The organism is Acidovorax sp., from assembly GCF_046291265.1.
GTDB lineage: Bacteria > Pseudomonadota > Gammaproteobacteria > Burkholderiales > Burkholderiaceae_C > Acidovorax.
Genome location: NZ_JBKBTV010000028.1, coordinates 1 through 57,540 on the forward strand (window position 1 = coordinate 1; position 57,540 = coordinate 57,540).

General features: G+C 64.9%; 46 protein-coding genes (1 of these 46 only partly in view). 18 read left to right on the forward strand and 28 right to left on the reverse strand.

Annotated features, from left to right (window positions below; genetic code table 11):
* On the reverse strand, positions 1-930 hold a 930-nt coding region (gene mmsA / locus ACK41V_RS12370), incomplete at its 3' end, for a CoA-acylating methylmalonate-semialdehyde dehydrogenase (protein WP_409782720.1).
* 204 nt (positions 931-1,134) lie between these two features.
* Between mmsA and ACK41V_RS12375 the strand changes: the two genes are divergently transcribed.
* Entirely contained in the window at positions 1,135-2,034 is a 900-nt protein-coding gene (locus tag ACK41V_RS12375; protein WP_409782723.1) for a LysR family transcriptional regulator, read from the forward strand.
* Between the two features lie 104 nt (positions 2,035-2,138).
* On the opposite strand, the gene ACK41V_RS12380 is transcribed toward ACK41V_RS12375, so the two are convergent.
* From ACK41V_RS12380 to ACK41V_RS12395, 4 genes are all read right to left on the reverse strand, one after another.
* Positions 2,139-3,401 carry a hypothetical protein gene (locus tag ACK41V_RS12380; protein WP_409782725.1) on the reverse strand — a complete coding sequence of 421 codons (1,263 nt, stop codon included), beginning with the start codon at positions 3,399-3,401 and terminating at the stop codon, positions 2,139-2,141.
* A gap of 42 nt (positions 3,402-3,443) precedes the next feature.
* Positions 3,444-5,174, reverse strand: coding sequence for a DUF4384 domain-containing protein (locus tag ACK41V_RS12385; protein ID WP_409782727.1), 1,731 nt, complete (start codon positions 5,172-5,174; stop codon positions 3,444-3,446).
* A gap of 123 nt (positions 5,175-5,297) precedes the next feature.
* The gene (locus ACK41V_RS12390; protein ID WP_409782729.1) at positions 5,298-5,735 is read right to left on the reverse strand and encodes a hypothetical protein; all 438 of its coding nucleotides are present in this window, start codon (positions 5,733-5,735) and stop codon (positions 5,298-5,300) included.
* 167 nt (positions 5,736-5,902) lie between these two features.
* The gene (locus ACK41V_RS12395) at positions 5,903-6,376 is read right to left on the reverse strand and encodes a hypothetical protein (RefSeq protein WP_409782731.1); all 474 of its coding nucleotides are present in this window, start codon (positions 6,374-6,376) and stop codon (positions 5,903-5,905) included.
* A gap of 577 nt (positions 6,377-6,953) precedes the next feature.
* On the opposite strand from ACK41V_RS12395, the gene ACK41V_RS12400 reads away from it, so the two are divergent.
* From ACK41V_RS12400 to ACK41V_RS12415, 4 genes are all read left to right on the forward strand, one after another.
* Positions 6,954-7,688, forward strand: coding sequence for a LuxR C-terminal-related transcriptional regulator (locus ACK41V_RS12400; RefSeq protein WP_409782807.1), 735 nt, complete (start codon positions 6,954-6,956; stop codon positions 7,686-7,688).
* Positions 7,689-7,751: 63 nt separating this feature from the next.
* Positions 7,752-8,591 (forward strand): sensor histidine kinase, encoded by an 840-nt coding sequence (locus tag ACK41V_RS12405; RefSeq protein WP_409782733.1) that lies wholly within the window; start codon positions 7,752-7,754, stop codon positions 8,589-8,591.
* Positions 8,592-8,755: 164 nt separating this feature from the next.
* Positions 8,756-9,133: a PH domain-containing protein gene (locus tag ACK41V_RS12410; RefSeq protein ID WP_409782735.1), complete on the forward strand. Its 378-nt coding sequence runs from the start codon at positions 8,756-8,758 to the stop codon at positions 9,131-9,133.
* Positions 9,134-9,228: 95 nt separating this feature from the next.
* On the forward strand, positions 9,229-9,831 hold the full coding sequence (locus tag ACK41V_RS12415; RefSeq protein WP_409782737.1) for a hypothetical protein: 603 nt from the start codon (positions 9,229-9,231) through the stop codon (positions 9,829-9,831).
* 260 nt (positions 9,832-10,091) lie between these two features.
* On the opposite strand, the gene ACK41V_RS12420 is transcribed toward ACK41V_RS12415, so the two are convergent.
* The 7 genes from ACK41V_RS12420 to ACK41V_RS12450 all read right to left on the reverse strand — a co-directional run bounded on the left by ACK41V_RS12420 (position 10,092) and on the right by ACK41V_RS12450 (position 17,011).
* Complete coding sequence (locus ACK41V_RS12420) at positions 10,092-10,250, reverse strand: DUF3309 family protein (protein ID WP_409782739.1); 159 nt, start codon at positions 10,248-10,250, stop codon at positions 10,092-10,094.
* Between the two features lie 238 nt (positions 10,251-10,488).
* A complete protein-coding gene (locus ACK41V_RS12425; RefSeq protein ID WP_409782741.1) occupies positions 10,489-12,144 on the reverse strand; it encodes a DHA2 family efflux MFS transporter permease subunit in 1,656 nt (551 codons plus the stop codon).
* Positions 12,145-12,156: 12 nt separating this feature from the next.
* Positions 12,157-13,518: an efflux RND transporter periplasmic adaptor subunit gene (locus tag ACK41V_RS12430; RefSeq protein ID WP_409782743.1), complete on the reverse strand. Its 1,362-nt coding sequence runs from the start codon at positions 13,516-13,518 to the stop codon at positions 12,157-12,159.
* Between the two features lie 202 nt (positions 13,519-13,720).
* On the reverse strand, positions 13,721-15,193 hold the full coding sequence (locus ACK41V_RS12435) for an efflux transporter outer membrane subunit (protein ID WP_409782745.1): 1,473 nt from the start codon (positions 15,191-15,193) through the stop codon (positions 13,721-13,723).
* Positions 15,194-15,255: 62 nt separating this feature from the next.
* Positions 15,256-15,762, reverse strand: coding sequence for a MarR family winged helix-turn-helix transcriptional regulator (locus tag ACK41V_RS12440; RefSeq protein ID WP_409782747.1), 507 nt, complete (start codon positions 15,760-15,762; stop codon positions 15,256-15,258).
* A gap of 260 nt (positions 15,763-16,022) precedes the next feature.
* On the reverse strand, positions 16,023-16,664 hold the full coding sequence (locus tag ACK41V_RS12445) for a zeta toxin family protein (protein WP_409782809.1): 642 nt from the start codon (positions 16,662-16,664) through the stop codon (positions 16,023-16,025).
* A 5-nt stretch (positions 16,665-16,669) separates the two neighbouring features.
* Positions 16,670-17,011, reverse strand: coding sequence for a TA system antitoxin ParD family protein (locus tag ACK41V_RS12450; RefSeq protein ID WP_409782749.1), 342 nt, complete (start codon positions 17,009-17,011; stop codon positions 16,670-16,672).
* 154 nt (positions 17,012-17,165) lie between these two features.
* On the opposite strand from ACK41V_RS12450, the gene ACK41V_RS12455 reads away from it, so the two are divergent.
* The gene (locus tag ACK41V_RS12455; protein WP_409782751.1) at positions 17,166-18,119 is read left to right on the forward strand and encodes a ketopantoate reductase family protein; all 954 of its coding nucleotides are present in this window, start codon (positions 17,166-17,168) and stop codon (positions 18,117-18,119) included.
* 158 nt (positions 18,120-18,277) lie between these two features.
* On the opposite strand, the gene metE is transcribed toward ACK41V_RS12455, so the two are convergent.
* Entirely contained in the window at positions 18,278-20,677 is a 2,400-nt protein-coding gene (gene metE / locus ACK41V_RS12460; protein ID WP_409782753.1) for a 5-methyltetrahydropteroyltriglutamate--homocysteine S-methyltransferase, read from the reverse strand.
* A gap of 108 nt (positions 20,678-20,785) precedes the next feature.
* Between metE and ACK41V_RS12465 the strand changes: the two genes are divergently transcribed.
* The gene (locus tag ACK41V_RS12465) at positions 20,786-21,712 is read left to right on the forward strand and encodes a LysR family transcriptional regulator (protein WP_409782754.1); all 927 of its coding nucleotides are present in this window, start codon (positions 20,786-20,788) and stop codon (positions 21,710-21,712) included.
* Between the two features lie 127 nt (positions 21,713-21,839).
* Here ACK41V_RS12465 and ACK41V_RS12470 read toward each other — a convergent pair whose 3' ends face one another.
* Positions 21,840-22,286 carry a nuclear transport factor 2 family protein gene (locus ACK41V_RS12470; protein ID WP_409782756.1) on the reverse strand — a complete coding sequence of 149 codons (447 nt, stop codon included), beginning with the start codon at positions 22,284-22,286 and terminating at the stop codon, positions 21,840-21,842.
* 91 nt (positions 22,287-22,377) lie between these two features.
* Between ACK41V_RS12470 and ACK41V_RS12475 the strand changes: the two genes are divergently transcribed.
* Positions 22,378-23,262 carry a LysR family transcriptional regulator gene (locus ACK41V_RS12475; protein ID WP_409782758.1) on the forward strand — a complete coding sequence of 295 codons (885 nt, stop codon included), beginning with the start codon at positions 22,378-22,380 and terminating at the stop codon, positions 23,260-23,262.
* Positions 23,263-23,563: 301 nt separating this feature from the next.
* Here ACK41V_RS12475 and ACK41V_RS12480 read toward each other — a convergent pair whose 3' ends face one another.
* From ACK41V_RS12480 to ACK41V_RS12495, 4 genes are all read right to left on the reverse strand, one after another.
* On the reverse strand, positions 23,564-24,532 hold the full coding sequence (locus ACK41V_RS12480) for a 2-hydroxyacid dehydrogenase (RefSeq protein ID WP_409782760.1): 969 nt from the start codon (positions 24,530-24,532) through the stop codon (positions 23,564-23,566).
* Between the two features lie 63 nt (positions 24,533-24,595).
* Entirely contained in the window at positions 24,596-25,057 is a 462-nt protein-coding gene (locus ACK41V_RS12485; protein ID WP_409782762.1) for a nuclear transport factor 2 family protein, read from the reverse strand.
* Between the two features lie 164 nt (positions 25,058-25,221).
* Complete coding sequence (gene kdgD, locus ACK41V_RS12490) at positions 25,222-26,133, reverse strand: 5-dehydro-4-deoxyglucarate dehydratase (protein WP_409782764.1); 912 nt, start codon at positions 26,131-26,133, stop codon at positions 25,222-25,224.
* A 156-nt stretch (positions 26,134-26,289) separates the two neighbouring features.
* On the reverse strand, positions 26,290-27,270 hold the full coding sequence (locus tag ACK41V_RS12495; RefSeq protein WP_409782766.1) for a Bug family tripartite tricarboxylate transporter substrate binding protein: 981 nt from the start codon (positions 27,268-27,270) through the stop codon (positions 26,290-26,292).
* A gap of 368 nt (positions 27,271-27,638) precedes the next feature.
* Here ACK41V_RS12495 and ACK41V_RS12500 point away from each other — a divergent pair, with 368 nt between their 5' ends.
* Both ACK41V_RS12500 and ACK41V_RS12505 read left to right on the forward strand, forming a co-directional pair.
* Positions 27,639-28,730 carry a lactonase family protein gene (locus ACK41V_RS12500; protein ID WP_409782768.1) on the forward strand — a complete coding sequence of 364 codons (1,092 nt, stop codon included), beginning with the start codon at positions 27,639-27,641 and terminating at the stop codon, positions 28,728-28,730.
* 140 nt (positions 28,731-28,870) lie between these two features.
* Positions 28,871-29,869, forward strand: a complete 999-nt coding sequence (locus ACK41V_RS12505) for a Bug family tripartite tricarboxylate transporter substrate binding protein (RefSeq protein WP_409782770.1) — start codon at positions 28,871-28,873, stop codon at positions 29,867-29,869.
* A gap of 125 nt (positions 29,870-29,994) precedes the next feature.
* Here the strand turns inward: ACK41V_RS12505 and ACK41V_RS12510 are convergent, their stop codons facing one another.
* From ACK41V_RS12510 to ACK41V_RS12555, 10 genes are all read right to left on the reverse strand, one after another.
* Positions 29,995-30,315 (reverse strand): XRE family transcriptional regulator, encoded by a 321-nt coding sequence (locus ACK41V_RS12510; RefSeq protein ID WP_409782772.1) that lies wholly within the window; start codon positions 30,313-30,315, stop codon positions 29,995-29,997.
* Between the two features lie 135 nt (positions 30,316-30,450).
* A complete protein-coding gene (locus ACK41V_RS12515; protein WP_409782774.1) occupies positions 30,451-30,783 on the reverse strand; it encodes an EthD family reductase in 333 nt (110 codons plus the stop codon).
* 100 nt (positions 30,784-30,883) lie between these two features.
* Entirely contained in the window at positions 30,884-32,728 is a 1,845-nt protein-coding gene (locus tag ACK41V_RS12520; protein ID WP_409782811.1) for an ABC transporter ATP-binding protein, read from the reverse strand.
* Between the two features lie 128 nt (positions 32,729-32,856).
* Positions 32,857-33,324 carry a CopD family protein gene (locus tag ACK41V_RS12525; RefSeq protein ID WP_409782776.1) on the reverse strand — a complete coding sequence of 156 codons (468 nt, stop codon included), beginning with the start codon at positions 33,322-33,324 and terminating at the stop codon, positions 32,857-32,859.
* Positions 33,325-33,522: 198 nt separating this feature from the next.
* A complete protein-coding gene (locus ACK41V_RS12530) occupies positions 33,523-34,905 on the reverse strand; it encodes a diguanylate cyclase domain-containing protein (protein WP_409782778.1) in 1,383 nt (460 codons plus the stop codon).
* 242 nt (positions 34,906-35,147) lie between these two features.
* Entirely contained in the window at positions 35,148-36,008 is an 861-nt protein-coding gene (locus tag ACK41V_RS12535; RefSeq protein WP_409782779.1) for an oxaloacetate decarboxylase, read from the reverse strand.
* Positions 36,009-36,072: 64 nt separating this feature from the next.
* Positions 36,073-37,278: a 2-methylaconitate cis-trans isomerase PrpF gene (prpF, locus tag ACK41V_RS12540; RefSeq protein ID WP_409782780.1), complete on the reverse strand. Its 1,206-nt coding sequence runs from the start codon at positions 37,276-37,278 to the stop codon at positions 36,073-36,075.
* A gap of 35 nt (positions 37,279-37,313) precedes the next feature.
* Positions 37,314-39,950 carry a Fe/S-dependent 2-methylisocitrate dehydratase AcnD gene (gene acnD, locus ACK41V_RS12545; RefSeq protein WP_409782813.1) on the reverse strand — a complete coding sequence of 879 codons (2,637 nt, stop codon included), beginning with the start codon at positions 39,948-39,950 and terminating at the stop codon, positions 37,314-37,316.
* A 180-nt stretch (positions 39,951-40,130) separates the two neighbouring features.
* Positions 40,131-41,288: a 2-methylcitrate synthase gene (prpC, locus tag ACK41V_RS12550; protein ID WP_409782782.1), complete on the reverse strand. Its 1,158-nt coding sequence runs from the start codon at positions 41,286-41,288 to the stop codon at positions 40,131-40,133.
* Positions 41,285-41,680 (reverse strand): acyl-CoA thioesterase, encoded by a 396-nt coding sequence (locus ACK41V_RS12555; RefSeq protein ID WP_409782784.1) that lies wholly within the window; start codon positions 41,678-41,680, stop codon positions 41,285-41,287. The genes prpC and ACK41V_RS12555 overlap by 4 nt, the downstream gene beginning before the upstream one ends.
* A gap of 134 nt (positions 41,681-41,814) precedes the next feature.
* Between ACK41V_RS12555 and ACK41V_RS12560 the strand changes: the two genes are divergently transcribed.
* The 8 genes from ACK41V_RS12560 to ACK41V_RS12595 all read left to right on the forward strand — a co-directional run.
* Entirely contained in the window at positions 41,815-43,275 is a 1,461-nt protein-coding gene (locus tag ACK41V_RS12560; protein WP_409782786.1) for a short-chain fatty acyl-CoA regulator family protein, read from the forward strand.
* A gap of 257 nt (positions 43,276-43,532) precedes the next feature.
* Positions 43,533-46,673 carry an EAL domain-containing protein gene (locus tag ACK41V_RS12565; RefSeq protein ID WP_409782788.1) on the forward strand — a complete coding sequence of 1,047 codons (3,141 nt, stop codon included), beginning with the start codon at positions 43,533-43,535 and terminating at the stop codon, positions 46,671-46,673.
* A 74-nt stretch (positions 46,674-46,747) separates the two neighbouring features.
* On the forward strand, positions 46,748-47,842 hold the full coding sequence (locus ACK41V_RS12570; protein ID WP_409782790.1) for a diguanylate cyclase: 1,095 nt from the start codon (positions 46,748-46,750) through the stop codon (positions 47,840-47,842).
* A gap of 271 nt (positions 47,843-48,113) precedes the next feature.
* Positions 48,114-51,638 (forward strand): chromosome segregation protein SMC, encoded by a 3,525-nt coding sequence (gene smc / locus ACK41V_RS12575; RefSeq protein ID WP_409782792.1) that lies wholly within the window; start codon positions 48,114-48,116, stop codon positions 51,636-51,638.
* A 16-nt stretch (positions 51,639-51,654) separates the two neighbouring features.
* A complete protein-coding gene (locus ACK41V_RS12580; RefSeq protein WP_409782794.1) occupies positions 51,655-52,767 on the forward strand; it encodes a cell division protein FtsZ in 1,113 nt (370 codons plus the stop codon).
* Positions 52,768-52,795: 28 nt separating this feature from the next.
* Positions 52,796-53,323, forward strand: a complete 528-nt coding sequence (locus tag ACK41V_RS12585; RefSeq protein WP_409782796.1) for a hypothetical protein — start codon at positions 52,796-52,798, stop codon at positions 53,321-53,323.
* Positions 53,324-53,359: 36 nt separating this feature from the next.
* Positions 53,360-55,513 carry an NAD-dependent DNA ligase LigA gene (gene ligA, locus ACK41V_RS12590; RefSeq protein WP_409782798.1) on the forward strand — a complete coding sequence of 718 codons (2,154 nt, stop codon included), beginning with the start codon at positions 53,360-53,362 and terminating at the stop codon, positions 55,511-55,513.
* Positions 55,514-55,547: 34 nt separating this feature from the next.
* Positions 55,548-57,540: the 5' portion of a penicillin-binding protein 1A gene (locus ACK41V_RS12595; RefSeq protein WP_409782800.1), read on the forward strand. The gene runs 299 nt beyond the window's last position; only the first 1,993 of its 2,292 coding nucleotides appear in the window; its start codon is at positions 55,548-55,550; its stop codon lies beyond the right edge, outside the window.

The following is a 57,540-nucleotide window of genomic DNA, read 5'->3' on the forward strand; positions in this document are numbered from 1 at the left end:
CAGCTCAGGAATCCACCTTTGTGCCTCGCCCACCAGCACTACCACCGACAGCGCCATGCAGCGCTGGCCTGCCGCACCAAAGGCGGCGCCCGCCAGGGCGTTCAGGGTTTGTTCCTTGTTGGCGTCAGGCATGACGATGGCGTGGTTCTTGGCGCCCATCATGCATTGCACGCGCTTGCCGTTGAGGCTGGCGCGGTTGTAAACGTGGGTGCCGACCTTGGTGGAGCCCACAAAGCTGATCGCCTTGATGTCCTCGTGGTCACAGATGGCGTTGACCGCCATTTCGCCGCCGTGGATCACGTTGAGCACGCCTGGGGGCACACCAGCTTCCAGCGCCAGCTCGACCAGGCGCATGGTCACCATGGGGTCTTGCTCGGACGGCTTGAGCACAAAAGTGTTGCCCGTGGCAATGGCCATCGGGAACATCCACAGCGGGATCATGGCCGGGAAGTTGAACGGTGTGATGCCCGCACACACGCCCAGCGGCTGCATCAGCGTGTAGGTGTCGACACCGTTGGCCACGTTGTTGGCCAGCTCGCCCAGTTGCAGGTTGCCAATGCTGGCAGCGTGTTCGACCACTTCCAGGCCACGGAACACGTCGCCTTCGGCGTCCGGCAGGGTCTTGCCCTGTTCGGCTGTGAGGATGGCGGCCAGTTCGGCCATGTTTTCGCGGATGAGTTGCTGGTACTTGAGGAAGATGCGGGCGCGGGCGCCGATGGGGGTCTTCTTCCAGGTCTTGAAGGCTTCCTTGGCCGAGGCCACGGCGGCGTTGATTTCATCGGCGGTGGCAAACGGCACGCGGGCCAGCACTTCTTGCGTGGCGGGGTTCACCACATCGCGCCACTCGGTGGTCTTGGACTCGACGAACTGGCCGCCGATCAGCAGCTTGACGGTGGGGGCCAGGACGGCCGAAGAGGTGGGTGCGTTCATGGGTTTTGTCTCCTGAAAAAAGGGGTCGGCGAGAGGTCGGTAAGGGGTCGGTGAGGCAGCCGCTGAGTGTGCAGCGTTGCCCCGAACTGCGCCATGGTAGCTGTGCAAAATTGTCAGCACAATAGACAATGGTGCGCATTAGGTTTGCAAAAATGCACATCGGCGCATTGATTCGTTGATTGCAAGACCACACGGGGAACACACATGGACTGGGACAACCTGCGCTACTTTCTGGAACTGGCCCGCGCGGGTACGCTGGTCGGCGCCGCGCGCCGCCTGGCCGTGGACCACACCACAGTGGCCCGCCGACTGCAGGCGCTGGAAAAGCAAGTCGGATCGGCCCTGTTTGCCCGCGAGGCAGGCGGCCACCGGCTGACCGAGGCCGGGCGGGCGCTGCTGCCCCAGGTCGAGGCGATGGAGGCCGCCTTTTTGGCGGTAGAGAGCGCCGCACCCGGCGTGCGACAGGGTTTGCACGGCCTGGTGCGCATTGGCACCACCGAGGGTTTTGGCAACCTGATCCTCGCGCCGCAGCTGGCCCGGTTTGCGCTAGACCACCCCGGCCTGGTGGTCGACTTGCTGGCCCTGCCGCGCCTGGTGCACCTGTCGCGGCGCGAGGCGGACATCGTGATCTCGCTGGAGCGCCCCGCGCGCGGCGCGGTGTTGGTGGTCAAGCTCACCGACTATGTGCTGCAGTTGTATGGCGCGCGCAGCTACCTTGAGCGCCATGCGCCCATCCACACCGCAGACGACCTGCGCGGCCACACCTTCATCAGCTATGTGGACGACCTGCTGTTCAGCAAAGAGCTGCAGATATTGGACGAACTGCACCGCCCCGCGCACTTTGCGCTGCGCAGCACCAGCATCCTGGCCCAGTACGAAGCTGCGCGCGCCGGGGCAGGGCTGGCGGTGCTGCCCGCGTTTGTGGCGGCGCAAGACCCATCGCTGGTGCCGGTGCTGCCTGCGGTGGCGCGGTTTCAGCGCACGTTCTGGATGTCGATGCCACCCGACAACAAACACGTGGCGCGCATCCAGGCCACCTGGGCCTTCTTGCGCGAGGCGGTGGCTGCGCAGCAGGGGCTGCTGTTGCCCTCACGGGATCAATAGTTTGCTATTAATAGTATAGCTATTAGCGCTTATCCAATAAGCGCTAGAGCCTGTTTTTGCCTGATATTTGTCGGCGACAGGCAGACTGTTCGCCCTGAGGCCGATCAGCGCCCGGTTGTCGTCCCGGAAGCTTTCCACTCCCGTGGAACCCATTCATACAACGGGCTGGGGTCTCGCTGCCAGCTCTGGGGGTTCACGGCGCGGCTTGCGCCTGGGGCCAGGCCGGTGGGCCCCAGGTCCATGGCGGCCAGTTGCTGCATCCAGGTGACGTCTACCGTGCCGTCGGGCGCGGGGCGGGAGAAGATCAGCGCCAGCATTCGGCGTGCCTGGGGGTCGCCGCTGCTGGCGGCAATCTGGTACAGGCGCACGGCTTCGGCGTAGTTGGCGGGTACGCCGTCGCCGTGGTGATAGCGCCGGGCTTCGGCGTACCAATCGGCTGCGCTGTAGCGTGCGGGTGGTGCACGGTGGGCCGGGCGGGTTTTGATGCGGTGGGTGAGCAGGCTGGCGTTGGCGGCAGCGGCGTCTGACCGCGCTGCGGCAGATTGAAACTGGACCAGCGCCTGCTCCAGGTCGCCCGCAGCCAGTGTCTCCAATCCCAACTCGTTTTTGGCCTGCGCATTGCCCGCGCGGCTGGCCTCGGTCAGCAGCTGGAGCAGGGCGGGGCTGGCGGGTGGCGGTGCGAGCGCGCCTGCGTCAAGGGCCGCAGACAGGGGCGGGGCGCCGCTGCGGTTTTCGGCCCGGGGGTCTGCCATGGGGGCCAGCGCCTTGGCGGCATGCCACTCCAGATATTTGGCAAGCCCCGGGTCGGCACGGCGTGCCAGGGCGATCCATTGCGTGGCCGCTGCAGGGTTGGGGGCGGCAATACAACCACTGAGCTGGCACCACGCCAGGCCGGCGGGCGCCAGGGGGTGACGAAACATGTGCGCGCGTTCAAACCAGTGCTGCGCTTGTGGCGGGTCGGCGGGCATGGCCAGCCCATGCAGCGCCAGCAGCCCGAGCAGCCACGCCGCATCGGCAGTGGCCTTTTCGGCGGTGGCGCGGGCTGCCGGAGGCCGCTGTTTGCGCAATGGATTTTCATCACCTTGCGCTGTGCGGCGGAGTGTTTGCAAGGTTTTCTCCCGGGCGGTGTTGTCGGGCCCTGAAACGCGCGGCGATGCAGCGTCCAGGGAGGCGCGGTCGATGGGCGTTTCGGATGGCGCGGGGAGCGCCCGAACGGATGCGTGTGCGGGTGCGCCGACCCCCAGCAGCAGCAGAAGCGGCAGTAGCAGTGGCGGCATCGCCAGCAGCACGCGGAGTCCCACCCGCGCCCGCGCCAACAAACTCTTGCGGGGCACAACCTGCTCGGCGGTGATGATGGCGCCGGTCATGGTGTGCGCTGGTGTTTGTCGACCAAGGCCGCGCATCGCCAGCTATTGGTTGCGCGCTGCGGGTGCTGCAGGGGCGGCAGGTGCCACCCGGCGGGGGACCACGTTCCAGTACACCGCGTTGCCCGTGTAGCCCTGTGTGCCCCACGCGGCGGCGAAGGCTTCGTTCAGCCGCTCCAGGGCGCGGTAGTTCTTGAGGGGCTTGAGCGGCGGGCCGCGAAGCTCCTCGGGCAGCCGGGGTGTGCTGTCTTCGTCGGTGGCAAAACAGGCCACCCCTTCTGTGCCGGGGTTGGCCGCATCCATGATGAAGCCGGGGTTCGGGCTCATCCAGTCTGGAATGCGCAGGGCCTGGTTGGCAGACACCCAGCCTTTGGGATTGGCCTGATTGGGTATCAAACGTATGACGGTGCCGGTGGCATCTGCCAGGTAGCACTGCAGGTAGGACGCGCGCGACACCGTGGCCGACAGAAAGATCTGCTCGCCCACTTCAAAGGCGCTGCGCTCCAGCAGCACGTTTTCGATCTGCAGGTTGATGGTGCGCTCGGGGGGCGGGGCGCCGTACTTGAGCGCTGCATCTTTGGATGCCTCTGCCGAGTCTGGCGTCTCTGTCGTCTCGGCTGTTGTTGTTGCTGCTGCAGCTGCCACCTCGATAACGGGTTCTGCATGGGTGCTGGCCCAGCCAATGCGGGCCAGCGTGCCGTTGGCGGACAGGCCCACAAAATTGCGCAGCGCACGTTCGTAGGTAGGAAAGTCCACCACCCCCGTCACCACCATGCCGTTGTCGGCCTGAAAGCGTGCCAGCGCCTTGCGCAACAGCATGCTGTTTTCGGGCATTGGCTGCGCACGGGGTGCCAGATAGCCCTGGCTGGTGAGCGAGCGCGCGATGAGCTGGGTGCGCACCGCAGGCGAGCCCTCGTCAAACCAGTCGCGCAGCTGTCGCTGAAAGTCGGGGTGGTTTTGCTCCAGCGTGAGGCATTGCCAATAGGGGATGCGGGCCCACTTGCCAATCAGCTCAATGGTGGCCAGGTCCACCAGGGTGCGCACCGCGCTGCCAGACCCCTGGGTGTAGTCGCGCCCCACGTTGAACTGCACGCCGTAGGTGCCGATGCGCCCGGCCAGGTCAACGCCCTGGCCGCCCGTGCCCACGATCACCTCGTTGGCCGAATCGAGGCCAGGAATCAGCGTGCGGGTGCGAAAGTCGCCCAGGTGCATCTCCAGGCCAATGATGGTGGCGTTGCGGCTCTGGCTGTAGCCCATGTCGATGCGGGGGCCGGAGAGCCCGGTGTCAAAGCGGTTGTTGATCACGTTCTGGTCCACAAACGAGATCGAACCCGACAGGTACAACGCAGGCCGCTGCAACTGCATCTGGTTGTTGTTGAGCAAGATGGTGGTGAGGTTCTGCACGGTGTCCTGCCGCGCAATGTCCACTTCGTAGTCCACAAATCGAAAGGCATTGCTCAGCCGCGACATCTGCGACAACGCGGTGATCACCATGTCCTTGGCGGCCACCGCCACGCGGGTCGAATAGTCCGGGATTTGTTTGCTGGTGATCAGCGTGGTGGGCAATTGCGCGTCGCGCAGCATGTGGTCCATGCACATCAGCGAGTCTGAAAAGCTGGAGATGGACCGGGTAGGGCGCACCGCAGGCCGATCGGTGATGGACGCGCGGCTCTGAAATTCGCGGTCCTTGCGCGGGTCCATGGGCGTGGCGCAGCCAGCTAGCACGGTCAGCACCGCCACCAGCAGCAAGCCGAACAAGCTGGTGCGCTGCTGCATGCGTGCCGGAGACCGATCGTGCTGATCCCATCGACCGGGCCGACCAGACTGATCGGGTGCCTGGTTTGAAGATGTGGGCGGCATGTTGTCTCTCCAAAAGCCAAGGCAGCTGTGCAGATCGATTCACTTGCAGATGTTGACGAGGTCACCGCGCAGCACCACCACCTGCGGTGCCTGGTTGGGGCCATATTTGGCCGACCCGGTGGTGTTGGCCGACAAGGTGTTGCTGCCAACCTCTTGCACGCAGGTCTTTTGCATGCCCTGGGCGTTGGCGGTGGTGACCACATCGTTGTTGGTCAGCACGCCCGTGGTGTCGTCCGAAAAGGCCTTGGCCTCGTAGCGCGCAATGCGTGCGCGCAGCCAGGACGGCATGGTGTTGCCGTTGTCCAGGCCGGTCGACGTGGCAGCGCCTCCCACCGGCTGCATCTGCACCGTGAGTTTTTTGGTGAGGATCACGGGGTCCTCCCCGGGGGCCTGCGCCCAGACGGGTGCCGCCGCCATTGAGGTGCAGGCCAGCCACAGCGCTGCAGCGGCGCAGCGCAATCCAAACACTGTGTTCATGAGACACCTCCAAAACAACATCGAGGGGCGCTGGCGAGGGCACGGACCAAAGGCGAAGCTGCCGTATCGCCGCGTGTGGCAGTGACTTGTTCAGACAGCTCCGGGGCACGGGGTGTGCCCGGAGTCAGGCCCCAGGAGGCCTGATGTCTGCCCTTGTGAGCGGTGGCTCAGTGAGGCCAGCCGGTGGTCTTGGTGGGCTGGCAGGTAAAGCAGGCGTTGTTGGTGGCCACGTTCTGAACGGCTTTGCTGTTGCTGCCGCTGGACAGGTTGGCGAGCGACGAATTCACGAGGGCGGTGAACTGGTTGGAGCTGCCGCTGATGGTCACGTCGCCCACGTTGGTGGACAGGTTCTGGCTGGCGTAGGCGTCGCTGCCGCTGGCGGTGTTGGACACGCTGCCGCCAATGCCAATGACCGACTGGATCGACGTGCCGCTGATGGTGACGTTGCCCGTGTTGGTCGCCAGGTTCTGGAAGGCTTCGCTCTTGGAGCCGGTCGAGTTGTTGCTGACAGCCACCGAGGTCAGCGATGCGGACTGCACCGATGTGCCGCTGATCGTGATGTCTGGCGTAGATGCCACGGGACCGGTGGCCATGGCGGCGGAGGCGATGACGCTGAGTGCAACAAAAGCAAGGGTTTTCATGACAGTTCCTTCAGTGATGGACTTCGACACATGCCGCAGCCGCAGCGAATCTGCAGTGCAGCGGGGTTGGACGGTGCTTGGCGGCCAAATCCTTGGTGGAAGGGCGCGGCCGTTTTTTGCGCTGTCGGGTTCAGTGTCTGTGGGGATGCACGAGAAGCGAATACGCTGAGCTGGGTAGCCCGATCAGGTGAGCCGCGCGGGCCTGCACGTGCATTGGCACGTTGAAAACCAAAGCCCTAACCCCTTTCGCGCAATGGGGAAAGCACGGAAAATTCAGGTAGTAACCAATTGTTAAACTTGTGTAGTTGACATTTAGTTATAGATTTAAAGCCTTGTTTGACGCATCTTGCGTTCCTGAGGCGGACGAGGCGCAGCACGGAAAAACCGGGCTGAAAGTCGGCTGGCTTTGAATCGGCGGCAGTCAGTGATTGGTGCCGTAGCTGAAATGTCTTCCGTGGCAATGGACGAGGTCCGCAGGAGTTTGACTGTGACTGACAACTGGCAGCCTGATACATCTCTCGGAACGAATGCTTCCTTGGCATCGTTTTCATCACCGGCTACGCGCAACACGTCTTCGTTGCCGTGGTCTTCGGGCCCCTTCGACAACTTCGGACATCCGCCTTCTGTATGGCCCGACTTCCTCGCGGGTCAGAAGGACAGTCCGGTGCGGGTTCTTTTGGTGGATGACGACCCACACATCCGACTCGTGATTGCCCAGGAGCTGATGGCAGACGCCCGCACTTTGCTGGTTGCACAGGCGGGCAGCGTGCGCGAAGGGCGCCGGACGATCAAGCAGCACGAATTTGATGTGCTGCTGGTCGACCTGAATCTGGGCGATGGCGATGCATTTGACTTGCTGCACTTTCTCAAGTCCGCGCGTCCGTCGGCTCAGGCCGTGGTCATTTCGGTCATGGAGAACGAGGATCAGGTGATGCGCGCCTTCGAGTTGGGTGCCACAGGCTATGTGAGCAAAAATTCCTGGTTTCGCAACTACTCACAGGCTGTGCTGCAGGTCGCCAATGGCGGTGCGTCCATCACGCCGCACCTGGCCCGCAGGCTGCTGCAGCGGTTTGACCGAGCCCACTCGTCCGAAACCAAGCGGCGGCAACCCGATGAGGCAGAGCGTTTGTCAACCCGCGAAAAAGAGATCCTGCGCATGGTGGCCAGCGGCTACACCAGCGCGGAGGTCGGGTCGCGCCTGTTGATCAGCGGCATGACCGTCAACACCCATTTGCGCAACATCTATCGCAAGCTGCAGGTGCGCACGCGCGCACAGGCCGTGCGTTTTGCATCGCTGCGAGGCCTGTTTTAGTGGCGCATCCCAGGATGGCCGACCGGCGCGCATGCGCTTACCCCGACACCGCAAGTTCGCACCGTGTTTCGCACCCGTCCACCCTGGTTTGCTGTTGTATGCATTGGCATCTGGTTGCTGCAACTGGTGTTGATTGCGTTCACGTTTCACTGGATCGGCTCCGTAGAGTCGTCCATGCAACGGTGGTGGGAGCTGGCCGCCGCTGGCGCAACCATGGGTCTGGGTGCGATGCTGCTGGTGCAACTGCCCAGAGCCATGCAGTGGCGCCCCCGGCTCAATCCGCGCCCCAGTGCAGAGGTCATTGCTGAGCGGCGACGCATTGCCAGGGATTTGCACGACAACCTGGGCTCTCAGCTGGTCTGTGCCCTGGCGTCGCTGGATCCCTCGAAACCCCGTGAGCGCGAAATTCATTCGGTACTTGAGAAATGCCTGCTTGACCTGCGCTGGATCGTGGATTCCATGGACAGCGCCGACGCGCCGTTTGCGGACCGGCTTGCGCAGCTGAGATACCGCATCGATCCGGTGCTGGAGCGCAACGGAATCCGCATGGTGTGGGAGGTAGAAACACCCCAGTGCGCCAGTTTTCCGCACCCTGACAGCGCTACACACCTGGTGGCCATTGTTCAGGAAGCCTTGAGCAACGCACTGCAACACGCGCGGGCCACCGAGATCGAGGTAAGTGCGAGGAACTTGCCGGATACCGACGCGTGGTGCGTAGAAATACGGGACAACGGCCAGGGTATGGAGCGGTTGCCGGGCCCGCAAAACACGGTTGCCACAGGCAAAGGGATGGCCAGCATGGCCCGCAGGGCCATCAATGCAGGCGGAGAACTGCAGGTCCTTCATAGAGAGAACGGCGGGACCTGCATTCGAGTGGTCGTGCCCTGCGCGTTTGCACCATGAGGTGGACGTGGAGGTGCCGGGTGTCTGCACCGTCGCCAACTGGTGTTGGAACCGCTCCCTACACACCTTCGCCGCTGGTGGGGTAGTTGGTGGCCCTTGGGCTGGGCTATCAATAGCCGTTGCGGTACAACACACGATCCAACCACTTCACAGGAGCACAGCACATGGGATTGTTTGATGGCGTGATGGGCAACGCATCCAAGATTGATGCAGGCAAGATTCAGGACGAATTCAGCCGCATCCTGGCTCCTGGCGAGGTGGTAGAGCATGCCTACCAATTGATCCGCGACTACTTCGTGTTTACCAACAAGCGGCTGGTGCTGGTCGACAAGCAGGGCATCACCGGCAGCAAAGTCGAATACCACTCGCTGCCCTACAAAAATATCACCCACTTCAGCATTGAGACCGGGGGCACGTTCGACTTGGATGCCGAACTCAAGATCTGGATTTCGGGCTCTGCCACACCGTTTCAGAAGCAGTTCAACAAGAAGCTCAGCATTTACGACGTGCAGGCGGTGCTGGCCAGTTATGTGCTGAAGTAAAGCGGATTGCGCCGGTTCATCCGGGCATTGCTGTGCGCGGCGGCGCGTACCCTCGGCTCACTGGGCGAAGCTTTCGCCGCACAGGAGTTCATGCTATGTCCGCTCTCGTCTCCGTTCTTGCTTCGGCCGCGTCCTTGATTTTCAACACCGCCTCCAGCGGCCCGGCCAAGTCGGTGGCGTCGCGGCGCGGTGGGGCGGATGTGGAGCCCGAACCGTCTGCGGTTGTCACCCTCAGCCCGCAGGCGGAGGCGATGGCCGGTTTTGCGGGCAAGGGCATCATGGTGTCGCAGGGCAAGGTGGAAAATGCCCTGGGCGCCCTGACCACAGTGGCACGCAGCACGACCGGTGGCGCGGCCAACGCAGTGTCTGCCGCGTTGTCCGGCCGTCCGGTGTCTACCCAGGATTTTCAGGAGTTGCTGACCCGCTTCGGCGCTGACGATGCCCAAAAGGCGCAGCTGACAGCCGGGTTTGATGCGAACAAGGACGGCGCGATCTCGCAGGACGAGTTCCTCAAAGGGCTGGCCAAAACGAAGGGCACCCAGGGCACCCCGGCCGACGCGGACTTTTCGCAGGCGGTGATGCAGTTGATGGACCGCGGCGGCAGCGGCAACGCAGACGGCACCGTGGCGGCCAAAGAGTTTGCGGCGTTTTCAACGGCGTTTGCCGCCACTGCAGCAAAGCGGCCTCTGGTGGCTTAGAGCGGCTAACAAAAGTCTTCTGGCGTCGTTGCCGCGTCTTGTCGTACTGCCCGTACTGCCTGCGACGCACCGCCTAGCCAGAACCGCTTCGCTGAGTTTTGTGAGCCGCTCTTAGCCTGCAGCACCGCGCTCGGCGAGCCGCAGGAGGCAATCCACAAATGCACAAATGCACAACGGCCCATGAAGGGCCGTTGTGCATTTTTGATAGCAGCCGCCACTATTTCAGTGGCTTGCCGCATCTGCGCTGTGCGGACTGGGGTTTATATCCGGCCCATTAGCAGCAAAACCACCAGGATCAAAACCACCAGCCCCAAACCGCCGCTAGGACCGTAACCCCACGACTTGCTGTGGCCCCAGGTGGGCAGCGCGCCGACCAGGATGAGGATCAGAACGATCAGAAGAATCAGGGAGAGCGACATGGTGTTTCCTTGTTGTGTGTTGCGGTGAGTGCATTGTTGGGTGCAACCAGCGCGCGGCCCGAAGGTGTCGCGCCCGCGGGGCGGTCAGGGTTTTCCGACACGCGCTGTGGGAGGAAGGACTGAGGCAGTTTTGTGGTTGCCGATGATTTGCTATCAAAAATATAGCTTCTAGCGCTTAATGAATAAGCGCTAGAGGCCTATTTGGCTTGTATTTTGGCTGCCTGCGATGTGAACCGCCTCAATGTGCTCCCGCGGCATCGGCCGCCCCGGCGCCCGTGGTTTTGGCGGGGCGTTTGGTCAACCAGATCAAACCAATCAGCAGCAAGAACAAACCTGCTGAGCCCAGGAAGATGTCATTGGCCGCGCGGGTAAACGCCTGCTGGTCGATGAGCCGGTTGACCTGCGCCAGCGCTTGCAGCTGGGTCAGGCCGGTGGCAGTCAGGGTGTCCAGCGTCTGCGCAAACACGCCCTGGCCTTGCACCAGCCCTTCGGTCAGGTGCGCGTGGTGCATGGCGGCGCGGCTTTCCCACAGCGTGGTGGCAATCGACGTGCCCATGGCCCCGGCGGTGATCCGCACAAAGTTCGACAGGCCCGCTGCAGCCGGGATGCGCTCAGGCGCAATGCCCGACAGCGTCAGCGTGGTCAGGGGGATGAAGAAGAACGCCATGGCCGCGCCCTGCAGCAGGGTGGGGATCAGGATGTGGATGAAGTCCGTCTGCACCGTGAACTGCGAACGCATCCACAGCACCGCCCCAAACACAATGAACGCGCCCGTGGCCATGCGGCGCGGGTCCCACTGACCCACCTTTTTTCCCACCAACGGCGTGAGCAAAATGGCGAAGATGCCCACTGGTGCCAGCGCCATACCGGCCGAGGTGGCGGTGTAGCCCATCCACTGCTGCAGCCACAGGGGCAGCAGCACCACGTTGCCAAAGAACAGCGCGTAGGCCACCGACAGCGCCAGCGCGCCAAAGGTGAAGTTGCGGCCCTTGAAGAGCTTGAGGTCAACCACCGGGTGTTTGTCCGTCAGCTCCCAGACCAGGAAAACCGCAAACGCCACCACCGCCACCACGGCCATGGTGATGATCTCGCCCGAGGCAAACCAGTCCAGCTCTTTGCCCTTGTCGAGCATGAGTTGCAGTGCGCCCACCCACAACACCAGCAGGCTCAGGCCCACGGTGTCGATCGGCAGCTTGCGGATGGGGGTCTCGCGCTTGCGGTAAATGCCCCAGGTCAGCGCCCCCGCCAGCAGGCCCACCGGCACGTTGATATAGAAGATCCACGGCCAGGAGATGTTGTCGGTGATCCACCCGCCCAGCAGCGGCCCCACTACGGGCGCGACCAGCGTGGTCACTCCCCACAGCGCGAGGGCGGTACCCGCCAGCGCCTTGGGGTAACTGGCCAGCAGCAGGGTTTGCGACAGCGGAATCATCGGCCCGGCCACCAGGCCCTGCAGCACGCGGAAGAACACCAGCATCTCCAGCGACGAGGCAAAGCCGCACAGCCAGGACGTGAGCACAAACAGCAGCACGCTCATCGTGAACAGCCGCACCGCGCCAAAGCGCTGCGTGAGCCAGCCGGTGAGCGGCACCGAGATCGCATTGGCCACGCCAAAACTGGTGATGACCCAGGTGCCTTGGCCGGGGCTGACGCCCAGGTCACCGGCAATGGCGGGGATGGAGACGTTGGCGATGGACGAGTCCAGCACGTTCATGAACGTGGCCAGCGACAGCGACAGCGTGCCCAGCAGCAGGGCTGTGCCTTTGAGCGGCGAATACGCTGCCGGTGGCCCCGAGGGCGCGTTTGGTGCGGTGGGCTCGGCGGGCGGTGTGGGGGCAGCAGCAGGCGCTGGTATAGCGGGCGCTTGGTCTGCGGTGGGGTTGGCGGCATTCATGCGAACCCCGATTTACTGAACGGCAGGCGACTGCAGGGATTGCACGGGGGCGGTGGGCGCGGACGCGTGTTGCTCGGTGCGAGGCGCGGCATGGGCACTGGCGACTGCGGGTGTCTTGGCCTGGACGCCGCCCACCTTGGGCGATGTCACCGCCACGGCCGCCTTGTTGCGCCCCAGGTTGGCCGCAATGATGTGCGCCACTTCGTCGTTGGCAGCCTTGAACTGCTCGTCAAATACCGCGGTGGCGGCGACGGGCGTGGTGCGCTGCGTGTCGGCCAGGGTCTTGCCACTTTGGTCGGCCGTGTCCACCTTCACTTCCATCGACAGGCCCACGCGCAGCGGGTGCTCGGCGACTTCCTTGGCATCCAGGGCAATGCGCACCGGCACGCGCTGCACCACCTTGATCCAGTTGCCGGTAGCGTTCTGCGCGGGCAGCAACGCAAACGCGGCGCCCGTGCCCGCGCCCAGGCCCGTCACCGTGCCGTGGTAGACCACCTTGGTGCCATACACATCAGCTTCCAGCTCGGCCGTCTGGCCAATGCGCAGGCTTTTGAGCTGGCTTTCCTTGAAGTTCGCGTCCACCCACAGGTCGTTCAGCGCCACCAGCGTCATCAGCGGGGCGCCGGCCTGCACGCGCTGGCCCACCTGCACACCGCGCTTGGCGACGTGGCCGTCGAGCGGCGCCACCAGCTGGGCGCGCTGCACGGCCAGATAGGCCTCGCGCACGCGGGCCGAGGCGCGCTGCACGTTGGGGTGCTGCTCGATGGAGGTGCCTTCGGTCTGCGTCTGGCTCGCGGCCAGTTGCTCTTGGGCGGCCACCACGGCGGCCTGGGCGGCGGCCACGGTGCTTTTGGCAGCGGTGACCAGGGCATTGGCGTGCTGGAACTCTTCTTTGCCCACGGCGCCGCTGGCCATCAGCGGGGCGCGGCGGTTCACGTCGTCTTGCAAGCGGGCGGCGTCGGCCTGGGCGCGGGCCAGGTCGGCGCTGCGCAGGCTGACCTGGGCCTTCAGGGTGGAGTTGTTGGCATACAGCGTGCGCACTTCGCGCACCGTCTGCGCCAGTTGGGCCTCGGCCTGCTCCAGCGCCACGCGGGCGTCGGACGGGTCGAGCTTGACCAGCAACTGGCCAGCCTTCACGTAGTCGGTGTCGTCTGCACCAATCGACACCACGGTGCCAGCAACCTGGGGCGTGATCTGCACCACATTGCCCGCCACGTAGGCGTTGTCGGTGGTTTCCACATGGCGGCCGTTGGCCCAGTGCCATGCGCCCCAGCCGATGGCGGCAATGGCCACGGCGGCGGCAATGATCGTGAGGCCCCGGCGGCGGGCGGGGTTAGTTTCGTTGGCGGTGAGGGGTTCGCTGGTGGCGGTCATGGCAGTGGTCTTTCGGGAATGATGTGTTGTTGGGCGTTTTGGGCGCGGGCGGGGCGGAGCGCGGCAGTGCTGTTCTCAGCCCTTCATCCGCCTCTGACCGTTCGGGCTGAGCTTGTCGAAGCCTTGCGCGGCGCTTCGACAGGCTCAGCGTGAACGGGTGGGGTGGGCATGAACATGGATGCGCCTGCGGAGTCTTCTGCTTCTATCGGGCAGCGGTCTTCAGCACAGCGGTGTCATCCGTCCACCCACCGCCCAGCGCCTTCATCAGCACCAGGCGGGTGTCTAGCTGGCGGGCACGCAGGTCCACGGCCAGGCGGCGCTGGGCCAGCATCTGGCTTTCGGTGCTCAGCACCACCAGGTAATTGCCCAGGCCCGCGCAGTAGCGCTCTTGCGCAAAGCGGTAGGCTTTTTCGGCACTGGCCACGGCGTCGTCCTGCAGCGTTTGCTGGCGGGTGAGCGACTGGATGGAGGCCATGGCGTCGCCCGCTTCCTTGACGGCATCGAGCACGGCGCCGTTGTATTGCGCAATGGCAGCGTCCAGCTCGGCAGCGCGGCCGCCGAGCTGGGCACGTAGACGGCCACCGTCAAAAATGGGCAGGCGCAGCGCGGGGGTCACGCCCATCTGGCGCGAGCTGACGTTGAACAGATGGTCCAGCCCCAGCGAGTTCAGGCCAATGAACGCGCCGATGTTGATGTTGGGATAGAACTCGCTGCGGGCACTGTTCACGCCCTGGGTGGCCGCCTCCACGCGCCAGCGCGCGGCCACCACGTCGGGGCGGCGGCCGAGCAGGTCGGCGCCCAGCACGCTGGGAACGGCGGCGGGTTGCAGTGCGGTCAATTGCGGCGTCACCGCAGGCAAGGCGTCGGGTGCCTGGCCTGTCAGCACCGCCAGTTGGCGGCGGGCCAGGGTGATCTGTTCTTCGATGGCTTCGATCTGCGTGCGGGCATCGGGCACGGCGCCCTGGGCCTGGGTCAGCTCGACCTGGCTATCAAGGCCTGCGGCGGTGCGTTCTTGGGTGAGTTTGCGTTGTTCTTCACGCTGGGCCAGGGCCCGCTGGGCCACATCACGCTGCGCCACCAGCCGGGCCAGCGCGACATAGCTGCGACCGACTTGCGCGGCCAGGGTGTTGGCGGCTGCGGCGGCGTCGGCCTGGGCGGCGCGGGCCTGGCCCAGGGCGGCTTGTAGCTCGGCAGCGTGCTGGCCAAAAAAGTCGGGCGACCAGCTCAGCGATGCCTGCACGGTACCGCTGTTGTAGATGTTGCCGGCCACGGGCGCGGGTACCAGGCCATTGGCGGTGTAGCGCTGGCGGGTGGCGTCTACACCCAGCGTGGCTTGCGGGCCATTGGCCGCCTCGCGCACCTGGCTCAGGGCCACGGCCTGTTCCAGCCGGGCACGGCTCACGGCCAAGCTGGGGCTGCCTTGCAGGGCGGTGTCGATCAAGGTGTTGAGCTGCTCGTCGCCCAGCGCCTTCCACCACTGGGACGGCGCGGCAGTTTCTGTGGCTGCTGCATTCAGGCCCAAGGCTGAGGGCGTGGTTTGTGCCAGCGGCGTGTGGCTGGGGCCGGGGTTGGCGCAGCCGACCAGCAGGATGGCTGCAGCCAGTGCCAGGGCCGATACAGCGAAATGGGCCGCCAGGGCCGAGCGGGTGGAGGGCAGGTGGGATGGGGTGTTCACGGAGTTCTCCAGAATGATTTTTTGGGGTGTTGTGTGGAGGAAAAACGTTGCGTGCTGCGGGTTCAGTCGGCGTCTGTGCCGCGCTGCTGGCGCAGCGCTTCGCCATTCACCAACATGCGGCGCAGCAGGCGCAGCAGCAGTTGCCATTCGTCGTGGGTGAAGTCGCTGAGGTGGCCGTTGAGCACGTCAGCCAGCACCGGGGGCACGAGTGCGGCAATGCGCTGGCCTTCGGGGGTGAGCTTGAGCTGCACCACGCGGCGGTCGACGGTCGAGCGTTCGCGCAGCACCAGGCCCTTGACTTCCATGCGGTCCAACGAGCGGGTCATGGAGGCGGGGTCGGTCTCCAAGTCGCGCGCCAAACTGGCCACCGTGCAGGTATCGCGCAGCGAGAGCTTGAACAGCGGCAGCCACTGTGCGTAAGTCAGGTCGTGCAACGCCAGTTGCGCATCGGCCTGTGTGCGGATGGACGACATCACCTTGCGCATCAGGTAGCCGACGCTTTCTTCGGGCTGAAGCTGGGTGGAGCTGTAGAAACCGGCGGAAGGAGTCTGTATGCGCGATGAAGTCATGTCCTGGAATTTAATTGACTAGACAATGATTGTCTTGGCAATCAAGATTGCTTGACTCGGCGCCAGGGGAATATTCAGGTTGTAACGAGAGGGCGTGCTGCGTTGTGTACACGCAGGTGCTTGCGCATCCTCTTGAAGAAGGAATCTTCTAAAAAGATAGCTGCTAGCGCTTTATGGATAAGCGCTAGAGCCTGTTTTGACCATATTTTTTTGACAAATGCCGATGGCCGTGCTGCATGTGTGTCTGGATAGAAGCCCGTTCAGCGGCCAGCCAACTGTTGCGCCCAGTCGGGCAAGCGGGGCGCCAGCGCCGTGGTTTCATGCGGCGTGCACACCGCCACCAACTGCGGCCCGGTGCCGGTCGCTTCGGCGGCGTCATACAGATAGGACACGTTGGCAAGGCGCACGGCCAGCGCCAGGTTGGCCATGGTGCGCGGGTAGCGAGCCAGGATGCGTTCGGGCGGCACAGCATGCCCGCCTTCACGCACGCGCTGTGCCACGCGGGGCAGCAGCCGGGCCGGGTCGTCCAGCGCGACGATGTACAAGGCCACGGTGTAGCCGCAGCGTTGGGCTTCTTCGATCAAGTCCAGCTTGGAAGGGTGCGAAAACACGGTTTCGCTGGCGAAGTCTGCGCCTTCGCGCAGCAGCGTGGCGCGGCGGTCGTCGGCCCATTGGCGGGCGGCTTCGGACCTGGCTTCGGGATTAGCGATGTACTGCAGATGCGCTTGCTCGTGGAGATCGGCGTTCACAAACTCCAGCGGCGGGCCCAGGATACCTTCGCGGACCAGGGCGCGGTACAGGGTGGATTTGCCTGCGCCGTTTGGGCCGGCCAGCAGGTGGAACCAGCGGGGTGGCGTGCGGGGGGCGGTCGGCGCGGAAGGGGGCTGCGACCGGGTCACCATGTGGGTCAAACGATGGCTGCGGTGGCTTTGGCTTGGTTCTCCTGCACCACCTCACGCACCCGCTGCGCCAGGGTGCCCCGCGTTTGTGCGGCCAACAGCCGGGCAGTGAGCGCGTCGACCGACGTGGGGGCTGCTGCCGTAGCGGTGCGCGCGGCGGCGGCTTCGTACTGCTCGATGGCGCTGCGCGCCTCTTGCACGCTCAGGCCGGTGTGTTCCACGATCTGGCCCAGCGTGGCCCAGTATTCGATCTGGCTGGCCACCGAGCGGCGCATCGGCTGGGCGGCCTGGCGGGCTTGCTCCACCAAGTGCGCGGGGAGTTTGACGGACGAAAAAGGGGTGGCGGACATGGTGATCTCCTGATTGGCGCATTTTGCGCCAATCGGGTTGAGGGTGCAATGGTTGCACTGGCGGTCAATGCTTCTCTAATTTTTGAACAAGGCTTCGAGCGATACCATTCAGACCCTTCGACCTCCCCGTGCGTCGTCCAACCTGCTCAGCTCCATGACCGAAACCGCCACTTCCGCTGCCGCCCATTCCTCCACCCCGCCATTGCGCTTTGCCGCGATGGGCGCTGGCGCCGTGGGCTGCTACTTCGGCGCCTTGCTTGCCCGGGCGGGCCACGCCGTCACGCTCATCGGGCGGCCTGCCCATGTGCAGGCGGTGTTGCAGCACGGCCTGCGGCTGCAGACGGCGGTGCTGGATGTGCAGGTGCCCCTGGCGGCCAGCACCGAGGCCAGCGCCGTGCAGGGCGCGGACGTGGTGCTGTTTTGTGTGAAGTCGTCCGATTCAGAAGACGCCGCGCGGCAGATACGCCCGCACTTGGCCCCCGGCACGCTGGTGCTGACGATGCAAAACGGCGTGGACAACGACGAGCGCGTGCGCGGCGTGCTCGATGCCAGCACACCTGTCGCGGCCGCCGTAGTCTACGTAGCCACCGCCATGGGCGGCCCGGGGCACGTGGTGCACCATGGCCGGGGCGAGCTGGTGACTGCGCCATCGCCGCGCAGCGAAGAGGCTGGCCGCCAGCTCACGGCGGCGGGCATCCCCACCCAGATTTCAGACAACGTGCGCGGCGCGCTCTGGGCCAAGCTGGTACTCAACAGTGCGTACAACGCGCTCTCGGCCCTGTCGCAACAGCCTTATGGCCCACTGACGCAGGTGCCTGGCGTGACGCAGGTGATTGCAGACATCGTGGCTGAGTGCCTGGCCGTGGCCGCTGCCGATGGAGTGACGATTCCGGGTGATGTGCAGGCTGCCGTGCGCGGCATCGCCACCACCATGCCCAGCCAGTTTTCATCCACCGCGCAAGACCTGGCGCGGGGCAAGCCCACCGAGATCGACCATCTGAACGGGTATGTGGTGAAACGCGGCGCGGCGCTGGGGGTGCCGACGCCGCTGAATCACGCGCTGCAGGTGCTGGTGAAACTGGCGGAAGCGCGGGGCGTTTCTGCGTAGCGCGGGTGTTTGGTGGGGCTCCATCTATACGCTCTCAAAAACCTGAAAACCGTTCACGCTGAGCTTGTCGAAGCGCGGTGCGGGGCTTCGACGGGCTCAGACCGAACGGATCTTTTCCGCCGCGGTTCTTTCTGAAGAATCGAACGCGAAAAACCTTATCAGGCCGCCGCTTCCTCCAGCAGCCGCTCACGCACTTCCTGCGCCGCCTGCACCATGTGGCGCAACGCGGCTTCCGTCTCGGGCCAGCCCCGGGTCTTGAGGCCGCAGTCGGGGTTCACCCAAAGGTGTTCGACGGGCACCACCTCGGCGGCCTTCTCCAGCAGCGCGGCCATTTCCTGCACGCTGGGCACGCGCGGCGAGTGGATGTCGTACACGCCGGGGCCGATTTCGTTCGGATATTTGAAGTCGCCCGCGCCTCCTGAGGCGCTTGCACCGAACGCTTGCAGCAACTCCATGTCCGACCGGCTGGTTTCAATCGTGATCACATCGGCGTCCATGGCCGCGATGGCGGGCAGGATGTCATTGAACTCGCTGTAGCACATGTGGGTGTGGATCTGCGTGTCGTTGCGCACGCCACTGGCGCTGATGCGAAAGGCGCGGGTGGCGCGGTCCAGGTAGCTCTTCCATCCGGAGCGGCGCAGCGGCAGCCCTTCGCGGATCGCGGGCTCGTCGATCTGGATGATGGCGATGCCCGCAGCCTCCAGGTCGCACACCTCGTCGCGGATGGCCCAGGCAATCTGGTCGGCTGTGGTGGCGCGGGGCTGGTCGTCGCGCACAAAGCTCCACTGCAGGATGGTGATGGGGCCGGTGAGCATGCCCTTCATGGGCTTGGTGGTCAGGCTCTGGGCGTACTGCGTCCAGGCCACCGTCATGGGCACGGGGCGGCCCACATCGCCGTAGATGATGGGCGGCTTCACGCAGCGTGAGCCATAGCTTTGTACCCAGCCGTTGCCGGTGAAGGCAAAACCGTCGAGCTGCTCGCCAAAGTATTCGACCATGTCGTTGCGTTCGGCCTCGCCGTGCACCAGCACGTCCAGCCCCAAGGCTTCCTGCTTGCGCACGGCAAGGGTGATTTCAGCCTCCATCTTTTGCTGGTAGTGCGCGGCGTTGAGCGCGCCGCGTTTGAAGGCGGCGCGGGCAGCGCGGATCTCGGCCGTCTGCGGGAAGGAGCCAATCGTTGTGGTGGGCAGCAGGGGAAGTTTCAGCCGTGCGCGCTGTGCCTTTTGTCGGGCAGAAAAGGCGTTGTGGCGCTGGTCGGCCCCTGGCGCGGCCGCAGCAAGGCGGGCGGCTACGGTGGCGCGATGGACACGGGGGCTCGCGCGGCGCGCGGCCAGGGCGGTGCGGGCGGCGTGCAGTTCGTCATCCACCGCCGCCTCGCCTTGTGACAAGGCGGTGGAGAGCACGCGCAGCTCGTCTAGCTTTTCCACCGCAAACGCCAGCCACGACTTCACCTCGGCGTCGAGCTGCGTTTCGGCCAACAGGCTGAACGGCACATGCAGCAGCGAGCATGACGGCGCCAGCCACAGCTCGCCCTGGTGCTTGTCGGCCACCGGGCGCAGTTGGGCCAAGGCGGCATCCAGGTCGGTGCGCCAGATATTGCGGCCATCCACGATGCCCACCGACAACACCTTGTGCGAGGGGAGCCAGTCGGCCACGCCCACCAGCTCGTCGGGCGCGCGCACGGCATCCACATGCAGGCCCGCTACGGGCAGCTGGCATGCCAGGCGCAGGTTCTCGGCCAGGGGCGAGAAGTAGGTGGCCAGCAGCAGCTTGGGCGCGCTGCGTGCCAGTTGCCAGTAGCTGGGTTCGAACGCATGGCGCCACACATCGGGCAGGTCCAGCCCCAGGATGGGTTCGTCGATCTGCACCCATTCCACACCCTGGGCCTTCAGGCGCGCCAGCACGGCCTCGTACACAGGCAGCAGCTGCGCGAGCAGGCTGAAGCGGTCAAAACCCGCCACCTTGGATTTCCCCAGCCACAAAAAGCTCAGTGGCCCCAGCAGCACGGCCTTGACGCGGAGGCCCAGGGCCTGTGCCTCGGCGACTTCGGCAAACAGGCGCTCGCTGGCCAGGTGGAACTGGGTGTGGGCGCTGAACTCGGGCACGAGGTAGTGGTAGTTGGTGTCAAACCACTTGGTCATCTCCAGCGCGGGCTGGCCTGCGGTGGTGTGCTGGGCGGTGCAACTGGCGCTGCAGCCTGGGTGGTCTTCAGCGGCGTGGGCCGACACGCCCCGTGCCATCGCAAAGTAGCGCGCCAACTCCGATGTATCGCGGTCGAAGCCAAAACGGACAGGTTCGCAGCCCAGCAGCTGAATGTGGTTGGCCACGTGGTCGTACAGCGCAAAGTCGCCCACGGTGACAAACCCCAGGCCCGCGTCGGCCTGCGCCTGCCAATGGAGCTGGCGCAACTGGACGGCAGTGGTGTGCAGGTCAACCTCCGTGCTGTCGCCACGCCAGAACGATTCCAGGGCGAACTTCAGCTCCCGCTGCGCACCCATGCGCGGAAAGCCCAGCGTGTGCGTGAGCACGGGGCGGCGGAACGTGGTGGCGAGCGACATGGCGATTTCCTTCTTCTAAGACAGAGCAAAACATGGAAGTACCGATGGTCGCGTGGCCTCGTTTATTATTCAAACGAAAGTTTTGGCCGTTCAACTTGAAAATTAATAATGAACCAGTCCATTCTGGAAGTTCGCCACCTGCGCACGTTGGTCGCCCTGCGCGACAGCGGCAGCCTGGTACGGGCCGCGCAGTTGCTCAACCTCACGCAGTCGGCGCTGTCGCACCAGATCAAGCTGCTGGAAGACCGTTACGGCCAGCCGCTGTTCGAGCGCAAATCCGTGCCCCCGCAGTTCACCGCCGTGGGCGAATGCCTGCTGGGGCTGGCCGATACCGTGCTGCCGCAGGTTGAAGGGGCAGAGCGCGACATCGCCCGCCTGGTGCTGGGGCAGGGCGGGCAAATGCGCATTGCGGTCGAATGCCACACCTGTTTTGACTGGCTCATGCCCGCCATGGACGCGTTTCGCACCCGCTGGCCCGAGGTGGAGCTGGACATTGTGAGCGGCTTCCATGCCGACCCCGTGGGCCTGCTGCACCAAGGCCGGGCCGATGTGGCCATCGTGTCGGAGGTCGATGGTGACGAGGCAGGCGTGGACTACCACCCGCTGTTTGGCTTTGAAATCCGCGCGCTGTTGGCCAACACGCACCCGCTGGTGAGCAAGCCGCACCTGGTGGCAGAGGACTTTGCCGACCAGACCATCATCACCTACCCCGTGCCCGACGAAATGCTGGACCTGATCCGCCAGGTGCTGGAGCCCGCCGGTGTGCGCCCCCCGCGCCGCACCACTGAGCTGACGGTGGCCATGCTGCAACTGGTGGCCAGCGGGCGGGGTGTGGCGGCGCTGCCGCTGTGGGCGGTGCAGAGTTACCTGGACCGGGGGTATGTCACGGCGCGACCGATTGGTGTCAAGGGTTTGCGCGGCGAACTGCACGCGGTCAGCCTGCCAAGCCTGTCGGCCAAACCGTATCTGCAGGACTTTGTGCAGGTCACGCGTGAGACGAGTTTTGTGACGCTCAAGGGCGTGGAGTTGCTTTGAGGATGGCCTGCATAACTCCCTGCGGCCGGTGATAGCGCGGCCTCGGGCGGTCCGCTGCGTTGCTTTTCTTGCCAATAGCCGGGCTATTGGCTGCGAAAAGATGCCTTGCGGCCCATCCCGATCCGCACTACCCCCGACCGCGAGGGTTATGCAGGTCATCCTTGACCGGATCAGGAGCGTACTTATCGCCCACCTCTTCGCGCAGTGGGTGGGTGTCGTAGACGATGTTCATGTCGCGGATGCGCGTGCTGCCCGCATCAAACGTGAACACGTCCACGCAGGTGAAGGTCACCTCGCGGCCATCGCTCAAGGTCCAGTCGTAGCGGAAGTAGGCGGCAACACGCACCGCGCCGCCGCTTTCTGGTTGGGCGGATACAAACAGATCCAGCACGGTGATCACGCTGCCGCTGGAGGCCTGGGCCAGTTTCTTGAAGAAATCGTTGGCCCGCATGGTGCCCAGAAAGGGCGAGTGCACCACCCCATCGTCTTCAAAGCAGGCGATCAGGCCGTCGGTGTGGCTGGCATGCAGGTGCGCGAGGTAGGTGCGGACAGTGTCGAGTTGCGCAGTGGTCATGAATGCAGTCGGTGTTGGTTGGAGGGCGTAGCTTCGTTCGGGCCGCGCTGGTGCACAAGCCACAATGGCACTCCAACCATAAATTCGGCTTATGTATCTGCGCAACCTGCAATACCTCCAGTCGGTCATCGAACACGGCTCTTTTGCTTTGGCGGCCAAGGCCTGCGGCGTTTCGCAACCAGCGATCAGCTATGGCCTGAAGGCCCTGCAAAACCAGTTCAACGCGCCCTTGCTGGTGCGCGAGGGGCGCCGCCATGTGCCCACCGAGCTGGCGCGCAGTGTGGCAGCAGAGGCGTTGTCTCTGTCGCAGCGCATGGATGCGTTGCCCTTGGCAGTGCCAAAACCTGCGGACCGGCGGGTACTGCGCGTCGGGCTCACCACCTCTGCCGCCCTGGTGTGTGGCCCCACCCTGTATGAAAGCTGGTGTCTGCCAGACGCGAGGCGATCACTGCACATGAGCACGGCCGATGAGGGCAGCCTGCTCACGGGCCTTTTGCGGCGGCAGTTCGACGCCGTCATAGCGCCCAAGCCGCGCAAGTTTGCGCACCCCGATGTGGCGCAGTGGCAGTTGTATGAACTGCACCCGCTCATTTACGTGCGCCGCCACCACCCGCTGGCCCAGGCGCAGTCTCTGGCACAACTGCAGGGCGCGGCGTGGGCGTGTGTAGGGCCCAGCGTCAGCGGACCTGTGGATGTGTTGACCGAGGCGCACCGCGTGCGGCGCATGCCAGCGCCCCCGATGTCTGTGCGCTGCGCCGACTTTGCCAGCATGCTGAACCTGGTCATCCAGTCCGACCTGCTTGCGGTGTTCCCCCATCCCGCACTGTTGGGCACCGCCGCCGAGTGGGTGGTTCCGTTGCGGTTGACCGAGTCATTGCCGTTGTACGAGATGTGGCTGTTTCAGTTGAAAGGCGTCAAGCCGCGGGTGGACCCGGAGGTGTTTGCAAAGAGGTTTGTGAACACTGAGGAGTCTTGACGCCTTGAAAAACGGCGGGGCTGCGGGTGTGCAGTCAGTCCGTAAATACTTCTATTTTGATAGCTGCTAGCGCTTGATGGATAAGCGCTAGAGGCTAAAATGACTTAATTTTTAGCCCCTGAGCTCAGCCGCGCCGCCTTCAGCTCCCTCGCCCCTTGTGGGAGAGGGTGGGGGAGAGGGGCAGAACAAGCGCGGTGCTTGCTCCGTCACCCCCTCTCCCCGTCCCTCTCCCGCGAGGGGCGAGGGGGGAACAGCCGGGTAGAGCTGGGCGCGCGCCCAGGCACAGTCGTCGCAGCAAGTCTCAGGGCCGACCAGTCCCCGGCACCGGCACTAGCACCGCCCCGGTGGCGTAAAACGCCTGCAAATTCTCGAGCACCAGATCCGCCATCGCCCGGCGGGTTTCGTGCGTGGCGCTGGCGGTGTGCGGGGTCAGCACCACGTTGTCCAGCGCCATCAGGGCGTCGGGCACGTTGGGTTCGTCCTCGAACACATCCAGCCCGGCACCGGCAATGCGGCGTTCGGCCAGGGCTGCGATCAGCGCGGCCTCATCGACCACGGTGCCGCGCGCCACGTTGATCAGGTAGCCATTCGGTCCCAGGGCGTTCAGTACATCGCCGTTGACCAGATGGCGTGTGCCTGCGCCCCCGGCCACGGTCAGCACCAGGTAGTCGGCCCATTGCGCAAGGGCGGTCAAAGACTCGAAATAGGACAACGCGCAGCCCTCCGCCGGGCGGCGGTTGTGGTACCCCACCTCCATGCGGAACCCCGCCGCGCGCTCGGCCACGGCCTGGCCGATGCGGCCCATGCCAACAATGCCCAGGCGCTTGCCAGACACGCGGCTCCCCAAGGCAAATCGGGCCTTGGGCCATTCGCCCCGGCGCACAAAACGGTCGCTGGCCGCAATGTTGCGCGACACATCCAGCATCAGCGCAAATGCCATGTCGGCCACGCAGTCGTTGAGCACGCCGGGCGTATAGCCCACGGGCACACCACGGGCTTTGGCGGCGGCGATGTCCAGCGCGTCAAACCCCACACCAAAGCTGCTGATGACCTGGAGGTTCGGTAGTGCAGCAATGACCTCGCCCTTGAGGCCAATGGCGGCTGTGGTCACCACCCCGCTGAACTCCGCACCTTGAGCTGCCAGAAACGCCGTCGCATCGGGCTGGTCGGCCAGGCAGGTGACGTTGTACCGGGCCGCTAACTCGGCCTCCAGCGCAGGCAGGGGCAGGCGGCCGATTTGCAGGATGCGGGGCAGGGTGGCTGTGGTCATGGGTCTCTGAAGGAGGAGGAAGGGGTCGAAAAAAGGGCCGCCTACAGCGACCCGGTGGCTACATCATGCCGCCACACGAACGGCCTGGCGGGCCAGCAGCTTCCAGCTGCCGCCTTGCTGCTGCCACACGCCCAGGATCTTGATCTGCACCTTGCCGGGCTTGCCCGAGTCGTTGGTGTCGGCCGTGAGGGTGTGGCGCACCAGGGCGGTGTGGCCCACGACCTTGATGGTCTGGTCGGTGATGGTGATGGTGACGAAATCAGATTTGCCCGCCACCAGGTCGCCGATGAAACTGTCCTTGGTGTCCACGCGACCGCCGGAGTGCCCGTAGCTCAGGTCGTCAGCCACCAGCGGGGCAAGGGCGGCGGGTGTGGGGTCGATCATGGCCAGGCGCAGTCGCTCGGCGGCTGCGGCCACGGCTTGCTCGGACGATGCCGATGCCGCAGTGGTTGCGTGGCTGGCGCAGCCGCTCAGTGCGACCAGGGCCAGGGCGCCCGCTGCGGCGAGGATGAGGGTCTTCAACATGTTGTTTGTCTCCGTCTTTTGTATACGTTGTGGCGTGCCGCATGGGGGCACCCCGCGCCCGTGCACGACCGGGCGCGGGGTGTTGTGTGGTGTGTGTCGGGTGCGCAAATCGCTGCAAAAAAGGGCCTGGTGAACCAGGCCCTTTGACGCATTGATCGGGGTGCTTACTGCGGGCCGAGCTTGTCAATCAGCGCCTTGAGTTCTTCCATCTCAGCAGGCTTGAGGTCGGTCAGCGGTGCGCGCACCGGGCCGCCGTCGTGGCCCACGATCTTGGCGCCCGCCTTGATGATGCTCACGCCATAACCTTCCACCCGGTTGCGGATGGCCAGATACGGCATGAAGAACTGCTTGAGCAGACGGTGCTGGGTGGCAATGTCGTCAGCCGCCACCGCCTTGTAGAACTCCATCGCCGTCTTGGGGATGAAGTTGAACACCGCCGACGAATACACCGGCGTGCCCAGCGCCTTGTACGCCGCGGCATACACCTCGGCTGTAGGCAGGCCGCCCAGGTACGAGAAGCGGTCGCCCATCTTCATGTAGATCGAAGACATGATTTCGATGTTGCCCACGCCGTCCTTGAAACCCACCAGGTTCGGGCAGCGCTCAGCCAGGATGGCCAGCGACTCGGCCGTCAGCTTGGTGCGGTCGCGGTTGTAGACGATGACGCCAAACTTCACGCTGTTGCAGACCTGCGCCACATGCTCGATCAGGCCTTCCTGGCCCGCTTCGGTCAGGTAATGCGGCAACAGCAGAATGCCGTGCGCGCCCAGGCGCTCGGCCTCTTGTGCGTGGGCGATGGCGGTGCGGGTGGGGCCGCCAGCGCCCGCAATGATCGGCACCTTGCCGCGGCAGGTGTCCACAGCGGTTTGGATGACCTGGCTGTACTCGGCGCCAGCCAACGAGAAATACTCGCCCGTGCCACCGGCGGCAAACAGCGCGCTGGCGCCGTAGGGGGCCAGCCACTCCAGGCGCTCGATGTAGGTCTTGGGGCGAAACTCGCCCTGCTCGTCAAAGTCCGTGATCGGGAAGGACAGCAGGCCGGAGCCCATGATGGATTTGAGTTCTTGGGGGGTCATGGTGAGTGCAGGTCCGGTAAGAAAAAGGAGGAAGGGCTAAGAGCGGCGAATACAACTCAGCGAAGCGGTTCTGGCCAGGCGCTGCGTCGCAGGCAGTACGGGCAGTACGACAAGACGCGGCAACGACGCCAGAAGAGCTTTGTTGGCCGCTCTAAATCAGTCGAGCTTGATGTTGGCGGCCTTGACCACGGTGGCCCAGCGGGCGCGTTCCTTGGCGAAGAACTGGTCTTGCTCGGTCGGAGTCATGGTCACCACTTCGGCGCCCTGGCCGGCCAGGCGCGAGCGGATTTCAGGCGAGCGGATGGCGGTGATGAAGGCGTTGTTGAGCTTTTGCACCACGGCTTCTGGCGTGCCGCGCGGCACCAGAATGCCTTGCCAGGTGCCCGACTCGAAACCGGTCACGCCCTGCTCGGCAATGGTGGGCACATCGCCGATCAGCGGCATGCGGGTGGCTTTGGAAACTCCCAGCACCTTGAGCTTGCCGCTTTGCACGTGGGGCAGGGTGGCCAGCATGCCGTTCATCAGAATCTGGGTTTGTCCAGCCACGGTGTCTTGAATGGCGGTGACGCCGCCCTTGTAAGGGATGTACTGCCAGCGCGCACCGCTGGCGCGCTCCAGCGCCACGCCCGCTACGTGGGGGGCGCTGCCGGTGGCCGTCACGGCAAAGTTCAGGTCGTTCTTTTTCGAGTACGCCACCAGCTCTTTGAAGTTGCTGACCGGCACCGACGGGTGCACCACCAGCAGGTGGGGCGAGTAGGCCAGCATGGTCACGCCACGCAGGTCCTTGGAGGGGTCGAACGACAGCTTGGTATAGACGGAGGGGCTGATGGCCAGCGCGCCCACGTCGCACAGCAGCATGGTGTAGCCGTCCGGATCGGACTTGGCCACAAAGTCGGCGCCCAGGTTGCCGTTGGCGCCGGGCTTGTTTTCGACGATGACCGATTGCTTGAGCGCGTCCGACATCACCTGGCTGATGGACCGGGCAATGATGTCCGAGCTGCCACCCGGTGGGTAGGGCACCACGATGCGCAAGGTCTTGGCGGGCCATTGGGCGGTTGATGCGGTTTGGGCGGTGGCCGTGGCGGTAGCCAGGGCGGCGGTGCAGGCCAGAAGGGCCGTTCGGCGGGTCAAAGTCATCGGATGTCTCCAGTAGAAGTCTTGTTGTTAGTCATCGTACAACCAAGCATGAAAGAAAACAATGGACCGCATCAAAAAAGTCGGTTTTGCGCCAGAAACCAAGGGTTTTCACTAGCTTTTTGAGGCGATAAATCCCCGGTTTACAGAGGGGGATGGGGCTGAAGGGATATGCCGAATCCTCGGGTAATCCCTTTGAAGCCGAACACCTATTCGGCGTGACAATGCACCTCCATGTTGTATGACGACATATGACAATTGGCCGTTTAGGGACCAAGGCAGACGATCCTGATCCGTCGCCACACGGTCGAACGCAACCCATCACCGCGCTGCCCTTGCTGGGCTGCGCTGACTACAAAGGAGACCTTGCAATGCACGCTGTGTTTCGCACCCGGGCCGCGCCGCTCGCACTGACGGCGCTGTGCGCCCTTGCTGCGCCGGGCAGTTGGGCCGCCACCTGGGTTTATGTGTCCAACGCGGACAGCCAGGATGTCTCGGTGTTTGAACTTGACCGAAACGCCGCTGCGCTCAAGCCTGTGGACACCACGGCGTTGGGCGGCAACGCCATGCCCATGGCCGTCAGCCCGGACAAGCGCGTGTTGTATGTGGCGCTGCGCTCGCAGCCTTTTCGGGTGGTGAGCCTGGCGATTGACCCCGCCAGCGGCAAACTGCGCAAGCTGGGCGAGGCGCCGCTGGCCGACAGCATGGCCAACATTGACACCGACGCCACCGGCCGCTGGCTGTTTGCCGCTTCGTACCCCGGCCACAAGATCACGGTCAACAGCATTGGCAAGGACGGTGCCGTGGGCGCCGTGCAGCAGCTCATCCCCACGGCGCCCAACGCCCACGCCATCCACGCCGATGCATCCAACCGCCATGTGTTTGCCACCAGCCTGGGCGGCGACAACCTGTCGGCCTGGCGCTTTGATGCCGAAACCGGCCGGCTCGCGGCCCACGAACCCGCGCTGACCACCGTGGCGCCCGAAAAGTCGGGCCCGCGCCACTTTGTGTGGGACCGCGACCAGCGGCACATGTATGTGCTTAACGAGCTGGATGCGGCTGTCCACGTGATGGCGTACGACAAAGAGCGCGGCACCTTGCGCGCGGTGCAGCGCACCACCGCATTGCCCGCAGGTTTTACCGGCAAGCCCTGGGCGGCGGACATTCACCTGTCGCCCGATGGCCGCACGCTGTATGCGTCCGAGCGCACGTCCAGCACGCTCAGCAGCTTCCGCGTTGATGCCGCCACGGGCCAGTTGCAGCCGCTGGGCCAGGTGCCCACCGAGAAATCGCCGCGCGGATTTGCGGTGGATGCGTTGGGCCGCTTTTTGGTTGCGGCGGGACAGGAGTCGCACCACGTGGCGCTGCACCCCATCGACCCCGCCACCGGCATCCCCGGCACACCCACGCGGGTGCCTGCGGGCAAGAACCCCAACTGGGTAGAGATCGTGGATCTGCCCTGAGCGCCTTTTGCTCACCCTTCGCTCGCCCTTTTCGTCACGCTTTTCGGTTGCCCTGCGCGTCTGATGTTTATTCAAGCGCCTTCTTTCCTCGGCATTCGTTCATTGATTCGTTGATTCATTCATAACCAGGAGACACCACCATGCAACGCAGAACCCTCATCCACACCGCAGCCCTGGCGGCAGCCGCCTGCAGCGCCCTCATCAGCCTGCCCGCAGCAGCCCAGGCCACCTGGCCCACCGGCAAACCCATCACGTATATGGTGCCGTTTGCCGCAGGCGGCACCACCGACACCCTGGCGCGCCTGATTGGCCAGCAACTGGGCACCGCCCTGGGTACCACGGTGGTGGTGGAGAACAAGGGCGGCGCGGCAGGCAGCATTGGTTCTGAAGCCGCTGCGCGCTCGGCGCCGGACGGCTTTACCGTGCTGGGCGGCACCGTCAGCTCGCACGCCATCAACATCAGCCTGTACCCCAAACTGGGCTACGACCCCATCAAGTCGTTCCACCCCGTCACGCTGATCGGCACCAACCCCGTGGTGCTGGTGGTGGCTGCCAACAGCCCGTACAAGACCTTGAAGGACGTGCTGGCGGGTGCCAAGGGCAAACAGGGCGGTCTGTCGTCGGCGTCTGCCGGCACGGGCAGCTCGCAGCATCTGGCGGTGGAACTGCTGGCCTTCAAATCGGGCGTGAAGTTCACGCACATCCCTTACAAAGGCAGCGGTCCGGCCATTCAGGACGTGATCAGCGGCCAGGTCGACATGATGTTTGACACCACGGTGGTGGCGGCGCCGCACATCCAGAGCGGCAAGCTGCGCGCCATTGCCGTCACCTCGGCCCAGCGCCTGGCCTCCATGCCCGACGTGCCCACGGTGGCCGAATCGGGTGTGGCAGAGCTGAAGGACTTTCAGGTGCAGTCCTGGCAAGCCATCTTTGTGCCCACCGGCACGCCCACACCGGTCGTCACCCGCCTGCACGACGAGATCCGCAAAATTCTGGCCCAGCCCGACATGCAAACCCGCCTCAAGGGCTTTGGCATGGAGCCTGCCGACATGAACGTGACCCAGATCGCCGCGTTCCAGAAGGCCGAAGTCGAGAAGTGGGCCCAGGTCATCAAGGCGGCCAATATCAAAGTGGATTGAGCGCCTCTGCGCACAGCACTGAATAGCATTGCGCACCGCCGCCCACCGCGGCACCCCATCTCCCTGTGAAGATTTTGCGGAACCGCCTTCGGGTTGTTCCGCTTTTTTTATGGCGGCGCGGTTGGTCAGTCGGCTTGAACCGTGCGGTCCGGGTGGTCCGGAGCAGGGCGCGGGGCCAGCACAAAGTCCGGGTGCTGCCCTGTCAGCAGCAGAAACATAGCAAACACCGGCCCCTGCATGTTGCGCTCGTCGCTGGTGCTCTCCAGCGCCTGCCAGGTGCGCGACTGCACGCCGCCACGGCTGCCCGTTTGCAGCGGGTAGCCCATCAGCTCGGCGGCCTGGGCCTGGCTCAGACCGGCGGCAACGCGCGCGGCTTTGAGCTGGTCGCCGGTGGGGACGGGCATGTGCAGGGGCGTGTGTGTGGGCGCAGTGTCTGGATTCGTCATGGCGGGCCGAAGGCTGGCGTAAGTACAGTGGCAAACAGTAGTTTGCTTCGATATTGATAGCTACTAGCGCTTGATGGATAAGCGCTAGAGGCCATTTTCACTCAAAATTTGTTGGCGCCCCGTGCTCAACCGCGGTCAGCCTGCGTTGGCCAGGCTGTGTTCGTTCAACTGCGCCAGATAAGACTCGGGCGCTATGTTGGTGTAGTTCGGCACATCGGCCATCAGCACCGCCGCTGTCTCTTTGGCCGCGGTCTGCGCTTGCTGCAGGTCACTGAAGAAAGCATTGGTCAGCGCCACCACCTGGCCGGGGCGGGGTTCGCCGGGGTAGAGCACGCGGTCGCTCTCCAGCCGCACCAGGCCCAGCGGCTGCAATGCCGCGCGGGCGATGCGCATGTGTTCGCCGTGGTAGTAGTCGTGGTTGAAGGTGGCGCCTTCGCGCCAGCGGTACAGGGCGATGACTTTGATCATCCGAGACTTTCGGTGGAGGTTTCAAAACCCGTCACGGTAGGCACATCGCGCTGGTCCCACAGCCGCCTGCGCGACAGCGCCGGTTCCGCTTTATGGAGACTCAGTCCTCTTCCGACTCGCCCAGAAAGCCACCGCTTTGGTGTCCCCACAGCCGCGCATACACGCCGCCCTGGCCCAGCAGCTGCGCATGGGTGCCTTCTTCGACGATGCGGCCCGCGTCCATCACGATGAGGCGGTCCATGGCGGCGATGGTGGACAGGCGGTGGGCAATGGCGATCACGGTCTTGCCCTGCATCAGGCCGTGCAGGCTTTGCTGGATGGCGGCTTCCACCTCGGAGTCCAGCGCGCTGGTGGCTTCGTCGAGCAGCAGGATGGGCGCGTCTTTCAGCATCACACGCGCAATCGCCACACGCTGGCGCTGGCCGCCCGAGAGCTTCACGCCGCGCTCGCCCACATGCGCCTCGTAGCCGGTGCGGCCCTGTAGGTCGGTCAGCGTGGCGATGAAGTCCGACGCCTCGGCGCGCTCGGCCGCCTGGTGCAGGTCAGCCTCGCTCGCGTCGGGGCGGCCGTACAGGATGTTGTCGCGCATGGAGCGGTGCAGCAATGAGGTGTCTTGCGTGACCATGCCGATGTTGCGGCGCAGGCTGTCTTGCGTGACCTGGGCGATGTCCTGCCCGTCGATGAGGATGCGGCCCGACTGCACGTCATGAAAGCGCAGCAGCAGGTTGACCAGGGTGGATTTGCCCGCGCCCGACCGGCCGATGAGGCCGATCTTCTCGCCGGGGCGGATGGTCAGGTTGAGCCGGTCAATCACCACACGCGCATTGGCGCCCTGGCCGTAAGCAAAGGTCATGTTGTCAAAGCGCACCTCGCCCTGCGCCACGCTCAGCGGTTTGGCATCGGGCGCGTCGATCACGGTGTGGGGTTTGGTCAGCGTGTTGATGCCGTCCTGGATGGTGCCCACGCTCTCGAACAGGGTGGTCATCTCCCACATCACCCAGTGCGCGTGGCCTGACACGCGCAGTGTCATGGCGGTGACGGCGGCCACGGCCCCGGCACCCACTTCACCGGCGGACCACAGCCACAGCGCGGTCCCGCAGGCGCCCAAAATCATCGCCACCACCAGGATGTGGTTCACGATCTCGAACCGGCTCACCAGCCGCATCTGCGCATAGCCGGTGAGCTTGAACGCGTCCATGGCGGCGCGGGCGAATTCAGACTCGCGCCGGGTGTGCGAGAACAGCTTGACGGTGGCGATGTTGGTGTAGGCGTCGGTGATGCGCCCGGTCATCACCGAGCGCGCATCGGCCTGCGCCTTGCCCACCTTGCCCAGGCGCGGCACAAAGTACCAGCAGGCCAGGCCGTAGGCCACGATCCATACCGCGAAAGGCACGATCAACCGCGCATCGAACCCCGCCAGCAGCGCCAGGATGGTGACGAGGTAAATGCCCATGCCAATCACCACGTCGGTCGTCGTGAAGATCATGTCGCGCACGGCCAGTGCGGTCTGCATGACCTTGGTGGTGATGCGGCCCGCAAACTCGTCGGCATAAAACGCCATGCTCTGGCCCAGCATCAGCCGGTGAAAGTTCCAGCGCAGGCGCAGCGGAAAGTTGATGGCCAGCACCTGGTGCTTGATGCTGGTCTGCACCGCCACCAGCACCACCGAGGCCAGCAGCAGCGCGGTGATGCCGATCAGCGCTCCTTTGCGCTCGGCCCACAGTGCGCTGGGGGCGGTGGTCGAGATCCAGTCCACCACGTAGCCCAGCACGGCAAACAACAGGGCCTCATAGAAGGCGATGGCTGCCGACAGACCGGCCATGGCGACCACGTAGCCGCGCAGGCCACGCGTGCCATCCCACACAAAGGCCATGAAGTCCTTGGGGGGCAGGTGGGGTTCTGCGGGGGGATAGGGGGGAAGGCGGCTTTCGAAAAAACGGAACAAAGTCATGACTCCTTAAGCCACGATGTTACGTGGCCCGGCGGTCATGCTCGCCACCTGCCGACAATGCACGCGGCAACGCGAGGGTCGCGCCCACACCCTTCAGAAACGGGGTAGGCGGAGCACGCGGGCTAGATCAGCAGCGTGACCACCACAATCACCACGCCCAGCGCCAGATTGACGCCCACCAGTGTGCGAATGCTGCCCAGCGCCTTGCCGCCTGCGGCCCAGTCCGATGCCGCCACCGCGCGCTGCAGGCGCTTGAACAGCGCAAAACGGATGTGCCCAAACAGGGCCATCATCACCAAGCCCAGCGTGGCCATGAGGGTCCAGTCGAGCGGCATGGCAAAACTGCCACCGGCCTGCACGGTTTGCTTGGCCACGCGGCCGATCATCCACAGCCCGCTGCCCAGCACCACGACCACCGCCACGCTCACCGCCGCAAAAAACCGCTGCAGCACGTCGTGCATCAGGCACACGCGCTGCGGTGGCTCCAACGACAGCGCTGCGGGGCGCAAGAAGAAATGGGCAAACCCCATGCCACCGATCCACACAATGATGGACAGGACATGGACGAGCTGGAGGGCGTTGTAGAGCATGGGTGTGTTGCGCGGGGGCGGGGGCACCTGCGCCGTTTCAATGGGTTGTGGGGTGATGACGTTGTGGCGGCATTGTGCCGCGACAGGCGTTTGGAATGCCCTTCAACCGCGTGCTGTATCCCTGCGAGGGCTGGGTGTGTTCGGGAGATTGCGCACCTTGCCTGCGGGCGTCAGCGCCGTTAGCGGGTGGCCGTTTTTCTATTTGGCAGGAACGACATCCGGCACAGGCTGCGCCGGGCGTGCCACCCGCACCTGGTTGCCGCCGCTTTTTTTGGACACGTACATCGCCTCGTCCGCGTGGCCCAGCAGGTGGTGTTCTTCACCGCCATGTTCGGGGTAAATCGCCACGCCAATGCTGGGCTGGATGTGCAGGCGGTTGCCTTCCAGGTCAAACGGGTGGCTGAACGCCGCCAGGATCTTTTCGGCCGCCGCGGTGGCGTGTTCGCGCGCCTGGCCGCCTTCGAGCAGCACCACAAACTCGTCGCCGCCCAGCCGGGCCACGGTGTCAGAGCCGCGCACCGACTCAATCAACCGCTGCGCCACCCGCTGCAGCAGCAGGTCGCCCATGGCATGGCCCAGGGTGTCGTTCACGTCCTTGAAACGGTCCAGGTCTATGAACAGCAGCGACAGCAGCCGGTCGTCGCGCCGCGCGCGGGCCAGGGCGGTCTTGAGTCGGTCCAGAAACAGCTGGCGGTTGGGCAGGTGGGTGAGCTGGTCGTACTGCGCCATGTGCTGCAGCCGCTCGTGCATCTGCTGCCGGTCAATGGCCGCCGCGACCTGGGTGGAGACAAACTGCAGCAGCTCCTTGTCCTTGTCGGTGTAGCGGGCCTGCTCGGTGTAGCCCTGCAGCACCAGCGCGCCCATGGGGCCTGTCTGCGATTGCAGGGGCACACCCAACCAGTACAGGGGTGCGTGGTCGGCCGGCAAGGTCACGCGGCTTGGCAGCGTGGCGCGGGTCTCGGGCGTCAGCAGCAGGGTGCTGCCGTGGCGGATGACCTCGGCGCAGAGCGCGTCGTCGCTCAACGCCAGGGGGCCCGGGGCCGGGTGGCGTTCGTTAACGTGGTACGGAAAGCTCAACCGGTCCTGCGTCGGGTCGTACAGCGCCACCGCAAAGTTGGTGGCGGCCAGCAGCTTGCCGATGATCTGGTGGATGCGCTCGAACAGCGTCTCCAGCGACCGCGCGGTGTGCGCCGCTTCGGAGATGGCGTAGATCGCCTCCTGCATGGATTCGGTGAACTTGCGCTCGGTGATGTCGTGGGCCACCGCCAGCCGCACCTTGCGCTCGGGCACCCAACGGGCCGTCCAGCGGATATGGGCAATGGCACCGTCCTTGCGGATGTAGCGGTTTTCAAACTGCAGCTGCAGTTTGCCGTCCATCACGCTCTGGGCCTGCTGCGCCGTGGCGGGTTTGTCGTCGGGGTGCACCAGGTCCAGCATGCGCTTGCCGACCGCTTCCTCTGGCGTGTAGCCAAAAATCCGCTCGAACGCGGGGCTCACGAAAACAATGGTGCTGTCAGGCTCGACGATGCACACCGCATCGAGCAGGAGGTCCACCACGTTGAGAGAAGAAATGCTGTGCATAAGGCGCGGCGCGCAGGGGCTTACAGAGGACGTGGAGAACCTATTGTGAACCGCCTGTAAAGCTTTGCGCTGGCATAAACCCTATTTCAACGCGCCAGATGTGACTATTACGCTACTGAACTGATAGCTGAACGCTGGGGTGGTAGGGAACCGTGTCGCGTCATTTGTGCAGCGCTCTATTCGCTTGTTACTATGTTTTTGATAGCTGTTAGCGCTTATATATAAAGCGCTAGAGGCATTTTTCATTGATATTTTTGTTCTAAAGCATCCCATTCGCTCTTACGCACCAGCCGCTGGCGTTCGGCGAACGGCGCCACCAGGGCAGGGTCTTCGTCGATGCGTTGGGTGTCGCGCAGCACGGTCAGCGCCTTTTGCATGCCAGCCAACGCACCCTGCAGCGCCGCGTTGGCATACAGCACCAGCCCGTAGCCCAGCCCGGCCAGTTCTTCGGCGCTGGTGATGGGGGTCTTGCCACCGATCACCATGTTCATCAGCTGCGGCGCGGCCAGCCGCTGGGGCAGGGCGCGGATCTCTTCCAGCGTGGTGACGGCCTCCACAAACAGGATGTCGGCGCCCGCCTCCTGAAAGCGCTGCGCACGCTCCACGGCGGCCTCAAAGCCTTGGGTGGCGCAGGCGTCGGTGCGGGCCAGAATGAGGGTGTCTGGGTCGCGGCGCGCGTCTACGGCGGCCTTGATCTTGCCCAGCATCTCGTCGGTGCTGATCACCTCCTTGCCGTTGAAATGCCCGCAGCGTTTGGGGCTGACCTGGTCTTCCAGCTGGATGCAGTCAGCGCCTGCGCGCTCCAGCGTGCGCACGGCGTGGTAGGTGTTGAGGGCGTTGCCAAAGCCCGTGTCGGCATCCACGATGAGCGGCAGCTCCACCGCATCGCGGATGCGGGCCGTGTGGTCTGCAATGTCGGTCAGCCCCATGAAGGCCTGGTCCGGCAGGCCGAACCACATGTTGGTGACGCCCGCGCCGGTGATGTAGATGGCTTCAAAACCCAGGTCGGCCACCACGCGGGCCGAGAGTGCGTTGAAGGCGCCGGGCACGATGACGCCCCGGCGGGCGTTGGCCAGGGCTTTGAGTTGTTGTTTGGTGTTCATGGATGGGGAACTTAAACGCTATACTTTTAGTAGCTACTTGCGCTTTATGGATAAGCGCTAGAGGTCAATTTGGCTTAAAAATGTTGACAGGAACCCGCACCCAGCCTTCCATCAGGATGCGGGCGCTGCGGCTCATGAGGGCTTTGGTGACTTGCCAATCGCCCGCATCGTTCTGCCGGGCCTCAGCACCCACGCGCAAGGTGCCCGAGGGGTGGCCAAATCGCACGCTGCTCCGCGCACCGCCGCCCGCCGCCAGGTTGACCAGCGTGCCTGGGATGGCCGCGGCCGTGCCAATGGCCACGGCCGCCGTGCCCATCATGGCGTGGTGCAGCTGGCCCATGGAGAGGGCGCGCACCAGCAGGTCGATGTCTTTGGCTTCAATGGCTTTGCCGCTCGACGCCGTGTAGCTGGCAGGCGGCGCCACGAACGCGATCTTGGGCGTGTGCTGGCGCGTGGTGGCCTCGCTCACGTCCTGGATGAGGCCCATGCGCAGGGCGCCGTGCGCGCGGATCGTCTCGAAGCGTGCCAGCGCCGCTGCGTCGCCGTTGATGGCGCTCTGCAACTCGGTGCCGGTGTAGCCGAGGTCGGTTGCGCTCAGGAAGAGGGTCGGAATGCCTGCGTTGATCAGCGTGGCGGCGAAGGTGCCGACGCCCGGGACTTCCAGCGTGTCCACGACATTGCCGGTCGGGAACATGGCGCCGCCGTCTTCTCCGGCTTCTGAGGGATTGATGAACTCCAACGCCACCTCGGCCGCCGCAAAGGTCACGCCGTCCAGTTCAAAGTCACCTGTTTCCTGCACTTGCCCGTGGGCAATCGGCACGTGCGCCACGATGGTCTTGCCGATGTTGGCCTGCCAGATCCGCACGGTGAGGTGGCCGTCCAGCGGAATGCGCGCGGCATCGATCAGCCCCATGTGGATGGCGCACGGCCCCACGGCGGCCGAAAGGTTGCCGCAGTTGCCGCTCCAGTCGACCAAAGGTTGGTCGATGGACACCTGGCCAAACAGGTAGTCCACGTCGTGCCCCGGCTGCGTGCTGCGGGAGAGGATCACGGCCTTGCTGGTGCTGGACGAGGCATTGCCCATGCCGTCGATCTGCTTGCCATACGGGTCAGGGCTGCCCAGCACACGCAGCAGCAGGGCATCGCGGGCGGGGCCGGGTTGTTGGGCGGGGGCGGGCAGGTCCTCCAGTCGGAAGAACACGCCTTTGCTGGTGCCGCCGCGCAGGTAGGTGGCGGGGATGCGGATCTGTGGTGCGTAGTGAATGCTCATGAAGAAATATCAAATTTGATAGCGCGTAGTGCTTTCTAGGCAGGCGCCAGAGCCTGTTTTCGGTCTGTATTCTTGGCAAGAAAGTCTTGCGCAAAGCGTTGCAGGACGCCGCCCGCTTGGTATATGGAGACCTCTTCGGCGGTGTCGAGGCGGCATGTCATGGGCACCCGGGTGACTTCACCATTTTTGCGGCGGATGACCAGGGTGAGGTCGGCACGGAGTTGCATGTCTCCCTCCACGTCATACACCTCCGTCCCATCCAACCCCAGCGTGATGCGGTTGACCCCCGCCCCAAACTCCAGCGGCAACACCCCCATCCCAATCAAATTGGTACGGTGAATCCGTTCAAACCCCTCCGCCACCACCACCTCCACCCCCGCAAGCCGTACCCCCTTGGCGGCCCAGTCGCGGCTCGACCCCTGGCCGTAGTCGGCACCGGCAATGATGATGAGCGGCTGGCGGCGGTTCAGATAGGTTTCCATGGCCTCCCACATGCGCATGACCTGGCCTTCGGGCTCCACGCGGGCGAGCGAGCCTTTTTTCACTTGGCCATCCACCACGGCCATCTCGTTGACCAACTGCGGGTTGGCAAACGTGGCGCGCATGGCGGTGAGGTGGTCGCCCCGGTGCGTGGCGTAGGAGTTGAAGTCCTCCTCGGGCACGCCCATCCGGGCCAGGTATTCGCCTGCTGCGCTGTCCCGCAGGATGGCGTTCGACGGCGAGAGGTGATCGGTGGTGATGTTGTCGGGCAGGATGGCCAGCGGTCGCATGCCTTTCAACGTACGCGGGTGGGCGGCCAGCGCACCGATGCCTTCGGTGTCCCAGTAGGGCGGGCGGCGGATGTAAGTGGATTGAGGGCGCCAGCCGTATTGCGGCGACACGCGCTGGCCGTCGTCATGCCGGATGGCGAACATGGGTTCGTACACGGCGCGGTACTGGGCGGGTTTGACGGCGGTCTTCACCACGGCGTCGATTTCTTCATCGCTGGGCCACAGGTCTTTGAGGCGAATCGCCTGGCTGTCCACCACCGCCAGCACGTCTTTTTCAATGTCAAAACGTACCGTGCCCGCCATCGCATAGGCCACGACCAGCGGGGGCGAGGCCAAAAACGCCTGCTTGGCATACGGGTGGATGCGCCCGTCGAAATTGCGGTTGCCCGAGAGCACGGCGGTCGCGTACAGGTCGCGGTCGATGATCTCCTGCTGGATGGCAGGGTCCAGCGCGCCACTCATCCCGTTGCAGGTGGTGCAGGCAAAGCCCACGATGCCAAAGCCGAGCTTTTCCAGGTCGGCCAGCAAGCCCGCTTCCTTCAAATACAGCTCCACCGCCTTGGAGCCGGGCGCCAGCGAGGTCTTGACCCAAGGCTTGCGCGTGAGGCCCAGCCGGTTGGCGTTGCGCGCCAGCAGCGCGGCGGCGATCACGTTGCGCGGGTTGGAGGTGTTGGTGCAGCTGGTGATGGCGGCAATGACCACGGCGCCATCGGGCATCGTGCCGTCCTGTGGTGCGGGCATGGCCCAGGGGCCTGCGATGCCTTGGGCGGCCAGGTCGGACGTGGCCACGCGCGCATGCGGGTTGGAGGGGCCGGCCAGGTTGCGCACCACGCTTGACAGGTCTAACACCAGGTTGCGCGCGTAGACCGCATCTTTGAGGGTGTCGGACCACAATCCCGCTGCCTTGGCATAGGTCTCGACCAGTTTCACTTGTTCTGCCTCGCGGCCCGTCAGCGTCAGATACTCCAGCGTCTGTTCGTCAATGCTGAACAGGGCCGCCGTGGCGCCGTATTCGGGCGCCATGTTCGAGATGGTGGCGCGGTCGCCAATCGTGAGCTTGGCTGCGCCTTCGCCAAAGAACTCCAGGTAGGCGCCCACCACCTTGGCCTTGCGCAAAAACTCGGTGAGCGCCAGCACCACGTCGGTGGCGGTGATGCCGTCCTGGCGATGGCCGGTCAGCTCCACGCCCACGATCTCGGGCAGCCGCATCATCGATGCACGCCCCAACATCACGTTCTCGGCCTCCAGGCCGCCCACGCCAATGGCGATCACGCCCAGCGCATCCACATGGGGGGTGTGGCTGTCGGTGCCCACGCAGGTGTCGGGGTAGGCCACGCCCCGGTCGGCATGGACCACGGGCGACATTTTTTCCAGATTGATCTGGTGCATGATCCCGTTCCCCGCCGGGATCACAGCCACATTGGCAAAGGCTTTTTTGGTCCACTCGATGAAGTGAAAGCGGTCCTCGTTTCGGCGGTCTTCGATGGCGCGGTTCTTGGCGAAGGCGTCAGGGTCGAACCCACCACATTCCACGGCCAGCGAGTGGTCCACGATGAGCTGCACCGGCACCACGGGGTTCACTTGGGCCGGGTCGCCGCCCTCCTTGGCAATCGCATCGCGCAGGCCCGCCAGATCCACCAGCGCCGTCTGGCCCAGGATGTCGTGGCACACCACCCGTGCGGGGTACCAGGGAAAGTCGCGGTCACTGCGGCGCTCGATGAGTTGGCGCAGGCAGTCGTTGATGGTGGCCGGATCGGCGCGGCGCACGATGTTTTCGGCAAACACGCGGGCGGTGTAGGGCAGGGTGGGCCAGGCGGCGGGTTGCAAGGCTTCGACAGCGGCGCGGGCGTCGAAGTAGTCAAGATCAATGCCCGGCAAAGGGCGGCGGAATTGGGTGTTCATCATGGGTGGGATGGCGAGTCATTGTGGTGCCCGGCTGTTCACTCCCCCCTCTCCCCTCGCGGGAGAGGGGTTGGGGGAGAGTGGGCGGTTGCATGGTGACGCTGTGCTTGTTCATCCCCCTCTCCCTGGCCCTCGCCCGCGAGGGGAGAGGGAGGAAGAAGGAGGCAGAGGGCGTGGGCGTTAAGCACGGTTTTCGATGGGCACAAACACCAGGTCTTCCGGCCCCGTGTAGTTCGCACTCGGCCGGATGATCTTATTGTCCTGCCGCTGCTCGATGATGTGAGCCGCCCAGCCGCTGGTGCGGGCAATCACAAACAAGGGCGTGAACATGGCGGTGGGCACCCCCATCATGTGGTAGCTCACGGCGCTGAACCAGTCGAGGTTGGGGAACATCTTTTTCACCTCCCACATCACGGTCTCCAGCCGCTCGGCAATGTCGAACATCTTGGTGTTGCCAGCGTCTTGCGAGAGGCTGCGCGCCACGCCCTTGATGACCACGTTGCGCGGGTCGCTCACGGTGTAGACCGGATGGCCAAACCCAATCACGACCTCCTTGGCCTCCACGCGGCGGCGGATGTCGGCCTCGGCCTCATCGGGCGAGTCATAGCGCTTCTGAATTTCAAACGCTACTTCATTTGCACCACCATGCTTGGGCCCGCGCAGCGCGCCGATGGCGCCGGTGATAGCCGAATACACGTCGCTGCCCGTGCCGGCCACCACGCGGGCGGTGAAGGTGCTGGCGTTGAACTCGTGCTCGGCATACAGGTTGAGCGAGGTGTGCATGGCGCGCTCCCAGGCCGCACTGGGTGGAGTGCCGTGCAGCAGGTGCAAGAAGTGTGCGCCGATGGAGTCGTCATCGGTCTCCACCTCAATGCGGCGGCCCGAACTGGCCCAGTGGTGCCAGTACAGCAGCATGGAGCCCAGTGATGCCATGAGCCGGTCGGCAATGTCGCGCGCACCGGGCAGGTTGTGGTCGTCCTTTTCAGGCAGTGCGCAGCCCAGGGCGGAGACGCCCGTGCGCATCACGTCCATAGGGTGACTGGCGGCGGGCAGTTGCTCCAGCGCCTGCTTCACACTCATCGGCAGGCCGCGCAGGGCCTTGAGCTTGGACTTGTAGGCGCGCAGCTCGGCGCGCGTGGGCAGCTTGCCGTGCACCAGCAGGTGGGCGATTTCTTCAAACTCGCAGACCTCGGCAATGTCGAGGATGTCATAGCCCCGGTAGTGCAGGTCGTTGCCCGTGCGGCCTACGGTGCACAGGGCGGTGTTGCCCGCCGTCACGCCCGAGAGCGCGACGGACTTCTTGGGCTTGAAGCCCGGGGTTTCGACGGTGGGAATCATGCGGTCTCCTGGTTTACATATGTTTTGGTGATAGCAGCGGGGCGGCCTTTGCCATCCACCGCCACCATTTCAAAAATCCCCTTCAGCACCTCTTCTGGGGGAGAGCCCAGCGTGGCGGCCAGACCGGTCACGCACACGGTGAGCGAGCTGCGGCCGACGCGGGTGACCCAGGCGCGCAGCGTGAGCACATGGCCCACGGGCACGGGGGCCAGAAAACGCACATCGGTCACGCCCGCCATCACCACATCGCGCTGTGCGGCGCCGCGCGCTGCCAGAAACGCCGCCTTGGCCATGAGCTGCAGGGCGTTGCCGCCAAACAGCGTGCCGTAGTGGTTGGCCAGGGTGGGGAACACGATCTCCGTCAGCTCGACGGTGCCAGTGGGGGTTGTCATGCTTCGCAATTTACGCACAATGGCACCCCTCTGTAAGTCCTAAATTGGTGAATGATTGCGAATGCAAAACCGTCAATTTGCAAATATTGCGAATGATGGTGTAGGTGCTACCAGACGCCACTGAGAAAGATGGAATGAAAAAAACCTTCATGGGCGTGCGCCTGCGCCGCCTGCGCGAAGAGCGCGGCATGACCCAGATTGCGCTGGCGCGGGCGCTGGACCTGTCCGCTAGCTACCTCAACCAGCTGGAGCAGAACCAGCGCCCGCTCACGGTGCCTGTGCTGCTCAAGATCAATGCTGTGTTCGGCGTGGATGTGCAGCGCTTCTCAGACGACGATGAGGCGCGCCTCATCACGGGCCTGCGCGAGGTGTTGGCCGACTTGCCTGCCGGGGTGGGCGGGGAGGGCGCGGGCGATGCCGTGTCCCTGGCCGAGATCCGCGAGCTGGCCGCCGGCATGCCCGCCGTGGCGCGCACGCTGCTGGCGCTGCACCAGCGGCACCGCCAGGCGCTGGAACGGTTGGAGGCGCTGGGCAGCCTGGGTGACGACCGCAGCGGGTTGGCCCCGCTGCCCAGCCACCCGCCTATGGCCTACGAGGAGGTGCGCGATTTCTTCTTTGCGCGCCAGAACCACATTGCCGAGCTGGATGACGCGGCCGAGCGCTGTGCGGCCGAGTGGGGACTGCTGCCCGGGCGTGCCGATGAGGCGCTGGCCCAACGCCTGCTCGTGGCCCACGGGGTGCGCGTGGTGGATGTGGCCGACCTACCAGGGCAGGCGCAGCGCGTATTCCAGGCCGACATGGGGGTGCTGCAACTGGCAACCAGCCTTGAACGGGGGCAGCGCGCGTTTCAGATGGCGACGCAGCTGGCGTTTCTGGAGCAGGGCGCCGAGCTGCAGCGCTTGGCCGACAGCGCCGGGTTGTCCAGCGACCAGGCCCGGGCGCTGGCGCGCATTGGTCTGGCCAACTACTTTGCGGGGGCGCTGGTGTTGCCCTACACAGCCTTTTTGCGGGCGGCCGAAGCGGCGCACTACGACATCGACCGGCTGGGCCACCAGTTTGGCGTGGGTTTCGAAACCGTGTGCCACCGGCTGTCCACCCTGCAGCGGCCCAGCGCGCGGGGCGTGCCGTTCTTCTTCATCCGCGTGGACCGGGCGGGCAACATCAGCAAGCGGCAGTCGGCCACGCACTTTCACTTCAGCAAGATCGGCGGCACCTGCCCGCTGTGGAATGTGTACGAAGCCTTTGCCCAGCCGGGCCGCACCGTGCCGCAGGTGGCGCGCATGCCCGATGGCCGCGCCTACCTGTGGGTGGCCCGCGCGGTGTCGCGCAGCGGGGGCGGATGGGGCGTGCCGGGTAAGGAGTTCTCGGTGGCGCTGGGCTGCGACATCCGGCATGCACCGCAGTTGGTGTATGCCCGCGGGCTCCATCTCGCCAACCCCGAGGCCGCCGTGCCGATTGGCATGGGCTGCAAGGTGTGCGAGCGGGATGCCTGCCCGCAGCGGGCGTTTCCGCCCATTGGGCGCGCACTGGATGTGAATGAGAACCGCAGCCGTTTTGCGCCTTACCCGGTGGCAGAAGTTCTTCCCCGCGGGTAGGCTGGGCGACCAATGAGTCACAAAAAATGCTCATCATTTCATAGCTGATAACGCTTGATGGTGTTGCGCTAGAGGCACTTTTTACTTAAAAGTGTGGCCGTAACCATATGTTGGTGTCACAGCGCCCGGATTCCCGCTATCCTGCGCTTTCCCCCGCGGCCGGCTGTCCGGCTGGCAACCCAAAGGCCGTCCGTCTGTCTCTCCTGACTTCACCTCCCCTCGCAGCTTTGTTGCAAACAGGTCGTTACAGACACTGGGTGTCCGGCTTGGGCGTGGCCGTTTTGGGGCTGTTGCTGAGTTGGGGTTTTGGCCAGCAGCAGGCCGAGTCGGTGGCGCAGATCGAGCAGGCACGGTTTGTTCAGGAGGCCCGGGTGTTTGCAGACACCTTGTCCCAGCGCATTGCCGGCCACACCGAGGTCGTGAACGGCTTGCGCGGCCTCTTCACCGCCAACCCGAAACTGTCGCGCCTGGACTTCGAGCGCGCCGCCAGCGAGGTCGAGGTCGGCCAGCGTTACCCCGGGGTGCGCAACCTGTCGTTCACCCGCTGGGTGCCCGCCACCGAAAAAGCAGCGTTTGAAGCCCGTGTGCGTGCCGACACCTCACTGTCTCCCGAAGGGTTTCCCGATTTTGCGATCCGCCCGCCCGGCGACCGGCCCGAGTACTTTGTCGCCGAGTACCTGTGGCCCATGAGTGGCAACGAGAGCGTGCTGGGCCTTGATATCAGCGCCCAGCCCACCAACCTCGCGGCCATGCACTACAGCCGTGACAGCGGTCACACGGTGGTGTCGGCACCTTTTGATCTGCTGCAGGAAGACAACCATCGCGCAGGCATCGTCATCCGGGTGCCGGTGTTCGACCCGACGGCGGGCACCCCCGAGCTGCGGTTTTTGGGGGCGGTGGCGTCCACCATCCGGGTGTATGACCTGGTGCAGGGGCTGGGGAGCCAGGGTTTTCTGAACGGTATTACCGTGGCGATGAGCGACCATGGCCCCTTGCGCCTGGGCACGGGCGACACCACGGTGCGGCCCTTGCTGCAGCAAACCGCCGCCGCGCTGCCGGGCACCGAACCCCACGTGCGCGACCTGGTGGTGCACGACCGGCGCTGGCGGCTGACCTTTTATCCCACGCGCTCTTTTCTCTCTCCTTCCGAGGCGCGTTTGCCGCTGCTGGTCGGGCTGGTGGGGGTGCTGGTGTCGTTGTTGTTGGCGTCCATGGTGGGTCTTCTGGTACGCCAGCGCACCCTGGCGCTGGCCCGCGCGCAGGTGTCCGAAGACGCGCGGCACGAAAGTGAAGGGCGGTCTCGCGCGCTGTTCAACCAGGCCACCATGGGCGTGGCGCAGGTCGAGGCACGCACCGGAAAATTCGTGCGGGTCAACCAGCGTTTTGCAGACATCGTGGGCTACACACCCGATGAGTTGCTAGCGCTGAACTTTCAGGCCATCACCCACGCTGACGATCTGAACGGCGACCTGGTACAGGTGGAGCGACTGAAAAAAGGGGAAATGCCCGAGTTCCGCCTGGAAAAACGCTACCTCCACAAGGATGGCCACGCAGTGTGGGTCGACCTCACGGTGTCGCAAATGTGGACGCCGGGTGCCGAGTCGGACTACCACATTGCCGTGGTGCAGGACATCACCTCGCGCAAGCGCATGGAAGAGAACCTGCGCGCCAGCGAGCAGCGCCTGCGCAGCATTCTGGAGCGCCTGCCGGTAGGCCTTTGCCTGGTGCAGGACGATGGCCGCATTGGTTTTCGCAACGAGCGGTATGTCCAGATCTGCGGCTACACCGAAGACGACGTCCCGGACATTGACACCTGGTGGTCGCGTGCTTACCCGGACGCCCTGGAACGGGGGGCGATTCGGGAAAAACTGCGCAACAGTCGGCACGAGGGGGTGATCGCCGCCGCCGAATACAACATCGTGTGTGCTGACGGGGTGCGAAAACCGGTCGAGATCTCCGGGATTTTTGTCGAAGGCGGGCGCCTGATCACCATGCAGGACCTGAGTCAGCGCAAGGCCGCTGAAGAAGAAATCAATTCGCTGGCCTATTACGACCCGCTCACCCGCCTGCCCAACCGGCGCCTGCTGATGGACCGCCTGCAGCACGCACTGGCCACCAGCGCGCGCCACCACCGCAGCGGCGCCTTGCTGATGCTGGACCTGGACAACTTCAAGACCCTGAACGAAACCCGCGGGCACGACCGGGGCGACATGCTGCTGCAGCACGTGGCGCACCGCCTGCGCAGTTGTGTGCACGAGGACGACACCGTCGCCCGCCAGGGTGGCGACGAATTTGTGGTGGTGCTGGAAGACCTGGGCGACAGCCCCGAGGACGCCGCCGCCCGCAGCGAAGAGGTGGGCCAGCGCATTCTGTCCGTGCTGCGCGAACCGTATGAGCTGGACGGTGGCGAACACCACAGCTCCATCAGCATGGGCATCACCATCTTCAGCGACATGCGCGAGACGGTGGACGAACTGCTCAAACGCGCCGACCTGGCGCTGTACCAGGCCAAGGATGCCGGGCGCGACACCCTGCGCTTTTACGACCCCCAGATGCAGGCCGCCGTCACTGCCCGCGCCGCGCTGGAGCTGGACATGCGCGTGGGCCTGGCCCAAGGCCAGTTCGAGCTGTACTACCAGCCCCAGATCGACCACGGCCGCATCACCGGGGCCGAGGCGCTGCTGCGCTGGCGCCATCCGCGCGATGGGTTCATTTCGCCCGCGCACTTCATTCCGCTGGCAGAAGACACCGGGCTCATCCTGCCCTTGGGCGAATGGGTGCTGCAGGCGGCCTGCAAACGCCTGGCCGTCTGGGCGCGCCAGCCAGACTTTGCCGGGCTGAGCCTGGCGGTCAACGTCAGCCCGCGCCAGTTTCACCAGGTCGGTTTTGTGGCGCAGGTGCTGGCGTCGCTGGCCGGGTCGGGCGCCGACGGGCATCGGCTCAAGCTGGAGATGACCGAGAGCCTGCTGCTGCAGGACGTGGAAGACACCATCGAGAAAATGGGCCTGCTCAAGGGCTACGGCGTGGGGTTCTCGCTGGACGACTTTGGCACCGGTTACTCGTCGCTGTCCTACCTCAAGCGCCTGCCGCTGGACCAGCTCAAGATCGACCAGAGTTTTGTGCGCGACGTGTTGACCGACCCCAACGACGCCGCCATTGCACGCACCGTGGTGGCCTTGGGCACCAGCCTGGGCCTGCGCGTGATTGCCGAGGGCGTGGAGACCGAAGCCCAGCGCGACTTTCTGGCCCGCCACAACTGCCATGCATGGCAAGGCTATTTGCTGAGCCCGCCCGTGCCGGTGGCGGACTTTGAAGCGCTGGTGCGGCAAACCAATGGTGCACTGGATAGCGCGCTGGATGGCCCTCCGACCGGTTCGGAGACGGGTCCGGGCGCATGATGCTCCCTCGCCGTCACTGACCCGCCCACAGCACGGCGTTCCCTGAACGGTCCGCATCGGAACGCTTCCTTCCCATGTTCTTCAAAAAACGTCCTCGTCCCGGTACGCCAGCATCCATCTCCGCATCACCGTCGGGATCCGCGTCGCCCGATGGCTTTGATGCCCAGAGCGAGCGCTCGGCCCTGGCCGAAATGCTGCTCAAGCGATCTGCCAAGCTGGTGCTGGGGCGCGGCGAGCTGGAGATCATTCGCGGCGTGTGCCAGGCCATTGCCGACATCACGCCCCACATTCGCCTGGCCTGGACCTGGTTCGGGCCGTCGGACACCCAGACCATTCGCCCCCAGGTGTTTGCGGGCCCTGCGCTGGAATATGCCGAATCCTTGTGCATAGAGCGCAACCTGATCACCCAGGTGGGCCCCGCCTTTTCGATCCTGGATGGCAAACCCGCCGAGGCTTTCACGGTGTCGCAGTTTTCGCTGTTCGGCCCCTGGCGGCAGGCGGCGCGGCAACACGGCATCCGCCATGTGCTGGCCTTGCCCATCACGTCGGCCTTCAATGGCTACAGCGGCATCTTTGTGCTGTATGCCGACCGCGAAGGCTACTTCAATGACGTGGGGATTGGCCTGTTTGCTGGGTTGGGTGAGCTGTTTGGATCACTCATGACAGTGGCGGCCGAGCGCGAGGAACTGCAGCGCGCGGCCTACCACGACGCGCTGACGGGCCTGCTCAACCGCCACGCCCTGGACCTGATCGACCGCCGCGTGTACCGGGCGTCGTTGTTCGAGCCCGTGTCGTCCATCCTGATGCTCGATCTGGACCGTTTCAAAAGCATCAACGACCGGTTTGGCCACGACATGGGCGACAAAGCCCTGCAGGCGGTCGCCCGCGTGCTGCAAAACACCCTGCGCCGTGGCGACGAAATCATTCGCTGGGGTGGCGAGGAGTTTCTGGTCTGCCTGCCCCAAACGCCGCTGGCCGACGCGCTCACCGTGGCTGAAAAGCTGCGCAAAAGCGTGGAGGGCGTCACCGACCCCGAACCGCTCACCGTGTCCATCGGCGCCTGCGAGATTGCGCCCCTCCAACACCTGGCCCAGGCCGTGGCCCGTGCGGACCAGGCGCTGTTCCAGGCCAAATCCGGTGGGCGTAACCAGGTGTGTGTGCTGCCATAGGTGCCATAGGGGCGACAGGGTTGCTCACGTGGTCGATTCATCAAAAATCATAGCTGCGAGCGCTTGATGGATAAGCGCTAGAGCCTGTTTTTACTAAAAACTGCTGGCCACACGCCTCGGTTTGCCGCCGCGCCCCGCTGGTCAGCCGGTGCAAGAGGGCGGCGCGGTATCATTCCGCCCTCGCAGCCGCTGGTGCGTTCTCTGCCCGAAACGCCCGTCCAGCGCCCCTGCATTCTGCTTTTGCCCACTCCTTTAGCCCAGCCCCTGACCCGTGCGTCTTACCTCGATCAAGCTTTCCGGATTCAAGTCGTTCGCTGAGCCCACCAACTTCATGCTGCCCGGGCAACTGGTCGGCGTGGTGGGCCCCAACGGCTGCGGCAAGTCCAACATCATGGATGCGGTGCGCTGGGTGCTGGGCGAGAGCAAGGCCAGCGAGCTGCGCGGCGAGTCCATGCAGGACGTGATCTTCAGCGGCACCACCACGCGCAAGCAGGCCAGCCGCGCCAGTGTGGAGCTGGTGTTCGACAACTCCGACCACCGCGCCGGTGGCCAGTGGGGCCAGTACGGCGAAGTGGCGGTGCGCCGCGTGCTCACGCGCGACGGCACCAGCAGTTATTACCTGAACAACCAGCCTGTGCGCCGCCGCGACGTGCAGGACGTGTTCCTGGGCACGGGCCTCGGGCCCCGCGCCTACGCCATCATCGGCCAGGGCACCATCAGCCGCATCATCGAAAGCCGCCCCGAGGAGCTGCGCCTGTTCCTCGAAGAGGCGGCCGGTGTCTCCAAATACAAAGAGCGCCGCCGCGAGACGGAAAACCGCTTGTCGGACACGCGCGAGAACCTCACGCGGGTCGAAGACATCCTGCGCGAGCTGAATGCCAACCTCGAAAAGCTCGAAAAGCAGGCCGAGGTGGCCGCCAAATACAACACGCTGCAGGCCGACGCCACGCTCAAGCAGCACCAGCAATGGTTTCTGAAACGCGCCGAGGCCGAAGAGCAGCAAACCAAGGTGCGCATGGAAGGCCTGCAGGCCGTCAACGACCTGGAATCCCGCATGGCCGACCTGCGTGCGGTGGAATCCGATTTAGAAACCATCCGCCAAGCCCACTACGCGGCGGGTGACCAGGTCAACCAGGCCCAGGGCAAGCTCTACGAAGCCACGGCAGAGGTCGGCAAGCTCGAAGCCGAGATCCGCTATGTGATCGAAGGACGCCAGCGCGTGGAGCAGCGCCTGGTCACGCTGGCCGAACAGATCGCCCAGTGGCAGGCCCGCAAGGAAGAGGCCGACATTGAGTTGGAAAACCTTGCCGGTGCCGGTGTAGACGCCGAAGAGCGCGCCGAAATGCTGGCAGCCCAGGTCGAAGAGCAGGCCATGCAGCTGCCCGACCTGGAAGACGCCTTGCGCCAGGCGCAAAGCCGCACGTCCGAGCAGCGCAGCGCCGTGGTGCAGGTGCAGCAACAGATTGGCGTGCTGGCGGCCGAGCAGCGCAGCATCGACGAACAAAGCCGCCAGCTGGACAGCCGCTTCGAGCGCCTGCGCACCGACCGCAATGCACTGGCCGCGCCCGACGAAACGCGGCTGGACAACCTGCGCGAGCAATTGGCCGAAGCACAAGAAATCGCCGAGACCACCGAAGCCCGCCTGCACGAGCTGCAGGAGTCCGTACCCCAGCTCGACGACGACCGCCGCACCCGCCAGCAGGCCGTGAACACCGAAAGCGCGCGCCAGGCCGACCTGTCGGCACGCATGGAAGCCTTGAAGGCGCTGCAGGAAAAGGTCAAGACGGACGGCAAGTTGCGCCCTTGGCTCGCCAAACATGGCCTGGACGGCCTGCAAGGCCTGTGGAGCCGCATCCACATCGAACCTGGCTGGGAAAACGCGCTAGAAGCCGCACTGCGCGAGCGGCTGGCCGCGCTGGAAGTAGGGCGCCTGGACATGGTGCGCGGCTTCCTCGGCTCCGGCGGCAACGACGCACCGCCCGCGCGCCTGGCCTTCTACAGCGCCCCCGCTGCAGGCCACCCCGAAACCCCGTCACGCCACGCCCGCCTGTCCGACCTGCTGCGCCTGAACGACGCCGGCCTGCGCGCAGTGATGGTCGACTGGCTGCAGGGCTGCACCACCGCCCCCACGCTGGACGAAGCCCTGGCCCGCCGCAGCACGCTACAACCCGGCGAGATGGTATTTGTGCCCTCGGGCCATGCCGTCAGCGCCCACAGCGTGAGCTTTTACGCGCAGGACTCTGAGCAGTCCGGCATGCTGGCGCGCGCTCAGGAGATCGAGCACCTTGAAAAAGAGCTGCGCGCCCAAGCCCTGATCGCCGAAGAATCCCGCAGCGCCCTGGTCCGCGCCGAGAGCGCCTACGCCGACGCCTCGCAACGCCTGGTGGCGGCCCGCCGCGAAGCGACCGAAACCCAGAGCCGCGCCCATGAACTGCAGGTCGAAACCCTGCGCCTGACCCAACTGGCCGAGCAGACCCGCGCCCGCAGTGCGCAGATCGATGGCGACCTGGCCGAGGTCGAGGCCCAATTGGCCGACCTGCAAGAACGCCGGGTGTCCGCCGAAGCACGCTTTGAAGAACTGGACATGCAACTGGCCGACAGCCAGGAGCGCGAGGCCCAGCTGGGCGACAAGGTGATCGAGGCCGAACGCAAGCTCACCGCCTGCCGCGAACAGCAGCGCACGCTGGAGCGCCAGGCGCAAGAGGCCACGTTCTCGCAGCGCAGTGTGGAGGCGCGCCGCGGCGAGCTGTCCCGCTCCATCGAAACCGCCACGCAGCAAGCTACGGCCCTGGCCGACGAGCAGCAGCGCGCCCGCGACGAACTCGCCCGCCTGTCCGACGCCGCCGCGCAAGGCGGCCTGCAGCAGGCGCTGGATGTAAAGATGGAGCGCGAAAAGGCGCTCGGCGCCCAGCGCAGCGAATACGACGACCTGACCACCAAACTGCGCGCCAGCGACGAGCGCCGCATGCAGCTCGAACGGGCGCTGGACCCGCTGCGTGCGCGCATCACCGAATTCCAGCTCAAGGAACAGGCCGCGCGCCTGGGCCTGGAGCAATACACCACGCTGCTGACCAACGCCCAGGCTGATCTGGAGGCCGTCGCCCAGTCGATCACCGATGGCAACGTGCGCGTGACCGGTCTGCAAGCCGAGATCGACCGCCTCCACCGCGAAATCGCTGCACTGGGCGCCGTCAACCTGGCCGCGCTGGACGAGCTGAAGCTGGCCAGCGAACGCAAGATATTCCTCGACGCGCAAACCGCCGACTTGACCGAGGCGATGAACACGCTGGAAGACGCGATCCGCAAGATCGACGGCGAAACGCGCCAACTGCTCTCAGGCACGTTTGACACCGTCAACGGGCATTTTGGGCGCATGTTCCCCGAGCTGTTTGGCGGCGGGCAGGCCAAGCTCATCATCACCGGCGACGAAATCCTCGACTCCGGCGTGCAGGTGATGGCCCAGCCGCCCGGCAAGAAAAACCAGACCATCCACCTGCTGTCGGGTGGCGAGAAAGCGCTCACGGCGATTGCGCTGGTGTTCGCCATCTTCCAACTCAACCCCGCGCCCTTCTGTCTGCTCGATGAGGTGGACGCGCCGCTGGACGACGCCAACACCGAACGCTATGCCAAGCTGGTGTCCAGCATGAGCAAGAGCACGCAGTTCCTGTTCATCAGCCACAACAAGATCGCCATGGAAATGGCCGAGCAATTGATTGGCGTGACGATGCAGGAGCAGGGCGTGTCGCGCATCGTGGCTGTCGATATGGAATCCGCTTTGTCCATGGCGGACGCTTGAACCAAACCACTCAACCATGAGCACATTGCAACTGAGTCTGGCCATCATCGGTGGCCTGGTGCTGGCCTTCATCGTGGCCTACAACACCTGGACCTCGCGCCGCAACGCGCCCAAACGTGCTTTGCCGCCGGACCCCGAACACCCGGCCGAGCCCACCGTTCGGCTGGACCCCGGGTTCGACGCTGCCGCCACGCCGGTGCCTGCGGGCGACTACCACGGCCTGGACCGGGGCCCGGGCCCGTTGGAGCACACGGTGGATGTGGACGATGCCTTGCAAATGCCCGTGCCCGCGTTTTCGCTGGAGCGCCGCCCCGGGCTGGACTCCTTGATCGACGTCATTGCACCCCTGCAGCCCGAAAACGTGGTGTCGGGCGACGCCGCCCTGGCCGCGCTGCCGCCCACGCGCCGCGCAGGCAGCAAGCCCTTTGCGGTCGAAGGCCTGAACGAATCCACCCAGCAATGGGAGACCCCTGCGCCCGGCCAGCGCTACCAGAGCTTTCAGGCCGGTGTGCAGCTGGCCAACCGCATGGGCGCGCTCAACGAGATCGAGTTCTCTGAATTTGTCGTCAAGGCCCAGGCGTTTGCCGACGCCATCAACGCCGCCCCCGACTTCCCGGACATGCTGCAGGAAGTGGCCCGCGCGCGTGAGCTGGACCAGTTCGCCAGCGACCACGATGCCCAACTGGCCTTCATGCTGCGCGCCCGCCAGGCCGCCTGGAGCCCGGGTTACGTGCAGCAAAATGCTGCCCGCCTGGGTTTTGTGCACGGCGCCATGCCGGGCCGCCTGGTGCTGCCAGCAAATGCGCAAGGCTTGCCGCCTTTGCTGACGCTGGGCTACGACACCCAGGCTGCCCTGGCCGAAGACCCCGACCAGTCCGCCATCCGCGACATCACCCTGAGCCTGGACGTGGCCCAGGTCCACCGCACCGAGCAGCCTTTTGCACGCCTGCGTGAAGCCGCTGCGGTGTTGTGCGAAGCCATGGACGGCGTGTTGTGCGACCAGAACGGCACCCCGCTGCCCGCCATGGCCATGGACCCGATTGCCACCGACTTGGAACTGCTGTACGACCAATTGGATGGACGCGATCTGTCGGCGGGGTCGGTCCTGGCGCGGCGGTTGTTCAGTTGAGCGCGCACCCTCACAAGGCGGACGCAAATTGAACTGGCGTGCATTCTTTCTTCCACCGCTGGTCGAGCGCGACCAGGGGCTGTACCGACCGGGGCTGCAGGCGCTGGAGCTGTTCAAGACCGCAGTGCTGGTGGCAGCCGGTGTCGGGGTGGTGGTTTTCGGGCAGATGCACGCGATGGGCGCGGTCTATCTGGGGCTGGCAGGCTTCCTGGGCTGGCGCCAATGGGCGGAGCGGCGCAAGTTTGGGCCCGCGGGCCGTCCGCTGGTGCGCATCCACGACGGCACCGCGTTCTTCTCGCTGTCGTCCCGGTTGGTGCCCCGGCAGCAAGAGGTTGCGTTGCGTGAGGTCAAGGCGCTGACCCTGCATGGCGACTTCATTCGCCGCAAGTTTGTGTTTGAGCGGCGCCATGGCGACGCGATCCGCTTCACCACGTCGTATGGTCGGCACGACGAGCGGGTTGTAGCGTTTGTGCGCCAGCACATGCCTTCACGCATCCGCCTTGAGGTCAAAGAGGCGCCCGCCTTGGCCGGTCAGATTCCCGGTGATGAGCACTGAAACCGTTGGGCAGACTCCAGAAAGACCGCAACGGCCATGTCCGATAATTTAGACCTTTTTTCGCCCCAAGCGCAGACTGGTAAAGCGCTGATAGCTACAAAAATAGAAGCGCTGAGCAGCCAGCTCAATCAGTGGGCACACCAGTACTACGTGCTGGACGAACCCACCGTGCCCGACGCGGAATACGACAAGGTCTTTCGCGAGCTGCAGGCGCTGGAGGCCGCGCATCCCGATCTCGTCACCCCGGATTCGCCCACGCAGCGCGTGATTGGTGCGGTGATGGAGGGACTGGCTTCCGTGCGCCACGCCGTGCCCATGCTCAGCATCCACACCGAAACCGACACCGAGGCCACGGGCGCGCAGGCGTTTGATGCCCGCGTGCGGCGCGAGCTGGGCCTGTCCGAATCGGACGCCGCCATCGAATACGTGGCCGAGCCCAAGTTTGACGGCCTGGCCATGAGCCTGCGCTACCAAAACGGTCGCTTGGTGCAGGCCGCCACACGGGGTGATGGCGAGGTGGGTGAAGACGTGACGCACAACATCCGCACCATCCGGCAGATTCCTTTGACGTTGCCCAGAGATGTACCGACCTTATTGGAGGTGCGCGGCGAGGTCTACATGCGCCGCGCCGATTTCGACGCGCTCAACGAGCGCCAGCGGGAGCTGGGCGGCAAGACCTTTGTGAACCCGCGCAACGCCGCTGCAGGTGCGGTGCGCCAGCTGGACTCCAACATTACCCTCCAGCGGCCCTTGAGCTTTTTTGCCTATGGCCTGGGCGCTGTGACGGCGCCTGCAGAAGGCGGGCCGGTGTTTCGCACCCACTACGAGATGCTGCTGACCCTGAAATCATGGGGTTTTCCGGTCGCAGCGCAGGTACAGCTTGCGACAGGCGCTACGGAATTGGTAGCGTTTCACCAACAGGTGGGCGCCAGCCGCGATGCGCTGCCGTACGACATCGACGGCGTGGTCTACAAGGTCAATGCGCTGCAGCTGCAGCGCGACCTGGGCTTCAAGACCCGCGAGCCGCGCTGGGCCGTGGCGCACAAGTACCCCGCGCAAGAGATGATCACCAAGGTCGAGGGCATCGACGTGCAGGTGGGGCGTACAGGCAAGATCACCCCCGTGGCGCGGCTGGCGCCTGTATTTGTGGGGGGCGTCACCGTTACCAATGCCACGCTGCACAACCTGTTCGAGATTCGCAAAAAAGGTGTGCGCGTGGGCGACCAGGTGATCGTGCGCCGTGCGGGCGACGTAATTCCCGAAGTGGTGGGCGTCATGCCTCCACTCACCGATGCTACGGAAGTCATTTCTGTCGATGGGGTGCCCATCAAACAGCGCCACGGAAATCCTCCTCGGGAGGTATATGTCCCGAACTTCCGTATGCCGAATAAATGTCCCATCTGCGGCAGCGACGTGGTGCGCGAAAAAGGCGAGGCCAACCACCGCTGCACCGGCGGCCTGTTCTGCGCCGCGCAGCGCAAAGAAGCCATCCTGCACTTTGCCGCCCGCCGCGCCATAGACATTGAGGGCCTGGGCGACAAGCTGGTCGACCAAGTAGTGGACGCCAACGTGATCCGCACGCTGCCCGACCTGTACCGCCTGGGCCTCACCTCCCTCATCGCACTGGAGCGCATGGCCGAAAAATCGGCCCAGAACGTGCTGGCCGCACTCGAAAAATCCAAGCAGACCACCTTGCCGCGCTTCCTGTTTGGTCTGGGGCTGCGCCATGTGGGCGAGGCCACGGCCAAGGACCTTGCCAAACACTTTGGCACGCTGGACGCCATCATGGATGCCAGCGTGGAGCAGTTGCTGGAGGTGAACGACGTGGGCCCCGTGGTGGCCCAAAGCCTGCACACTTTCTTTCAGCAGCCGCACAACCGCGAAGTGGTCGAGCAACTGCGTGCCTGTGGCGTGACCTGGCCCGAAGGCCCTGTGGCCGAACGAGCCCCGCAGATCCTGGCGGGCAAAACCGTGGTGCTGACCGGCACTCTACCCACCCTGAGCCGCGACGCGGCCAAGGACATGCTCGAAGCCGCTGGAGCCAAGGTGGCCGGGTCGGTCAGCAAAAAAACCAGCTATGTGGTCGCTGGCGAAGAAGCCGGCAGCAAGCTGGCCAAGGCCGAGGAGCTGGGCGTGCCGGTGCTGGACGAGGCGGGCATGCTGGCGCTGCTGGCTGGGCCCATTGGCTGACCGGGCACCGCCCAAACCCTAGTTGATCTCTTTGATGCGCACCTTTTTCATTTCTCTCTGGGCCCGCTTGACGGCCCTGTTCCACCGCGTTGCGGGCTGGTTTGCCTGGATGCCGCGGCCGGTGCGGCTGGGTCTTTTCTGGACGATGGTGGCGGTGCCCACGGCGGTGCTGCTGTACGCACTGGCGCTGGTGCCTCTGACCCCCAGCGTCAGCGACATCCGCAAGGCCAAAAGCGAGCTGCCCGCGCAGCTCATGTCGATGGATGGCAAGTTGCTGGCCGAATACCGCTGGGCCAACCGTGAGTGGGTGGAGCTGAGCCAGGTGTCGCCCAACGTGATCGACGCCCTCATCGCCACCGAAGACCACCGTTTTTACGACCACTGGGGCATGGACTGGCGGCGCACCGCCTCGTCGGTCGTGCACACGCTGCGGGGGGCGCCACAGGGCGGCTCTACCATCACGCAGCAACTGGCGCGCAACCTGTTTCCTGAAGAGATCGGCCGCTCGCGCACCATCTCGCGCAAGCTCAAAGAGGCGGTTACAGCGCTCAAGATCGAGGCGTCGTACTCCAAGGACGAGATCCTGGAGACCTACCTCAACACGGTGCCTTTTTTGTACAACGCCTACGGCATCGAGATGGCCGCGCGCACGTATTTCGACAAGTCGGCCGACAAGCTCAATGTGCTGGAAAGCGCCACGCTGATTGGCATGCTCAAGGGCACGGCCTACTACAACCCGGTGCTCAACCCCGAGCGCGCACAGGGGCGGCGCAACACCGTGTTGTCGCAAATGGTCAAGCGCGGCAAGCTCGATTCCAAAGAGTTTGATGCCCTGAAAGTGCGCCCCCTGGGCGTCAACTTTGAGCGCCAGACCGAGGTAATGGGCCCTGCGCCGCACTTTGCAATGCAACTGCGCAAGCAGCTGATCGACTGGGCCGACAGCCGCGGCTACAACCTGTATTCAGATGGTTTGGTGGTCCGCACGACCATCGATTCGCGCCTGCAAGCCATTGCCAACCGGGCCGTGGAGCGGCAAGGGCTGCAACTGCAGGGCGTGGCTGACAAAGCCTGGTCGCAGCGCAATGGCTGGGGGCCCGACAACGAACTGGTGCAAACGCTGGTGCGCGAGAGCCCCGAGTTTCGTGCGGCGGTGGACAAAGGCGAAGACCCCGAGGCAACGTTAAAAACCTTGCTGGCCAACGAACCCTGGCTGCAAAAGCTGCGCGCTGAAAAAACGCGGGTGCAGGCGGGCTTTCTGGCGCAAGACCCGGTCACAGGCCACGTGCTGGCGTGGGTGGGCAGTCGGGACTTTGCCCAAGACCCGTTTGACCATGTGCAGGCGGCACGCCGCCAGCCGGGGTCGACCTTCAAGCCCTTTGTGTACGGGGCCGCATTTGCGCAGGGCGCCTTGCCCACCGACACGCTAATGGACTCGGCTGTGGAGATTCCGCTGGGTGGCGGTCGCGTCTGGCGCCCCACCGACGGCGGTCCGCCCAGCGACGAACCCATGACGCTGGCCGATGGCTTGGCACTGTCCAAAAACACCATCACCGCGCAGGTGATGCAGCAGGTGGGCCCGGCCCGCGTGGCCGAAGTGGCGCGTGCGCTGGGCGTGCGCCAGTCCAAGCTCGAAGAAGTGCCCTCGCTGGCGCTGGGCACCAGCCCGGTCACGCTCAAGGAGATGATTTCGGCCTACAGCAGCATCGCCACCCTGGGGCGCTACATCGAACCCGTGCTCATCCTCAGCATTGAGGACCGCCACGGCAAGGTGCTGGAGACCTTTGCGCAACCCACGCCCGAGGTGGTGTTTGACCCCCGCGCGGCGCAAACCCTGCGCAACACGATGCGCGGCGCGGTCGACAAGGGCACCGCCACTGCCATCCGCAGCCGCTACGGCGTGCAGGCGGACGTGGCGGGCAAAACCGGCACCACGCAGGACAACACCGATGGCTGGTTCATCCTGATGTACACCCGTGTGGTGGTGGGCGCCTGGGCGGGTTTCAACGATGGCCGCATCACGCTGCGCA

Excerpts from the sequence above, each read along its gene's own strand:
- ACK41V_RS12375 (WP_409782723.1), top strand. The coding sequence starts at position 1,135 with ATGGACTGGGACAACCTGCGCTACTTTCTGGAACTGGCCCGCGCGGGT.
- ACK41V_RS12380 (WP_409782725.1), bottom strand. The coding sequence starts at position 3,401 with ATGACCGGCGCCATCATCACCGCCGAGCAGGTTGTGCCCCGCAAGAGT.
- ACK41V_RS12385 (WP_409782727.1), bottom strand. The coding sequence starts at position 5,174 with ATGCAGCAGCGCACCAGCTTGTTCGGCTTGCTGCTGGTGGCGGTGCTG.
- ACK41V_RS12390 (WP_409782729.1), bottom strand. The coding sequence starts at position 5,735 with ATGAACACAGTGTTTGGATTGCGCTGCGCCGCTGCAGCGCTGTGGCTG.
- ACK41V_RS12395 (WP_409782731.1), bottom strand. The coding sequence starts at position 6,376 with ATGAAAACCCTTGCTTTTGTTGCACTCAGCGTCATCGCCTCCGCCGCC.
- ACK41V_RS12410 (WP_409782735.1), top strand. The coding sequence starts at position 8,756 with ATGGGATTGTTTGATGGCGTGATGGGCAACGCATCCAAGATTGATGCA.
- ACK41V_RS12415 (WP_409782737.1), top strand. The coding sequence starts at position 9,229 with ATGTCCGCTCTCGTCTCCGTTCTTGCTTCGGCCGCGTCCTTGATTTTC.
- ACK41V_RS12420 (WP_409782739.1), bottom strand. The coding sequence starts at position 10,250 with ATGTCGCTCTCCCTGATTCTTCTGATCGTTCTGATCCTCATCCTGGTC.
- ACK41V_RS12425 (WP_409782741.1), bottom strand. The coding sequence starts at position 12,144 with ATGAATGCCGCCAACCCCACCGCAGACCAAGCGCCCGCTATACCAGCG.
- ACK41V_RS12430 (WP_409782743.1), bottom strand. The coding sequence starts at position 13,518 with ATGACCGCCACCAGCGAACCCCTCACCGCCAACGAAACTAACCCCGCC.
- ACK41V_RS12440 (WP_409782747.1), bottom strand. The coding sequence starts at position 15,762 with ATGACTTCATCGCGCATACAGACTCCTTCCGCCGGTTTCTACAGCTCC.
- ACK41V_RS12445 (WP_409782809.1), bottom strand. The coding sequence starts at position 16,664 with ATGGTGACCCGGTCGCAGCCCCCTTCCGCGCCGACCGCCCCCCGCACG.
- ACK41V_RS12450 (WP_409782749.1), bottom strand. The coding sequence starts at position 17,011 with ATGTCCGCCACCCCTTTTTCGTCCGTCAAACTCCCCGCGCACTTGGTG.
- ACK41V_RS12455 (WP_409782751.1), top strand. The coding sequence starts at position 17,166 with ATGACCGAAACCGCCACTTCCGCTGCCGCCCATTCCTCCACCCCGCCA.
- metE (WP_409782753.1), bottom strand. The coding sequence starts at position 20,677 with ATGTCGCTCGCCACCACGTTCCGCCGCCCCGTGCTCACGCACACGCTG.
- ACK41V_RS12465 (WP_409782754.1), top strand. The coding sequence starts at position 20,786 with ATGAACCAGTCCATTCTGGAAGTTCGCCACCTGCGCACGTTGGTCGCC.
- ACK41V_RS12470 (WP_409782756.1), bottom strand. The coding sequence starts at position 22,286 with ATGACCACTGCGCAACTCGACACTGTCCGCACCTACCTCGCGCACCTG.
- ACK41V_RS12475 (WP_409782758.1), top strand. The coding sequence starts at position 22,378 with ATGTATCTGCGCAACCTGCAATACCTCCAGTCGGTCATCGAACACGGC.
- ACK41V_RS12480 (WP_409782760.1), bottom strand. The coding sequence starts at position 24,532 with ATGACCACAGCCACCCTGCCCCGCATCCTGCAAATCGGCCGCCTGCCC.
- ACK41V_RS12485 (WP_409782762.1), bottom strand. The coding sequence starts at position 25,057 with ATGTTGAAGACCCTCATCCTCGCCGCAGCGGGCGCCCTGGCCCTGGTC.
- kdgD (WP_409782764.1), bottom strand. The coding sequence starts at position 26,133 with ATGACCCCCCAAGAACTCAAATCCATCATGGGCTCCGGCCTGCTGTCC.
- ACK41V_RS12495 (WP_409782766.1), bottom strand. The coding sequence starts at position 27,270 with ATGACTTTGACCCGCCGAACGGCCCTTCTGGCCTGCACCGCCGCCCTG.
- ACK41V_RS12500 (WP_409782768.1), top strand. The coding sequence starts at position 27,639 with ATGCACGCTGTGTTTCGCACCCGGGCCGCGCCGCTCGCACTGACGGCG.
- ACK41V_RS12505 (WP_409782770.1), top strand. The coding sequence starts at position 28,871 with ATGCAACGCAGAACCCTCATCCACACCGCAGCCCTGGCGGCAGCCGCC.
- ACK41V_RS12510 (WP_409782772.1), bottom strand. The coding sequence starts at position 30,315 with ATGACGAATCCAGACACTGCGCCCACACACACGCCCCTGCACATGCCC.
- ACK41V_RS12515 (WP_409782774.1), bottom strand. The coding sequence starts at position 30,783 with ATGATCAAAGTCATCGCCCTGTACCGCTGGCGCGAAGGCGCCACCTTC.
- ACK41V_RS12525 (WP_409782776.1), bottom strand. The coding sequence starts at position 33,324 with ATGCTCTACAACGCCCTCCAGCTCGTCCATGTCCTGTCCATCATTGTG.
- ACK41V_RS12530 (WP_409782778.1), bottom strand. The coding sequence starts at position 34,905 with ATGCACAGCATTTCTTCTCTCAACGTGGTGGACCTCCTGCTCGATGCG.
- ACK41V_RS12535 (WP_409782779.1), bottom strand. The coding sequence starts at position 36,008 with ATGAACACCAAACAACAACTCAAAGCCCTGGCCAACGCCCGCCGGGGC.
- prpF (WP_409782780.1), bottom strand. The coding sequence starts at position 37,278 with ATGAGCATTCACTACGCACCACAGATCCGCATCCCCGCCACCTACCTG.
- acnD (WP_409782813.1), bottom strand. The coding sequence starts at position 39,950 with ATGAACACCCAATTCCGCCGCCCTTTGCCGGGCATTGATCTTGACTAC.
- prpC (WP_409782782.1), bottom strand. The coding sequence starts at position 41,288 with ATGATTCCCACCGTCGAAACCCCGGGCTTCAAGCCCAAGAAGTCCGTC.
- ACK41V_RS12555 (WP_409782784.1), bottom strand. The coding sequence starts at position 41,680 with ATGACAACCCCCACTGGCACCGTCGAGCTGACGGAGATCGTGTTCCCC.
- ACK41V_RS12560 (WP_409782786.1), top strand. The coding sequence starts at position 41,815 with ATGAAAAAAACCTTCATGGGCGTGCGCCTGCGCCGCCTGCGCGAAGAG.
- ACK41V_RS12570 (WP_409782790.1), top strand. The coding sequence starts at position 46,748 with ATGTTCTTCAAAAAACGTCCTCGTCCCGGTACGCCAGCATCCATCTCC.
- ACK41V_RS12580 (WP_409782794.1), top strand. The coding sequence starts at position 51,655 with ATGAGCACATTGCAACTGAGTCTGGCCATCATCGGTGGCCTGGTGCTG.
- ligA (WP_409782798.1), top strand. The coding sequence starts at position 53,360 with ATGTCCGATAATTTAGACCTTTTTTCGCCCCAAGCGCAGACTGGTAAA.